At 71.1% G+C, this 57671-nt stretch carries 49 protein-coding genes, 1 tRNA gene and 1 riboswitch (2 of these 51 cut by a window edge); of the genes, 22 read left to right on the top strand and 28 right to left on the bottom strand.

From position 1 onward, the window contains the following. From AB0I52_RS02295 to AB0I52_RS02275, 5 genes are all read right to left on the bottom strand, one after another. Nucleotides 1–524 carry the 5' portion of a GNAT family N-acetyltransferase gene (locus tag AB0I52_RS02295; RefSeq protein WP_363068085.1) on the bottom strand. 382 nt of this gene lie to the left of the window's left edge, so only the first 524 of its 906 coding nucleotides appear in the window; it begins with the start codon at nt 522–524; the stop codon falls past the left edge of the window. Nucleotides 525–684: 160 nt separating this feature from the next. Then, nucleotides 685–1164: an NUDIX hydrolase gene (locus tag AB0I52_RS02290; RefSeq protein WP_363068083.1), complete on the bottom strand. Its 480-nt coding sequence runs from the start codon at nt 1162–1164 to the stop codon at nt 685–687. A gap of 63 nt (nt 1165–1227) precedes the next feature. Next, on the bottom strand, nt 1228–2124 hold the full coding sequence (locus AB0I52_RS02285) for a LysR family transcriptional regulator (protein WP_363068081.1): 897 nt from the start codon (nt 2122–2124) through the stop codon (nt 1228–1230). A 218-nt stretch (nt 2125–2342) separates the two neighbouring features. Continuing rightward, nucleotides 2343–3473: a cystathionine gamma-lyase gene (locus AB0I52_RS02280; protein WP_363068079.1), complete on the bottom strand. Its 1131-nt coding sequence runs from the start codon at nt 3471–3473 to the stop codon at nt 2343–2345. Between the two features lie 67 nt (nt 3474–3540). Further along, nucleotides 3541–3918, bottom strand: coding sequence for a phage holin family protein (locus tag AB0I52_RS02275; protein WP_362953251.1), 378 nt, complete (start codon nt 3916–3918; stop codon nt 3541–3543). A 68-nt stretch (nt 3919–3986) separates the two neighbouring features. On the opposite strand from AB0I52_RS02275, the gene AB0I52_RS02270 reads away from it, so the two are divergent. The 4 genes from AB0I52_RS02270 to AB0I52_RS02255 all read left to right on the top strand — a co-directional run bounded on the left by AB0I52_RS02270 (nt 3987) and on the right by AB0I52_RS02255 (nt 6206). After that, complete coding sequence (locus tag AB0I52_RS02270; RefSeq protein WP_363068076.1) at nt 3987–4304, top strand: cupin domain-containing protein; 318 nt, start codon at nt 3987–3989, stop codon at nt 4302–4304. 137 nt (nt 4305–4441) lie between these two features. Then, entirely contained in the window at nt 4442–4645 is a 204-nt protein-coding gene (locus tag AB0I52_RS02265) for a DUF5326 family protein (protein ID WP_362953249.1), read from the top strand. A gap of 251 nt (nt 4646–4896) precedes the next feature. Further along, entirely contained in the window at nt 4897–5667 is a 771-nt protein-coding gene (locus tag AB0I52_RS02260) for a helix-turn-helix domain-containing protein (protein ID WP_363068074.1), read from the top strand. A gap of 101 nt (nt 5668–5768) precedes the next feature. Next, entirely contained in the window at nt 5769–6206 is a 438-nt protein-coding gene (locus tag AB0I52_RS02255) for an SsgA family sporulation/cell division regulator (protein WP_024489558.1), read from the top strand. Nucleotides 6207–6286: 80 nt separating this feature from the next. On the opposite strand, the gene AB0I52_RS02250 is transcribed toward AB0I52_RS02255, so the two are convergent. Further along, nucleotides 6287–7633, bottom strand: coding sequence for a YibE/F family protein (locus tag AB0I52_RS02250; RefSeq protein WP_363068072.1), 1347 nt, complete (start codon nt 7631–7633; stop codon nt 6287–6289). A gap of 70 nt (nt 7634–7703) precedes the next feature. After that, nucleotides 7704–7837, top strand: a riboswitch (TPP riboswitch). On the opposite strand from AB0I52_RS02250, the gene thiC reads away from it, so the two are divergent. Beyond that, on the top strand, nt 7830–9716 hold the full coding sequence (thiC, locus tag AB0I52_RS02245; protein ID WP_363068070.1) for a phosphomethylpyrimidine synthase ThiC: 1887 nt from the start codon (nt 7830–7832) through the stop codon (nt 9714–9716). (Overlaps the previous riboswitch by 8 nt.) A 69-nt stretch (nt 9717–9785) precedes the next feature. Here thiC and AB0I52_RS02240 read toward each other — a convergent pair whose 3' ends face one another. From AB0I52_RS02240 to AB0I52_RS02230, 3 genes are all read right to left on the bottom strand, one after another. Continuing rightward, nucleotides 9786–10604, bottom strand: coding sequence for a hypothetical protein (locus AB0I52_RS02240; protein ID WP_363068068.1), 819 nt, complete (start codon nt 10602–10604; stop codon nt 9786–9788). Nucleotides 10605–10786: 182 nt separating this feature from the next. After that, nucleotides 10787–11845 carry a metallophosphoesterase gene (locus AB0I52_RS02235; protein ID WP_363068066.1) on the bottom strand — a complete coding sequence of 353 codons (1059 nt, stop codon included), beginning with the start codon at nt 11843–11845 and terminating at the stop codon, nt 10787–10789. A gap of 173 nt (nt 11846–12018) precedes the next feature. Then, the gene (locus AB0I52_RS02230) at nt 12019–13131 is read right to left on the bottom strand and encodes a LacI family DNA-binding transcriptional regulator (RefSeq protein WP_078617615.1); all 1113 of its coding nucleotides are present in this window, start codon (nt 13129–13131) and stop codon (nt 12019–12021) included. A 371-nt stretch (nt 13132–13502) separates the two neighbouring features. Here AB0I52_RS02230 and hisC point away from each other — a divergent pair, with 371 nt between their 5' ends. The 5 genes from hisC (at nt 13503) to AB0I52_RS02205 (ending at nt 22906) form a co-directional block, all read left to right on the top strand. Further along, nucleotides 13503–14582, top strand: a complete 1080-nt coding sequence (hisC, locus tag AB0I52_RS02225; protein ID WP_363068064.1) for a histidinol-phosphate transaminase — start codon at nt 13503–13505, stop codon at nt 14580–14582. Nucleotides 14583–14903: 321 nt separating this feature from the next. Next, nucleotides 14904–16412 (top strand): cytochrome ubiquinol oxidase subunit I, encoded by a 1509-nt coding sequence (locus AB0I52_RS02220; protein WP_363068062.1) that lies wholly within the window; start codon nt 14904–14906, stop codon nt 16410–16412. A gap of 18 nt (nt 16413–16430) precedes the next feature. Beyond that, nucleotides 16431–17432, top strand: a complete 1002-nt coding sequence (gene cydB / locus AB0I52_RS02215; RefSeq protein WP_363068060.1) for a cytochrome d ubiquinol oxidase subunit II — start codon at nt 16431–16433, stop codon at nt 17430–17432. 81 nt (nt 17433–17513) lie between these two features. Further along, nucleotides 17514–21053, top strand: coding sequence for a thiol reductant ABC exporter subunit CydD (gene cydD, locus AB0I52_RS02210; RefSeq protein ID WP_363068058.1), 3540 nt, complete (start codon nt 17514–17516; stop codon nt 21051–21053). A 101-nt stretch (nt 21054–21154) separates the two neighbouring features. Then, on the top strand, nt 21155–22906 hold the full coding sequence (locus AB0I52_RS02205; RefSeq protein ID WP_363068056.1) for a GAF domain-containing protein: 1752 nt from the start codon (nt 21155–21157) through the stop codon (nt 22904–22906). 74 nt (nt 22907–22980) lie between these two features. Here the strand turns inward: AB0I52_RS02205 and AB0I52_RS02200 are convergent, their stop codons facing one another. The 3 genes from AB0I52_RS02200 to AB0I52_RS02190 form a co-directional block, all read right to left on the bottom strand. Beyond that, complete coding sequence (locus AB0I52_RS02200) at nt 22981–23847, bottom strand: Cof-type HAD-IIB family hydrolase (RefSeq protein WP_363068054.1); 867 nt, start codon at nt 23845–23847, stop codon at nt 22981–22983. Between the two features lie 274 nt (nt 23848–24121). Continuing rightward, complete coding sequence (locus AB0I52_RS02195; RefSeq protein ID WP_363068052.1) at nt 24122–24319, bottom strand: hypothetical protein; 198 nt, start codon at nt 24317–24319, stop codon at nt 24122–24124. A gap of 59 nt (nt 24320–24378) precedes the next feature. Continuing rightward, nucleotides 24379–27201, bottom strand: coding sequence for a type 2 lanthipeptide synthetase LanM family protein (locus AB0I52_RS02190; protein WP_363068050.1), 2823 nt, complete (start codon nt 27199–27201; stop codon nt 24379–24381). Between the two features lie 219 nt (nt 27202–27420). Here AB0I52_RS02190 and AB0I52_RS02185 point away from each other — a divergent pair, with 219 nt between their 5' ends. Beyond that, entirely contained in the window at nt 27421–30348 is a 2928-nt protein-coding gene (locus AB0I52_RS02185; protein WP_363068048.1) for an AAA family ATPase, read from the top strand. A gap of 376 nt (nt 30349–30724) precedes the next feature. Then, nucleotides 30725–31768, top strand: coding sequence for a hypothetical protein (locus tag AB0I52_RS02180; protein ID WP_363068046.1), 1044 nt, complete (start codon nt 30725–30727; stop codon nt 31766–31768). A gap of 280 nt (nt 31769–32048) precedes the next feature. Here the strand turns inward: AB0I52_RS02180 and AB0I52_RS02175 are convergent, their stop codons facing one another. The 3 genes from AB0I52_RS02175 to AB0I52_RS02165 all read right to left on the bottom strand — a co-directional run bounded on the left by AB0I52_RS02175 (nt 32049) and on the right by AB0I52_RS02165 (nt 32682). Then, nucleotides 32049–32198 (bottom strand): hypothetical protein, encoded by a 150-nt coding sequence (locus AB0I52_RS02175; RefSeq protein WP_363068044.1) that lies wholly within the window; start codon nt 32196–32198, stop codon nt 32049–32051. Nucleotides 32199–32226: 28 nt separating this feature from the next. Next, a complete protein-coding gene (locus tag AB0I52_RS02170; protein WP_363068042.1) occupies nt 32227–32382 on the bottom strand; it encodes an LxmA leader domain family RiPP in 156 nt (51 codons plus the stop codon). A 141-nt stretch (nt 32383–32523) separates the two neighbouring features. Then, nucleotides 32524–32682 carry an LxmA leader domain family RiPP gene (locus AB0I52_RS02165; RefSeq protein ID WP_363068040.1) on the bottom strand — a complete coding sequence of 53 codons (159 nt, stop codon included), beginning with the start codon at nt 32680–32682 and terminating at the stop codon, nt 32524–32526. 264 nt (nt 32683–32946) lie between these two features. On the opposite strand from AB0I52_RS02165, the gene AB0I52_RS02160 reads away from it, so the two are divergent. Next, nucleotides 32947–34185 (top strand): helix-turn-helix transcriptional regulator, encoded by a 1239-nt coding sequence (locus tag AB0I52_RS02160; protein WP_363068038.1) that lies wholly within the window; start codon nt 32947–32949, stop codon nt 34183–34185. A 91-nt stretch (nt 34186–34276) separates the two neighbouring features. On the opposite strand, the gene AB0I52_RS02155 is transcribed toward AB0I52_RS02160, so the two are convergent. Genes AB0I52_RS02155 through lxmK form a run of 5 tightly spaced genes read right to left on the bottom strand, consistent with a single transcriptional unit; the run spans nt 34277 to nt 39235 of the window. Next, complete coding sequence (locus tag AB0I52_RS02155) at nt 34277–35287, bottom strand: hypothetical protein (RefSeq protein WP_363068036.1); 1011 nt, start codon at nt 35285–35287, stop codon at nt 34277–34279. Next, the gene (locus AB0I52_RS02150; protein WP_363068034.1) at nt 35271–36029 is read right to left on the bottom strand and encodes a flavoprotein; all 759 of its coding nucleotides are present in this window, start codon (nt 36027–36029) and stop codon (nt 35271–35273) included. Before AB0I52_RS02150 ends, AB0I52_RS02155 begins: the two co-directional genes overlap by 17 nt. Next, on the bottom strand, nt 36022–37008 hold the full coding sequence (locus AB0I52_RS02145; protein ID WP_363068032.1) for an LLM class flavin-dependent oxidoreductase: 987 nt from the start codon (nt 37006–37008) through the stop codon (nt 36022–36024). The genes AB0I52_RS02150 and AB0I52_RS02145 overlap by 8 nt, the downstream gene beginning before the upstream one ends. Before the next feature lie 20 nt (nt 37009–37028). Further along, a complete protein-coding gene (locus AB0I52_RS02140; protein ID WP_363068030.1) occupies nt 37029–38093 on the bottom strand; it encodes a T3SS effector HopA1 family protein in 1065 nt (354 codons plus the stop codon). Continuing rightward, a complete protein-coding gene (gene lxmK, locus AB0I52_RS02135) occupies nt 38090–39235 on the bottom strand; it encodes a class V lanthionine synthetase subunit LxmK (RefSeq protein ID WP_363068029.1) in 1146 nt (381 codons plus the stop codon). The genes AB0I52_RS02140 and lxmK overlap by 4 nt, the downstream gene beginning before the upstream one ends. A 153-nt stretch (nt 39236–39388) precedes the next feature. On the opposite strand from lxmK, the gene AB0I52_RS02130 reads away from it, so the two are divergent. The 3 genes from AB0I52_RS02130 to AB0I52_RS02120 all read left to right on the top strand — a co-directional run bounded on the left by AB0I52_RS02130 (nt 39389) and on the right by AB0I52_RS02120 (nt 44156). Next, nucleotides 39389–41230, top strand: coding sequence for an ABC transporter ATP-binding protein (locus tag AB0I52_RS02130; RefSeq protein WP_363068027.1), 1842 nt, complete (start codon nt 39389–39391; stop codon nt 41228–41230). Continuing rightward, on the top strand, nt 41223–42548 hold the full coding sequence (locus tag AB0I52_RS02125; protein ID WP_363068025.1) for a pitrilysin family protein: 1326 nt from the start codon (nt 41223–41225) through the stop codon (nt 42546–42548). The genes AB0I52_RS02130 and AB0I52_RS02125 overlap by 8 nt, the downstream gene beginning before the upstream one ends. Before the next feature lie 195 nt (nt 42549–42743). After that, on the top strand, nt 42744–44156 hold the full coding sequence (locus tag AB0I52_RS02120; protein ID WP_363068023.1) for an insulinase family protein: 1413 nt from the start codon (nt 42744–42746) through the stop codon (nt 44154–44156). Nucleotides 44157–44210: 54 nt separating this feature from the next. Here AB0I52_RS02120 and AB0I52_RS02115 read toward each other — a convergent pair whose 3' ends face one another. From AB0I52_RS02115 to AB0I52_RS02095, 5 genes are all read right to left on the bottom strand, one after another. After that, entirely contained in the window at nt 44211–45113 is a 903-nt protein-coding gene (locus tag AB0I52_RS02115; RefSeq protein WP_363068021.1) for an LLM class flavin-dependent oxidoreductase, read from the bottom strand. 89 nt (nt 45114–45202) lie between these two features. After that, a complete protein-coding gene (locus AB0I52_RS02110) occupies nt 45203–45745 on the bottom strand; it encodes an RNA 2'-phosphotransferase (protein WP_363068019.1) in 543 nt (180 codons plus the stop codon). 157 nt (nt 45746–45902) lie between these two features. Then, nucleotides 45903–46865: a MerR family transcriptional regulator gene (locus tag AB0I52_RS02105; RefSeq protein WP_363068017.1), complete on the bottom strand. Its 963-nt coding sequence runs from the start codon at nt 46863–46865 to the stop codon at nt 45903–45905. Continuing rightward, a complete protein-coding gene (locus AB0I52_RS02100) occupies nt 46862–48643 on the bottom strand; it encodes an SDR family oxidoreductase (RefSeq protein ID WP_363068015.1) in 1782 nt (593 codons plus the stop codon). The genes AB0I52_RS02105 and AB0I52_RS02100 overlap by 4 nt, the downstream gene beginning before the upstream one ends. After that, entirely contained in the window at nt 48640–49491 is an 852-nt protein-coding gene (locus tag AB0I52_RS02095) for a M24 family metallopeptidase (protein WP_363068013.1), read from the bottom strand. The genes AB0I52_RS02100 and AB0I52_RS02095 overlap by 4 nt, the downstream gene beginning before the upstream one ends. A gap of 270 nt (nt 49492–49761) precedes the next feature. On the opposite strand from AB0I52_RS02095, the gene AB0I52_RS02090 reads away from it, so the two are divergent. The 6 genes from AB0I52_RS02090 to AB0I52_RS02065 all read left to right on the top strand — a co-directional run bounded on the left by AB0I52_RS02090 (nt 49762) and on the right by AB0I52_RS02065 (nt 54707). Further along, nucleotides 49762–50796 carry an ABC transporter ATP-binding protein gene (locus AB0I52_RS02090; protein ID WP_363068012.1) on the top strand — a complete coding sequence of 345 codons (1035 nt, stop codon included), beginning with the start codon at nt 49762–49764 and terminating at the stop codon, nt 50794–50796. Further along, on the top strand, nt 50786–51694 hold the full coding sequence (locus AB0I52_RS02085) for an ABC transporter permease (RefSeq protein WP_363068011.1): 909 nt from the start codon (nt 50786–50788) through the stop codon (nt 51692–51694). Before AB0I52_RS02090 ends, AB0I52_RS02085 begins: the two co-directional genes overlap by 11 nt. Further along, on the top strand, nt 51691–52602 hold the full coding sequence (locus AB0I52_RS02080) for an ABC transporter ATP-binding protein (protein ID WP_363068010.1): 912 nt from the start codon (nt 51691–51693) through the stop codon (nt 52600–52602). Before AB0I52_RS02085 ends, AB0I52_RS02080 begins: the two co-directional genes overlap by 4 nt. A 30-nt stretch (nt 52603–52632) precedes the next feature. Further along, nucleotides 52633–53352, top strand: coding sequence for an ABC transporter permease (locus AB0I52_RS02075; RefSeq protein WP_363068008.1), 720 nt, complete (start codon nt 52633–52635; stop codon nt 53350–53352). 297 nt (nt 53353–53649) lie between these two features. Next, complete coding sequence (locus AB0I52_RS02070) at nt 53650–54345, top strand: hypothetical protein (RefSeq protein WP_363068006.1); 696 nt, start codon at nt 53650–53652, stop codon at nt 54343–54345. A gap of 275 nt (nt 54346–54620) precedes the next feature. Then, nucleotides 54621–54707, top strand: a tRNA-Ser gene (locus AB0I52_RS02065). A 2-nt stretch (nt 54708–54709) separates the two neighbouring features. Here the strand turns inward: AB0I52_RS02065 and AB0I52_RS02060 are convergent. The 3 genes from AB0I52_RS02060 to pheA all read right to left on the bottom strand — a co-directional run. After that, complete coding sequence (locus AB0I52_RS02060) at nt 54710–55531, bottom strand: HAD family hydrolase (RefSeq protein ID WP_363068004.1); 822 nt, start codon at nt 55529–55531, stop codon at nt 54710–54712. Continuing rightward, on the bottom strand, nt 55528–56817 hold the full coding sequence (gene serS / locus AB0I52_RS02055) for a serine--tRNA ligase (protein WP_363068003.1): 1290 nt from the start codon (nt 56815–56817) through the stop codon (nt 55528–55530). The genes AB0I52_RS02060 and serS overlap by 4 nt, the downstream gene beginning before the upstream one ends. A gap of 655 nt (nt 56818–57472) precedes the next feature. After that, on the bottom strand, nt 57473–57671 hold the final stretch of the coding sequence (gene pheA / locus AB0I52_RS02050; RefSeq protein WP_363068001.1) for a prephenate dehydratase. The gene runs 737 nt beyond the window's last position; only the last 199 of its 936 coding nucleotides appear in the window; the start codon falls outside the window, past its right edge; its stop codon occupies nt 57473–57475.

Genomic DNA, 57671 nt, shown 5'->3' with positions numbered 1-57671 from the left:
AGCATGGTCTGAAGGTCCCCGGCCGAGGCAGGACGAACGGTGAGGCCGGGGCTGCCACCAAGACCTGGACGAACATCCGCATCCGGGCTGCCGGGCTCGGCGGGCGGCTGGAAATGCCCGCTCATCCGCTCGGCCCGGCCAACCGCGGCGAACCCGAGCTTCTCGTAGAGCGGCCGGCCCGGTGTCGTCGCGTAGAGACTGAGGGGAGTGCCCCCGGTCGATTCGATCACCTGGTGCATCAACTGCCGGGCGACCCCCTTCCGGGCGTGGCGGCCGGAGACCAGCAGCATGCCGATGGCGGCCATGCGCGGGCCGTAGGAGGTCACCACACAGGTCGCCATCAGGCCCTTGCTGTCAGGGTCGTCGATGCCGAAACCCGTTCCCGCCGCAAGGAGCAGCCCCCATCGGTGCTCATCACGCGGCCAGCCGCGGTCCTCGGAGAGATCGGCGCAAGGGACCAGATCGTCCCGGGTGAGACGCCGGACGGGCAGACCGGCGAGTGGGCGGGGCAGTGGACTGGACATGAGGGTCAGGCTCTCCGACACGATGATCGCTCGTCCAGCCCTTTAACGGAACTGGCCGAGACCCGCAGCCGCCGGTCACGCCGGGCGGCCTTTCACATGAGCCGTTTCAGGTGAGCCGTTTCACGTGGGGCTGTTTCACGTGAAACAACTCCGGAGCCGCTCAGCCCAGATCGGGCGCGTGCATCGCGCGGACGCCCTCGATGTTGCCGTCCAGGTAGTGGCGCAGCGACAGCGGTACGAGGTGGACGGCAGCGATCCCGACCCGGCTGAACGGCACCCGTACGACGTCGTACTCTCCGCAGGGGTCGTCGATCTCGGGTCCGTGGCGCAGGGACAGGTCCATCGAGTCGAGCCGGCAGACGAAGAAGTGCTGGACCTTGACGCCCTTCACCCCGCTGCCCTCGATGTGCTCCACGGTGTCGACGAAACAGGGGACCACATCGGTGATCTTGGCGCCGAGCTCCTCGTCCACCTCGCGGTGCAGGGCGTCGACGACGGTCGCGTCCTCGGGTTCGACCCCGCCGCCCGGAGTGAGCCAGTACGGATCCACCCCCGGCTTGGTGCGCTTGATGAGGATGAGGTCGTTGCCGTCGAGCAGGATGGCGCGTGCGGTGCGCTTGACCACGGGACGTTCGGTCATGGCAAGAGCGTGGCCCGCTGGACCCGTTCTGAAACACCTGAGGGCCGGCGGACCGTCCTGAGGTCACCAGTCGGCTGCGGCGCGCAGCAGCCACTCGTGCGCGCGGGCGAGATGCGGCAGTGCGAGCGTGCCGGTCCGTGCGGCGAGGAAGTAGGTGCGCAGCGGGGGCACCGGAGGGTCGAGGAGCGCCACTACCTCGCCCCGCTCCAGCGCGCCCTCGCAGAGGTAGCGGGGCAGGACGGCCAGCCCGGCGCCCGCCGCCGTGCATTCCAGGACCGCCCGGAGGTCCGGTGCGATGACGGCCCCGGCGGCCGCGGGCCGGCTGTCGAAGACCGCGGCCCAGTAGCGGGAGACGAGCGGCAGGCTCTCGTGCACCTCCACCACCGGCAACTGCTCCAGGACCACCGGACCGTTGCGTCGCAGGGTCCCAGGACCGAGCCGCCCGGCCCAGCGGGGCGCGGCGACCAGCACGTGCTCCTCGTCGCAGAGCGGGGTCGCGGTGAGCAGCCCGCCGCGCGGGCGGGCCGTCACGATGGCCAGATCGTGGTGTCCGGCGGCCAGGCCGTCCAGCGTCTCGTCGGTGTCCGCGGAGAACGAGCTGCGCAGGGCGAGGCCCTGGGTGATCAAGGGCGTGAGCGCGGGCAGCGCCCGTACCGAGGTGAATTCCGGCGGTCCGGCCAGATGCAGCGTGCGAACGCCCGACTCCTCGTCGAGCTCCGCCTCGGTGATCTCCACCAGCGCGTCCAGATGAGGAGCGGCCCGGTGCGCGAGTTCGTCCCCGATGGTGGTGGGAGTCACGCCGCGGGCTCTGCGCAGGAAGAGAGGGCGGCCCAGCTGCCGCTCCAGGGTGCGTATCTGGGAGGTCACGGCGGGCTGGGAGAGGCCGAGGAGTGCGGCGGCCCGGGTGAACGAACCGGCCCGGTGCACGGTGACGAATGTGCGCAGCAGGGCCAGGTCCATGGCCTGTCCCCTCTCACCGTTGTGACGTGTCGGGCCCGGACAACCATAAATATGTCGATAGGCCGGTGCCGCTACTGTGATTGGACACTGACGCAGAGTCAACTAGCCTTGTCGAGGCGGTTCGTCGCGTGGAGAACGCGGCGTGCCGGGACGGCCCGAGCCACGAGGGGGGAGGCTCGGGCCGTCCGTACCGCATCGGCTGCCGCCGGCACGGCCGCTCAGCTTCCGGCGACCGCCTCGGCCAGCGCCCGTTCCACGTCGGCCACCAGGTCCGCCGGGTTCTCGGCGCCCACCGAGAAGCGGATGAAGCCTTCCGGTACGGCGTCGCCGCCCCAGCGGGCCCGTCGCTCGGCGGTGGAACGCACACCGCCGAAGCTGGTCGCGTCCTCGGCCAGCCGGAGCGCCGAGAGGAAGCGCTCGGCGGTCTCCCGGTCGGCCAGCACGAACGACACCACTGAGCCGAAACGCCGCATCTGCCGCACGGCGTTCGGGTGCGAGGGGTCGGTGGGCAGCCCGGGATATCGCAGTCCGGTCACTTCCCGGTGCCCGGCGAGCGCCTCGGCGAGGGCGAGGGCGTTCGCGCACTGCCGCTCGATCCGCAGTTCCAGGGTGGCCAGTGAGCGGTGCGCGAGCCAGGCCTCCATCGGCCCGGGGATCGCACCGACCACCTTGCGCCAGCGCCGCACCCCCGCCGCCAGCTCGGGATCGAGACAGGCCACGTGGCCGAGCAGGATGTCGCCGTGCCCGGTCATGCCCTTGGTGTCACTGGCCACCGAGAAGTCGGCCCCCAGCTCCAGCGGGCGCTGGCCGAGCGGGGTGGCGAGCGTGTTGTCCACGGCCACCAGCGTGCCGCCCGCGTGCGCCGCCTCGACGAGCCGCCGCACGTCACAGACGTCGAGCCCGGGATTGGACGGGGTCTCGATCCACAGGAGCTTGGCGCCCTCCAGGACGGCCAGCTGGGCATCGCCCCCGGTCGGGGCGGTCCGCACCTCCACCCCGAACGCCTCCAGCTGCGCCCGTACCAACGGGAGCGCCTGGTATCCGTCGTCGGGCAGCACGATCACGTCGCCGCTGCGCGCCTGGGAGAGCAACACGGCCGAGACCGCCGCCATCCCGGAGGCGAAGACCGTGGTCTCGACGCTCTCCCCCGGCGCTTCGAGCTCGCCGATGGCCCGTTCCAGATGGGTCCAGGTCGGGTTGGTGTCACGGCCGTAGGTGTACGGGCCGGTCGGCTCGCCTGAGAGGTGGAAGTGAGCGGCGAAGACCGGACCGGGGAGAGTCGGTTCGTACTGTTCCGGTTCCGGCAGGCCGGCCCGTACCGCGCGGGTTCCGTCGCCCATGGTGCTCATACTGTGTCCTCACTGCTCTCCCCGGTCCGACACCGGTTCTGTCCGCACTGTTCCAGGTGTACGCGGATCAGTCCTCGTCGGGCAGGACGACGTTCAGCGCCCAGGACACGATCGAGATGATCAGTCCGCCGAGGACGGCGGTCCAGAAGCCGTGGACGTGGAAGCTCAGATCGAACTGGTCGGCCAGCCAGGAGGTCAGCATCAGCATCAGGGCGTTCACCACCAGGGTGAACAGCCCCAGCGTGAGGATGAAGAGCGGCAGCGTGAGCAGCTTCAGGACAGGCTTCACGCAGAAGTTGACCAGGCCGAAGATAAGAGCGACCACGATCAGGGTCAGTACCTTGCGGCCGGTGCTGCCGCCGGTCAGCGTGATGTCCTGGAGCAGCCAGATGGCCACGGCCAGCGCACCCGCGTTGGCGATCGTCTTGACTACGAAATTCTTCATGTGTCTGATCGTGGCAGACATGATCGGTGGTGGACACCGGCTGGGCAGAGGCAAGGGACGGACAGGCCATGAAGGCATTCAGACTGGACGAGCTGGAAGCGGAACGAGCCGCCAACGACGGCGCGTATCTGCAGTTCGTGCGCGAACGGAACATGTCTGTCGGCCTGTACGCGCTGGACGCCGGTGCGCTCGACCCGCAGCAGCCGCACCAGCAGGACGAGGTCTACCTGGTCGTCAGCGGGCGCGCGTCGATCACCGTGGGCATGGAAACCACACAGGTGGGCAGAGGAAGTGTCGTGTATGTACCTGCCGGCACGGCCCACAAGTTCCACCACATCACCGAGGATCTGCGGGTGATGGTGGTCTTCTCGCCGCCCGAGGGCTGAGGGGTCCGGGAGGCGGAGCCGTCTCTCGGGGATCCCTAAGGGTTCGATCAGGGGAGTTCAAGGGCTGCGAGGCCCCCGCCGACCACCCCCGTACCTCTAGCATCGAAGCAGGAACTCACAGAGACGAGGTAAGGACGATGGCCGTGCGGGAGATATTCGCGGGGATGCCCTGGTGGGTGAAGTGGATCGCGGTGCCCGTCATCGCGATCGTCGTGTTCGGCAGCCTGATCGCCAGCTTGGTCGGCTTCGTCGTCTGGCTGCTCTTCAAGGTCCTGATCTTCGTGGTCCTGGTCGGCGGGGTCGTCTTCCTCGTGCGGAAGTTCATGTCGTCCTCCTCCTAGGGCCTGTGTGGAGGCTGGTAGCCGCGCCACCGGCCGGACGGTTAGCCCAGCCGAGCTAAGCGGAAGACGAAACGACACCCCCTTCGCGCGCTGCCGATACAGTGAAATCCGCTGCCGCCGCCTGGGAGAGCACCGTCAGTCGCCACCTGACCAGTGGCGGGCACGGCCTCCGGAGCCAGGCCCGCGGCAGACATGTGGAGGCGGCCTCCACAGGCGGGCTGACCGCCCGTCACCATGCCTGGGGGTGACCGTTGACCACGGCATCGAGTACCGCTGTGCCGACGTTGATCGGATCGGTGCAGCGGGCGCTGAGGCTGCTGGAGGCCGTGGGCGCCCATCGCGACGGGGCGCCGGCCAAACAGCTCGCACGGGAGGCGGGGCTTCCGCTGCCCACCGCCTACCACCTGCTGCGCACCCTCACCCATGAGGGATATCTGCGCCGGGAGAACGGCGTCTTCCTCTTCGGTGCCGCCGCTGAGCGGCTGGTGGACGACGGCGCCCTGCAGAACCGTCGCAGCCGGATGACCCAGTCGCTGGGCCGCTGGCGGGACATCATCGGAGCCCCGGTGTACTGCGCCGTCTACCGCGACGGTGAGATCGAACTGGTCGCGGTCGCCGACACCCCGGCAGCGCCCGCGGTGGACGAATGGGCCGCCTTCCAGGAGACCGGGCACGCCCACGCGATCGGCCAGTGTCTGCTGAGCCAGCTCGACGAGAAGGCCCGCGAGGACCACCTGGACCGGCATCCGGTGCGCCCGCTGACCCGCTACTCCGTACGTGACCGCCCGGCCCTGCTTGACCGGCTGCGGTCGCTGGAGCGAACGGAACCCGTCGTCGAGCGACAGGAGTACGCCCTCGGGACGGTCTGCGCGGCCATCCCGATCACGGCCGGTTTCACGGCTGCGGCGATGGCCATTTCGGTACCTCTCGACCAGGAAGACCGGTTGCTCCCCGCAGTCGAACGACTACGTGGCGAAGTGGCCAGCCTCTTGCGTTCGTTCGTGTTCTCTATCAGTATCTGAAAAATCACTCCTTGTGATCTGCTATCGCGTGCACCACGATGGCGTCAATAGGGCCACGGGGGATCATTCCTGGCCAGATTCATCTACTGCGGGGTTGAACGATGCGCGAGTCGGTTCAAGCTGAGGTCATGATGAGCTTCCTCGTCTCCGAGGAGCTCTCTTTCCGTATCCCGGTGGAGCTCCGGTACGAAGTGTGCGATCCGTACGCGATCCGGATGACCTTCCATCTGCCCGGCGACGCCCCCGTCACCTGGGCTTTCGGCCGTGAGCTGCTGCTCGACGGCCTCAACAGCCCCAGTGGCGACGGCGACGTACACATCGGGCCGACCGAGCCCGAAGGGCTGTGCGACGTCCACATCCGGCTCCAGGTGGGAGCGGACCGCGCTCTCTTCAGGGCTGGTACGGCACCACTTGTGGCCTTTCTCGACAGGACGGACAAGCTCGTCCCCCTCGGGCAGGAGTGCACGCTGGGTGACTTCGAGGGCAATCTCGAAGAGGCATTGGGGCGAATTCTGGCCGAGGAACAGAACGCCGGCTGACGGGACCGTCCCTCCAGCGCTGGGTGCCGGTCGAACACCACACCTGCCGAACGGGTGAATCACTCTCCGTGTGCAGCCGTTCAGGACCTCGCTCGTCGGCGGCGTCCTCCGCCACTCCGTACGGGTGCCGAAGCCCCGGCTTCCGCGCCGACCCCCGTACGGCCCGCGGAGACGACCAGTGCCGCGAGCGCGGTGGTCACCGGCACCGAGGCGACCAGGCCGATCGAGCCGACCAGCGTCCGCACGATCTCCTCCGCCACCAGCTCGCTGTTGGCCACCGTCCCCACGCTGCTCTCGGCGATCGAGAACAGCAGCAGCAACGGAAGCGCGGCGCCCGCATAGGCGAGCACCAGGGTGTTGACCACCGAGGCGATGTGGTCCCTTCCGATCCTGATCCCTGCCCGGTAGAGCTGCTTCGTATTCATCGTCGGGTCCGCCTGATGCAGTTCCCAGACCGCCGACGTCTGGGTGACCGTCACATCGTCGAGCACTCCCAGCGAACCGATGATGACGCCGGCCAGAAGCAGACCGCTCATGTCGATGTGCGGGTACAGGCCGTGGATGAGACCGGTGCTGTCGTCGGTGTTCCCGCTCAGGCTCGCCCAGCCGATGAAGAGCGAGCCGAGCAGCCCGATCAGCAGCAGTGAGATCAGGGTGCCGATGACGGCGACCGAGGTGCGGGCGGTCAGCCCGTGGCAGATGTAGAGGGCGATCAGCATGATGGCGCCGGCCCCGACGACCGCCACGAGCAGCGGATTCGAGCCCTGCAGGATGGCCGGGAGGATGAACAGGGTCAGCACGGCGAACGACAGGGCGAGCGCCACCAGCGCCATGACCCCGCGCAGCCTGCCCACGACGACCACCGCCACGGCGAAGATCCCGGCCAGCAGCGCCATCGGGAACCCCCGGTCCACGTCCGTCACGGAGTACTGGAGGTCATGGGGTGCGTCGGGGGCGTACGCGACCACCACCCCCTGCCCCTCCCGCAGCTGTCGCGGTGCGTCGGGCTGGACGACCTCGATGAATGTGCGCCCCTTGTCCTTGCCGCTCGTGACCTCGACCGTGGCCTTCTCGCAGAGTCCCGCCCCGTCGCCACCGGTGGCCGGGTCCCCCGTCTGCGGCGTGGTCTCGCCGCTGGTGGGCAGCTGGGACGCGTTCACGTCCTTGCAGTCGACCTTGTCGATGTTCACCACCTCGGCCTGCTGGGTCTGCCGGTCGAAACCGACACCGGTGCGCTCGTGCCCCGGCGCACCACCCGGCCAGAGCATCACGAGACCGACGGCGACCGCGACCGCGAACGGGATCAGCACGGCTGCGATCACCTTGCGCAGGTGCTTGGACACGGGGGCGGCGGGGCCGTGGCTGTGGCTGTGCGAGTGGGAGTGCTGAGGGCCCGGCTGTTCGGGAACGATATGGGGGGACGTCACCGGCCGATCATCGCAAGAAGAGCGGGGCCCTCTGTTCAGCACACCCGCGAGGGCGTTAGCGTGGTGGCACCTTTGCACACGCGGGAGCTCGGAGCACCGGGCTGAGAGGGCGCTGATCTCCGTACGTCCGTACGGGACACGCTGCGCCGACCGCCGAACCTGTTACCGGGTAATGCCGGCGTAGGGAGTAGGTCTCATGACCACAGCGGACGCACGCACGCCTGCCTCCAATCAGAGCGACCAGGCCAATCAGAGCGACCAGGCCAATCAGCGCGATGAGGCCGGTCGGAGCGATGAGGCCGGTCGGAGCGACGAGGCCGGGAAGTCCATCGGCTGGCACAAGGGATACGTCCAGGGCTCGCGCCCGGACCTCCGGGTGCCGGTCCGTCAGGTGCACCTCACCAACGGCAAGGACGTGACGCTGTACGACACGTCGGGGCCGTACACCGATCCCGCCGTCGACACCGATGTCCGCCGCGGACTCGCACCGCTGCGGGAGAACTGGATCATCGCCCGCGGCGACACCGAGGAGTACGCCGGCCGGACGGCGCGGCCCGAGGACGACGGGCTCAAGCACACCGCGCCGCGGATGGGGTCTCCCCTGCCCGAGCGAAGCCGAGAGCTCGGGGAAGGACTGCGCAATCTGGACGCCGTCTTCCCCGGCCGTCCGCGCCGGCCGCGGCGCAGCCGGGACGGGCGCCCGGTGACCCAGCTCGGGTACGCCCGCCGGGGCGAGATCACCCCGGAGATGGAGTACGTGGCGATTCGGGAGAACGTCGCGCCCGAGGTGGTGCGCGAAGAGATCGCCGCGGGCCGGGCCGTGCTGCCGGCCAGCGTCAACCACCCGGAGATCGAGCCGATGATCATCGGCAAGCGGTTCCTGGTGAAGGTGAACGCCAACATCGGCAACTCCGCGGTGACGTCCTCCATCGAGGAGGAGGTGGACAAGATGACCTGGGCGACCAAGTGGGGCGCCGACACGGTCATGGACCTTTCCACCGGCCGCAACATCCACACCACCCGTGAGTGGGTTCTGCGCAACTCCCCGGTGCCGATCGGCACCGTGCCCCTCTACCAGGCCCTCGAAAAGGTCGACGGCAGGGCGGAGGAGCTGACCTGGGAGATCTACAAGGACACCGTCATCGAGCAGGCCGAACAGGGCGTCGACTACATGACGGTCCACGCCGGCGTGCGCCTGCCGTATGTGCCGCTGACGGCCCGCCGCAAGACCGGCATCGTCTCCCGGGGCGGCTCGATCATGGCCGCGTGGTGCCTCGCGCACCACAAGGAGTCGTTCCTGTACGAGCACTTCGAGGAGCTCTGCGAGATCCTGGCCTCGTACGACGTGACGTACTCGCTGGGCGACGGGCTGCGCCCCGGATCGATCGCGGACGCCAACGACGAGGCGCAGTTCGCCGAACTGCGCACGCTCGGCGAACTGAACACGGTCGCCAAGCGGTTCGGCGTCCAGACGATGATCGAGGGCCCGGGACATGTCCCGATGCACAGGATCAAGGAGAACATCGACCTCCAGCAGGAGATCTGCGAGGAGGCGCCGTTCTACACGCTCGGCCCGCTGACCACCGATGTCGCGCCGGCGTACGACCACATCACCTCGGGCATCGGCGCCGCGATGATCGCCTGGTGGGGGACGGCGATGCTCTGTTACGTGACGCCCAAGGAGCACCTCGGCCTGCCCAACCGGGACGATGTGAAGACCGGGGTCATCACCTACCGGATCGCGGCCCATGCGGCGGACCTGGCCAAGGGGCACCCGGGGGCGCAGGAGTGGGACGACGCGCTGTCGGACGCCCGGTTCGAGTTCCGGTGGGAGGACCAGTTCAATCTGGCGCTCGATCCGGACACGGCGCGGGGGTTCCACGACGAGACGCTGCCGGCCGAGCCGGCGAAGACGGCGCACTTCTGCTCGATGTGCGGTCCGAAGTTCTGCTCGATGAAGATCTCGCACGACATCCGGCGTGAGCACGGCGGTTCGCAGTCGGAGATCGAGGCGGGCATGGCGGAGAAGTCCAGGGAGTTCGCGGCCGCGGGCAACCGGGTCTATCTGCCGATCGCGGACTGAGGCACGGCGCGTCGTACCGGCGGGCTCGTGCCGGCCGGTACGACGCGCCCGCGTGCGCCCCCGGACCCGTCAGTCCATCTCGTGTTCCGGGCCGCCGAAGTCGGGGCTGGAGAAGTCCGGGCTGGTGAAGGTGGGCCGGGGCGCGGCGGCCGGGCCGTCGTCCGGGCTGGAGAAGTCCGGCCGGCTGTAGCCGATCTTCGGGATGCGGTTGGCCGAGGGGTACGGGGTGCGGGCGGCGGGCGCGGCGCCGGGGTCGGCGAGCGCGTCCCGCAGGAAGGGCAGGATGCCCCGTTCCAGCAGTGCGTGCCGCCAGGCCTCGCGGGCACGCGCCACGTCCTCCGGCAGCTCCTCGCCCGGGTCGTCGACGGCGAGGGAGGTGGAGCCGTTCCGCAGGGCGGTGACGAGGAGGCCGATGGCGGCGATCAGGATGGCGGCCGCGGTGAGCGCCGCGAAGAACCAGCCCGCGCCGACCATGGTCCCCGCGAAGGACGGTGTCGGGCTGAGCATCTTCAGGAGGTAACCGACCAGCAGGAAGATCACCGCGGCCGTGCCGGCGAGCACCGGGGCCAGAACGGTGACGACGGCTCCTATGCCGGCGCCCGACCGGTCGGGATCGCCGGCGCCGGTTCCCCGGGCGGCGTCCTGGTCGGCGGCCGTGGCGCGCAGTTCCTCGCGGGCCTTCACGTAGTGCTCGTACTCGGTGGCGGCCGTGGCGGTGATGAGGGCGGTGGCGGCCATCGCCATGGTGCGCAGCTGTACCGGGTTGAGCCGTTCGCCGACTGCGGCCAGATCTGGTCGTTCATGGGCGTGACGCAGCGCGTCGTCGAGGATCCGCTCGTACTCGGGGCGGTCCTCGGTCAGCAGGTGCGGAGCGCTGTTCATGTGCATCCCCCGATGCTCCGTAGGGCCTGTGTGCCCGATTCGACCGGGCAGTGGGGCGGAAACGGAGGAGAGCCTGCTACTGGTACGCCGATGGTAGAGCGCCCACGGCACAGGGTGACAGGGGGTTTCCGGAAATAGGCCCAGTGGTCGGCATGGTCAGGTCGTTCATGCGTCTTCCCCGAGGGCCGTCAGTCATGCAGGGGGAGTTGGACGACCAGTAGCTTTCCGGCCATGGTCACTCCGCCGTCCATGGCGATGGCGAGCCCGTTCGCGTACACGTGGGGGCCGTCCACCAGCGGGCCCGCGCTGTCCTCGCCGTCCTCGGAGCCGACCTCGCCGAGCAGATACGGAATGGGGCTGTGACCATGGACGACGCGTCGGCCGCCGTAGGCCGCCATCAGCTGCTGGACGGCCTGCGGGCCCGCCTCGTCGCGGAAGGCGAAGCGCTTGGTGAGCTTGCGGAAGAGGTCCCAGCACTCATCGGCGTCGTTCCGCGTCAGAATGGCGTGCACCGTGTCGTTGACGTCCTCGATGGTGGTTCCGTAGTCGAGGTACGCCGTCGTGTCCGAGTGCATCAGCAGATGCCCGTCCTCCTCGACGACCGCGTCGAGCCGGGACATCCACTGGAGGTGGACGTCCTGGAGCCGCTCCATGTCGGTCTTCTGGCCGCCGTTGAGCAGCCAGGCGGCCTGGAAGGTGGCGGTGCCCGCGCCGGAGTTCACCGGGGTGTCGCCGAACCGCTTGGCGCCGAGGAGCAGCAGCTCGTGGTTGCCCATCAGGGCCTTGCAGTAGCCACCCGCGGCCGCGGCCTCGGCGGACAGCCGCATCACGAGGTCGATGACGCCGATGCCGTCGGGCCCCCGGTCGGTGAAGTCGCCGAGGAACCAGAGCCGCGCGTTGCCCGCGGACCAGTTGCGCTCGCCGTCGATCAGGCCCTGCTCGGCGAGGGCGGCGTGGAGCTCGTCCAGATAGCCGTGGACGTCGCCGACCACGTACAGGGGGCCGAGCTCCGGATCCTGGCCGGGCCGCGGTTCGGGCACGGCCCGCACCTGGACGGTGTCGTCGCGGGTGATCACCGGAAGGTCGCGCGCGGTGGGGGTGTACCCCTCCGGCGCCCCACCTTCCGGGAAGGCGTTCCCCGGGCGCGGAGCCGCGGGCGGCGCCGGGGACTGCGCATAGGGCGGTACGCGGAAGTCGCGCAACGTCGCCGTCCGCACCGCGGGTTCCTGACCGGCCCCCTGTGTCATCGACCCCTCCACCACCGTCGCGCCGCCGTACACCTGACGGGCCCTGCTGGTCGGGGCGGTCCGCGGTGTCGTCCGCCCATCATAGGAATGCGAATCGTGCTCTGTGACGCACCAGGGGTGGTGAATCCGAACGCACGCCGGGATATCCGGTCGATTGGTCCCGATTGGTCTGATCAATCCCCCGCCGGCGAGCGCGGCGCGCTGACCGTGGTGCGGGGCGGACGGCGTTGCGAGGACGTCCGGACGATGAGCTCCGTCGGTATCACCTGCTCCACCGGGCCGTCCTGGTCGACGCCTTCGATGGCGTCGATGAGCAGTTGGACGACCGCCGTGCCGATTCTGCGCGGTTTGAGCGAGAGCGTGGTGATGGGTGGCTCGGTCGTCGCGTAGACGGTGGATTCGCTGCAGCAGACCAGCAGCAGGTCCTCAGGGACGCGCAGACCGTACCGGCGGGCCGCCGCGAGCAGATCGGTGCCGTTGGGGTCGAAGAGCCCGTAGACGGCGTCAGGGCGGTCCGGACGGGCCAGCAGGCGGTCGGCGGCCACCGCGCCCGCACACGGGTCGTGAGCGGGGTAGGACTCGTACACGGGATCCTGGCCCACCCGCTCGCACCAGTGGAGGTACGCGGTGGTGGACAGCCGGGTGTACGTGTCGGTGGTGGTGCCGGTGAGCAGCCCGATACGGCGGGCCCCGGCGGCGGCGAGGTGGTCGAGGAGGTCGAGCACGGCGGCCCGGTGGTCGTTGTCGACCCAGGCGGTGACCGGGAGGGTCCCGGCCGGCCTGCCGTCGGAGACGACGGGCAGCCCCTGGCGGACGAGTTCGGTGACGACCGGGTCCTGGTCGGAGGGGTCGATGACGACGGTGCCGTCGAGGGCGACATTCGACCAGACGTCGTGGCGTGAGGTGGCGGGCAGGATGACGAGGGCGTATCCGCGGGCCAGTGCGGCGGAGGTAGCGGCTCTGGCCATCTCGGCGAAGTACGCGAATTCGGTGAAGGTGAAGGGTTCATCCCCGTAGGTCGTCACGGTCAGGCCGATCAGGCCGGACTTGCCGGTACGGAGCGTTCGGGCCGCGGCGGATGGGCGGTAGCCCAAGCGCTCGGCGACCTCGCGGACATGGCGACGGGTGGCGTCCGGGAGCCTGCCCTTGCCGTTGAGCGCGTCGGAGACGGTCGTGATGGAGACTCCGGCGGCGGCGGCCACATCCCGGATGCCTGCTCGTCCCCGCCTGCCGCCGCGCCGGGGGGTCTCCGTCCGGCTCACCTGGTGCTTCCCTGCTGCTGTCATGGCGAGCCGATAGTAGGGCGCGCACGGGTAGTTGGTCTGATCGCATATGCATGCGTTGACAGGCACGTTTCTGCATGGTCATCAGTAGTCAATAGCCTTGTGAATCAAGGGCGTTGTTGGGCAGAACCATCATGTGTGGGGTGTCGGACCGGATGGGCCTGCCGTAAGGGCGATGTTTCGAAGAGGTCTCAACTCACCTCTTCGAGGGACGCGCGCCACGGAGTGAGCCACCGGCGCGCGCCAGGGGGAGGAGCGCTCCCCCTCATTCCGGGGCCCACCGGACGAATCCTCTGTCCCGCCGTTCGCAGCGGCGCTCAATCCTCATAAGGTGAGCAGTATTGATGTGTACAGACGGTCGAGGAGGACCCGCGGTGAGCCAGACGAGCCCCAAGTTGCGCGCCGAGCTGGACGGCGTTCCCGCCTATGTGCCGGGCAAGCCGGCCGCGGCGGACGGACCGGTCGCCTTCAAGCTGTCCTCCAACGAGAATCCGTATCCGCCGCTGCCGGGGGTGATGGAGTCCGCGATGGCCGCGGCCACGCACTTCAACCGCTACCCGGACATGGCCTGCACCGGCCTGATGAACGAGCTGTCCGACCGTTTCGGCGTGCCGGTCTCGCACCTGGCCACCGGCACCGGCTCGGTCGGCGTGGCGCAGCAGCTGCTTCAGGCCACATCGGGGCCTGGCGACGAGGTCATCTACGCGTGGCGCTCCTTCGAGGCTTACCCGATCATCACGCAGGTCAGCGGTGCGACGTCGGTGAAGGTGCCGCTGACCGACGGTGAGGTGCACGACCTGGACGCGATGGCGGACGCGATCACCGACCGCACCCGGATGATCTTCGTCTGCAATCCGAACAACCCCACCGGCACCGTGGTGCGCAGGGTCGAGCTGGAGCGGTTCCTGGACCGGGTGCCGGGCGATGTGCTCGTGGTGCTGGACGAGGCGTACAAGGAGTTCATCCGCGACGCCGACGTGCCGGACGGCATCGAGATCTACCGCGACCGGCCCAATGTGGCGGTGCTGCGGACGTTCTCCAAGGCCTACGGTCTGGCCGGTCTGCGGGTCGGCTTCGCCGTGGCCCACGAGCCGGTGGCGGCCGCGCTGCGCAAGACCGCGGTGCCGTTCGGCGTCAGCCAGCTCGCCCAGGACGCGGCGGTGGCGTCGCTGCGTGCCGAGGATGAACTCCTGGGCCGGGTGGGCTCCTTGGTGTGCGAGCGTCAGCGGGTGCACGAGACGCTGGTGCGGCAGGGGTGGACGGTTCCGGAGTCCCAGGCGAACTTCGTCTGGCTGCGGCTGGGGGACCGCACCGCCGACTTCGCCGCGGTCTGCGAGAAGGCCGGCGTGGTGGTCCGGCCGTTCGCGGGCGAGGGTGTCCGGGTCACGATCGGCGAGGACGAGGCCAATGACCTGTTCCTGAAGGTGACGGAGTCGTACCGCAAGGAGCTGTAGCTGCAGCTGTAGCTGTAGCTGTAAAGGAGCTTCGGCGGACGCCGCCGCACGCATCCGTACGAAGAAGGGCCCCGTACCTCGGTCGCGAGGTACGGGGCCCTTCCGCGTGCCTCGTCCCGGGGCCGGCGCGGTGTCTGCTTCGGGGGAAATGATCAGTACGTCCCTGAAGGGGTACCCCGGCCGAGAGTTCGATTCGGGGGTGCGCCATAATTGCTTGTGAATGTGAACGCGTTCACAAGCGTGTCCTGCTTCCTCCCATGATCAGTCGGATTTAAGGGACAAAATGCCGGTGCAACTACGGCGACGTAAGGAGAAGACGACGTGGAGCTAGCTCTGGCGCCGGAGACCCTGGCGCGATGGCAGTTCGGAACGACCACCGTCTACCACTTCCTCTTCGTTCCCCTGACGATCTCGCTCGCCGCGCTCACCGCGGGCCTGCAGACCGCCTGGGTGCGGACGAACAACGAGAAGTACCTCAGGGCCACCAAGTTCTGGGGAAAGCTCTTCCTGATCAACATCGCCATGGGCGTCGTCACCGGCATCGTCCAGGAGTTCCAGTTCGGCATGAACTGGTCGGACTACTCGCGGTTCGTCGGAGACATCTTCGGTGCCCCGCTCGCGTTCGAGGCGCTGATCGCGTTCTTCTTCGAGTCCACCTTCATCGGACTGTGGATCTTCGGCTGGGACAAGCTGCCGAAGAAGATCCACCTCGCCTGCATCTGGATGGTCTCGCTCGGCACCGTCCTCTCGGCGTACTTCATCCTGGCGGCCAACTCCTGGATGCAGCACCCGGTCGGCTACCGCATCAACAAGGAACGCGGACGCGCGGAGCTCACCGACTTCTGGCACGTGCTCACCCAGAACACCGCGCTGGCCCAGTTCTTCCACACCATCACGGCGGCTTTCCTGGTCGGCGGCGCGTTCGTGGTCGGCATCGCCGCCTTCCACCTGGCCCGCAAGAGGCACATCCCGGTGATGCGGACCTCGCTCCGGCTGGGGCTGATCACCGTGGTGGCCGCCGGTCTGCTCACGGCCGTCAGCGGTGACCAGCTCGGCAAGGTGATGTTCAAGCAGCAGCCGATGAAGATGGCCGCGGCCGAAGCGCTGTGGGACGGGCAGCACTCCGCGCCCTTCTCGATCTTCGCGTACGGGGATGTCAGCAAGGGGCGCAACTCCGTCGAGATCTCGGTCCCCGGAGTACTGTCCTTCCTCGCCGACGACAACTTCAACTCGTACGTCCCCGGCATCAACGACATCAACAAGGCTGAGCAGGACAAGTTCGGGCCCGGCGACTACCGGCCCAACATCCCGGTCGCCTTCTGGAGCTTCCGGTGGATGATCGGCTTCGGGATGGCGTCCTTCGCCCTCGGGATCCTGGGGCTGTGGCTGACCCGGAAGAAGTTCATGCTCCCACCGGGGATGCGGACCGGTGAGGACGAAGTGCCGCACCTGGTCCTGTTCAAGAACAAGGCGCTGAGCCCGAAGCTCGCCAGGTGCTACTGGATCGTCGCCCTGTGGACCCTGCTCTTCCCGCTGATCGCCAACTCCTGGGGCTGGATCTTCACCGAGATGGGCCGTCAGCCCTGGGTCGTCTACGGCGTGCTCCAGACCCGTGACGCGGTCTCCCCCGGCGTCTCGCAGGGCGAGGTGCTCACCTCGATGATCCTCTTCACATCGCTCTACGCGGCGCTGGCCGTGGTCGAGGTCAAGCTGCTCGTGAAGTACATCAAGGCCGGGCCTCCGGAGCTCACGGACGACGACCTCAACCCGCCCACCAGGATCGGCGGCGACGATGACGACGCCGACCGGCCCATGGCCTTCTCCTACTGAGAGCGCAGGAGCCGAGAGATGGAACTCCACGACGTCTGGTTCGTGCTCATCGCCGTCCTCTGGATCGGCTACTTCTTCCTGGAGGGATTCGACTTCGGGATCGGTGTGCTCACCAAGCTGCTGGCCCGCGACCGCAAGGAACGGCGGGTCCTGATCAATACGATCGGGCCCGTCTGGGACGGCAACGAGGTCTGGCTGCTCAGCGCCGGCGGAGCGACGTTCGCCGCGTTCCCCGAGTGGTACGCCACGCTGTTCTCCGGGTTCTACCTGCCGCTGCTGATCATCCTGCTCTGCCTGATCGTGCGCGGTGTCGCCTTCGAGTACCGCGCGAAGCGGCCCGAGGACAAGTGGCAGACCAACTGGGAGAACGCGATCTTCTGGACCTCGCTGATCCCGGCACTCCTGTGGGGTGTGGCCTTCGGGAACATCGTGCGCGGCGTGAAGATCGACGCGGACATGGAGTACGTGGGCAACTTCTGGGATCTGCTCAATCCGTACTCGATCCTCGGCGGGCTGGTCACGCTCTCCCTCTTCACCTTCCACGGAACGGTGTTCGCGGGGCTCAAGACGGTCGGGGACATCCGGGTCAGGGCGCGCCGGCTGGCGCTGAAGCTGGGCGCGGTCACCGCGGTGCTGGCTCTTGGCTTCCTGATCTGGACCCAGGCCGACAACGGCGACGGCTGGAGCCTGATCGCGATGATCATCGCTGTGGTGTCCCTGGTCGGGGCGATCGGCGCCGTCGCGGCGGGGCGCGAGGGCTGGTCCTTCGCCTTCTCCGGAGTGACCATCACGGCCGCGGTCGCGATGCTCTTCCTGACGCTCTTCCCGAACGTCATGCCGTCCTCGCTGAACGACGCCTGGAGCCTCACGGTCACCAACGCCTCGTCCACCCCGTACACGTTGAAGATCATGACCTGGTGTGCGGGGATCGCCACTCCGCTGGTGCTGCTGTACCAGAGCTGGACCTACTGGGTGTTCCGCAAGCGGATCGGCACGCACCACATCGCCGACGTGCACTGAACGCAGTAGCGACCTGGTCCGCGACAGAGCGGATCAGGTCGTACGTGCCTTGACCGAGCCGAGCCCCCTGGGGTGTTTCACGTGAAACCGATCGACCCGCGCCTGCTCCGCCACGCCCGTGCCACCCGCCTCTTCCTGGTGGCTGTGGTGGTACTCGGACTGGCCGGGGCGGCGCTGGTCATCGCCCAGGCCATGCTCGTCGCCGAAGTGGTGGTGGGCGGTTTCGAGGACGGGCTCACCGGGTCGGGGCTGCGCACCCCGCTCATCCTTCTCGCCGCGGTCGCGCTCGGCCGGGCCCTGGTCTCCTGGCTCACCGAGCTGGCCGCCTACCGGGCCGGCGCGGCCGTCAAGTCGGAACTGCGCGGACGGCTGCTCGACCGGGCGGCGGCGCTGGGTCCGGAATGGCTGAGCGGGCAGCGCACCGGCTCGCTGGTGACGCTCGCCACCCGGGGGATCGATGCGCTCGACGACTACTTCGCGCGCTATCTCCCGCAGCTCGGGCTCGCGGTGGTGGTGCCGGTGGCGGTGCTGGCCAGGGTGGTCACGGAGGACTGGGTCTCGGCGGCGATCATCGTCGTCACCCTGCCGCTCATCCCGCTCTTCATGATTCTGATCGGCTGGGCGACCCAGTCGCGGATGGACCGTCAGTGGCGGCTGCTCTCGCGGCTCTCCGGGCACTTCCTCGACGTGGTCGCCGGGCTGCCGACGCTGAAGGTCTTCGGCCGGGCCAAGGCCCAGGCCGAGTCCATCCGCACCATCACCTCGCAGTACCGGCTGGCGACCGTGCGCACGCTGCGGATCGCCTTCCTGTCGTCCTTCGCCCTGGAGCTGCTGGCGACGCTCTCGGTGGCCCTCGTCGCCGTCACCATCGGCATGCGGCTGGTGCACGGCGAACTCGACCTCTACACCGGCCTGGTGGTGCTGATCCTCGCACCGGAGGCCTATCTGCCGCTCCGGCAGGTGGGGGCGCAGTACCACGCCGCCGCCGAGGGCCTCTCCGCCGCGGAGGAGATCTTCTCGGTCCTGGAGACCGAGCCGCGGGCGGCCGGTACGCAGGAGGTCCCGAAGTCGCTGCGGCTGGAGCTGGAGGGCGTGACCGTCCGGCACGCGGGGCGCGCCGAACCCTCGCTCGCCGGCGCCTCGCTGGTGGTGGACGAGGGGGAGACCGTCGCCCTCGTCGGCCCGAGCGGCGTCGGCAAGTCCACCCTGCTCGACGTGGTGCTGGGATTCGCCGGACCCGACGAGGGGCGGGTACGGGTCGGCGGCACCGATCTGGCGGACCTCTCCCCCGAACGCTGGCGCGAACGGATCGCCTGGGTCCCGCAGCGCCCGCACCTCTTCGCCGGCACGATCGCGGAGAACGTACGGCTGGCCCGGCCGGAGGCGGACGACAGCGCGGTGGCGGCCGCGCTGCGCGACGCCGGGGCGTACGACTTCGTGACGGACCTGCCGGACGGCGCCGCCACCCTCCTCGGCGAGGACGGCGCGGGCCTCTCCGCCGGACAGCGGCAGCGCCTCGCGCTCGCCCGCGCGTTCCTCGCCGACCGGCCGGTGCTGCTGCTCGACGAGCCGACCGCGAGCCTGGACGGCGAGACGGAGGCGGGCATCGTCGAGGCGGTACGGAGACTGGCGGCGGGCCGGACCGTACTGCTGGTGGTGCACCGGCCGGCGCTCCTGTCGGTCGCGGACCGGGTGGTGCGGCTGGAGCCGGCCGCGACGGCCGGACCGGCCGATGCGGCGGAGCGCCCGGTGCCGGCCGTGGTGCCGCGCCCGGCGGGCGCACCCGATGACCTCACCGGCAGCGGGGCGGGGCCCGAACCCGAGGTGCTGCGGGACACCGCGGCCGGGACCGGGCACGTGCTGGCCCGGGTCAGGGAGGCCGCCGGGGCACAGCGCGGCCGGCTCGCGCTCGCCCTGCTGCTGGGCAGCCTCGCGCTCGGCTCGGCGGTCGGCCTCATGGCCGTCTCCGGCTGGCTGATCTCCCGCGCCTCCGAACAGCCCCCGGTGCTCTACCTGATGGTCGCGGTGACGGCGACCCGCGCCTTCGGTATCGGGCGGGCGGTCTTCCGCTACGCCGAACGCCTCGTCTCGCACGACGCGGTACTCCGGATGCTCGCCGAGCTGCGCGTCGCCGTCTACCGGGGCCTGGAGCGCATCGCGCCCGCGGGCCTGCGCCGGACCCGGCGCGGGGACCTGCTCTCGCGGCTCGTCGCCGATGTGGACGCCTTGCAGGACTACTGGCTGCGGTGGCTGTTGCCCGCCGGGACCGCGGTCCTCGTGGGAGCCGCAGCCGCCGGATTCACCGGCTGGCTGCTGCCGGAAGCGGGCGCCGTGCTCGCCGCCGGACTGCTGCTGGCCGGGGTCGGGGTCCCGCTCGTCAGCGGTGCCTGTGCCCGGCACGCCGAGCGGCGCCTCGCGCCCGCCCGCGCCGATCTGGCGACCCGGATCACCGACCTGCTCGGCGGGACCGCCGAACTGACCGTCGCCGGAGCCCTGCCGGGGCGCTCGGCCAGGACCCGGGAGGCCGACGGCGTCCTGACCCGGATCGCCTCCAGGGCGGCGACCGCCACCGCGCTCGGCGGCGGGCTCACCGCCCTGATCGCCGGCCTCACCGTGGTCGCCGCCGCACTCGTCGCCCTTCCCGCGGTGGTCGACGGACGGCTGGCCGGCGTGGAACTCGCCGTCGTCGTCCTCACCCCGCTGGCCGCCTTCGAGGCCGTCACCGGTCTCCCGCTCGCCGTGCAGTACCGGCAGCGGGTCAGGCGGAGCGCGGAGCGGGTGTACGAGGTGCTGGACGCCCCGGTGCCGGTGTGCGAACCCGCCACCCCGGCCGAGGCGCCCGCGTCGCCCTTCCCGCTGGAGGTACGGGGTCTTTCGGCCCGGTACGCGGGGGCGCGGCACGACGCCCTGGACTCCGTGGACCTCACGCTGGAGGCCGGTCGGCGCATCGCGGTCGTGGGCCCGTCGGGTTCCGGCAAGACCACGCTCGCCCAGGTCCTGCTCCGCTTCCTGGACGCGCGGGCGGGTACGTACCGGATCGGCGGTGTGGAGGCGTCCGCGCTGGAGGGGGACACTGTCCGGCGGTTCGTCGGGCTGTGCGCCCAGGACGCCCACATCTTCGACAGCTCCATCCGGGAGAACCTGCGTCTCGCCCGTACCGGCGCGAGTGACGCGGAACTGCGCGGCGCCCTCGCGCAGGCCCGGCTGCTCGACTGGGCCGAGGCACTGCCGGAGGGTCTTGACACCCTGGTCGGCGAACACGGCGCCCGTCTCTCCGGGGGCCAGCGCCAGCGGCTCGCGCTGGCTCGGGCGCTGCTGGCGGACTTCCCCGTGCTCGTTCTGGACGAGCCCGCCGAGCACCTCGATCTGCCGACCGCCGACGCCCTGACCGCGGACCTGCTGGCGGCCACCCGGGGACGTACGACGGTGCTGATCACCCACCGGCTCGAAGGCCTGGACGCGGTCGACGAGGTGGTGGTCCTGGACGCGGGTGCGGTGGTGCAGCGGGGTCCGTACGCGGCACTCGTGGCGGTGGACGGTCCGCTGAGCCGGATGCTGGCGCGTGAACGCGAGACCGTACCTGTACGGGAGCCGGGTGAGTCCCTGGACGTACGGGTCTGAGCGATACAGGTCTGACGTTCCGGGTTCGAGGTGTCCGGGTTCGAGGTGTCCGAACCGGCTCCCGACTTTCCCGAACAAAAGGGACTAACTACTCTCTGGGTATGTCAGAGCAGGACCCGAAGCAGCCGAAGTACTCCACGCACCCGGAGCACCCGTCACACCCGGAGGACTCGCTCGAAGCCGCGACGGAGGCGACCCGCAGTCTGCGGGGCCTGCCCACCGAACTCACCGCCCGCGTGCCGCAGCTGCTCGAAGCCATGCGCTCCGTCGGCACCGGGCTCGAACTGCACACCACCCTCGACCGGATCTGCGAGACGGCGGCCGAACTGGCCCACGCCCGCTACGCGGCCATCGGCGTCGTGGACGAGGACGGCAAGGGGCTCTCGGACTTCGTCACCTACGGGGTCCCGGAGCCGGTGGCGGACGGGATCGGCCGCCGGCCCGACGGCCAGCGGGGTCTGCTCGGCGCCCTGATCCACGACCCCGGCCCCGTACGGCTCAACGATCTGACGGCCGATCCGCGGTTCGCCGGATTTCCGCCGGGCCATCCCCCGATGCGGACCTTCCTCGGCGTACCGATCCGGGTGCAGGGGGAGATCTTCGGCAATCTCTATCTGGCCGGGAAGCACGGCGGGGGCGAGTTCAGCGACTACGACCTGCACATGGTGCGGGTGCTGGCCACCGAGGCCGGCATCGCCATCGGCAACGCCCGGCTCTACGAGGCCGCCCGGCAGCGCGAGCGGTGGATCGACGGCTCGGTCGCCGTGACCACCGCCCTGCTCTCCGGCGGCGACGCCGACGACGCGCTCGCGGTCGTCGCCGAACAGGCCCGTCATCTCGCCGCCTCCGACGCCGGGATCGTGCTGCTGCCGGCCGAGGAGGGAGGCCTGGAGATCGTCGCCGTGTCCGCGGAGGAACCGGTGGCGGCGCTCGGGGTGATCATCCCGGCGCAGAGCCCGATCGTGGGGATGCTGCTGAGCGGCGAGGCAGTCTTCGTGGACGACTCGGCCACCGACCCCCGCGTGGTCACCGGACTGGCGGACCGGTTCGGGCCGAGCATGCTGCTTCCGCTGCACAGCGGGGGCCGGGTGCTCGGCGCGCTCGCCACCCCGCGGGCCCGGGGCGGCCGGCCGTTCACGGAGACGGAGCGGACCCTCGCCGCCCAGTTCGCCTCGCAGGCCGCGCTCGCGCTGATGATGGCCGAGGCGCAGCGGGACCGGGAACGGCTCGCGGTCTACGAGGACCGCGACCGGATCGCCCGGGACCTGCACGACCTGGTCATACAGCGGCTGTTCGCCACCGGGATGATGCTGGAGAGCGCTCAGCGCCGGTCGGACGTGCCGGAGGTGCAGACCGGCGTGGGCCGGGCGGTCGACGAGCTGGACGTGACCATCCAGGAGATCCGTACCGCCATCTTCGCGTTGCAGCAGGAGCCGGCCGAGGCGCCGTCCGGGCTGCGCACGCGGGTGCTGCGCGAGATCAACATGGCGGCGGTCCCGCTGGGCTTCAAACCGTCACACCGCTTCCTCGGCCCGGTCGACTCCGCGGTCGGGGAGCTGACCGGCAAGAACCTGATCGCGGCGCTGCGTGAGGCGCTGTCCAACGCCTTCCGGCACGCCGACGCGTCCCGGATCGACGTGGTCGTGGACGCGACCGCCACGCTTCCGGACGGGCGGGACGCGGTACGGCTCACGGTCGCCGACGACGGTGTGGGCATCCCGCCGGGCGGCAGGCGCAGCGGGCTGCGGAACCTGGCCCGCCGGGCGGAGTCGCTCGGCGGGGCCAGCTGGTTCGGGTCCGGTCTCGGGGAGGACGGCGGCGGCACGACGGTGGTGTGGCAGGCACCGCTCTGACAGCGCGCGGGTCACTCCGCCCGCAGCGGCTCGCGAGTCGGCTTCGGTGTGCGCGTGGGTCGCTGCGGCCCGGCTCAGCGCTGGGTGCGGGACAGCGTGTGCTCGGCGACGAGCCGCTCGATGACGACCGCGACGCCGTCCTCGTTGTTGTTGACCGTGCGGCCGCCGGCCGCGGCCACGGCGGCCGGGTGGGCGTTGCCCATCGCGTACGAGGTGCCGGCCCAGCGCAGCATCTCCACGTCGTTGGGCATGTCGCCGAACGCGACGACCTCGGCGGGGGAGATGCCGCGTTCGGCGCAGCAGAGTTCCAGCGTGCTGGCCTTGGAGACGCCCGGTCCGCTGATCTCCAGGAGGGCGGTCGGGCTGGACCGGGTGAAGGAGGCCCGGTCGCCCGCGGCGGTGCGGGCCAGGGCGAGGAAGTCGTCCGGGGTCAGCTCGCCGTGGTGGGCGAGGAGCTTCAGCACGGGGGCGCCGGTGCCCGGTGTCTCCTCGTGGAGCAGCTTCTCGGCGGCGGCCACGGTGGCGCCGGCGTCGAGGTGGAAGGGCGGGTATTCCGGCTCGTAGTGGATTCCGGTGGACAGTTCGACGGCGAAGGAGGTGCCGGGGGCGGCCGCGCGCAGGGTGTGCACGACGTCGAGGGCGGCCTCCCGCTCCAGGGCGCGGACCTTCAGCAGCCTGCCGCCGTCGTGCAGGTCGGCGACGGCGGCGCCGTTGGCGCAGATCGCCAGGCCGTGGCCGTGGACGTGGTCACTGACGACATCCATCCAGCGGGCGGGGCGGCCGGTGACGAAGAAGACCTCGATCCCGGCTTCCTCGGCGGCGGCGAGCGCCGCGACCGTACGGTCCGAGACGGTCTTGTCGTCGCGCAGGAGGGTGCCGTCCAGATCGGTGGCGATCAGCCGGGGAACGGCAGGAAGAGGGGAATCGGTAGCTGAGGTCACCGCCCCATTCTCGCGCACCGGGGTGCACGGGCGTGCGCAGGGGCGCACATCTGAGTACGCGCGCTTGTGAGCAGGGAACATCCCGCTGGCATATGCCAGCGACCCTGGAGTCTGTCGAAACAGCGCGAGGCCCGCCGGCGGCCGGTGGTGTGGTCACCACCCGCACCGAATCCGGCGGGCCCTCGTGCGTGCGTTCGTTCTCCTTCGGCAGTGGTTCTTGTCGTCGTTCCTTGTCGTGGTGCCCGGTTGTGGTTCCTGCCGGAGAGCGGAAGCCTTACGCCCAGCTGGTCATGGTCGGGGTGGGATCCCCGGCGGCCACGGCGGTGACGATCACAGCCCCCAAGGTCATCCCGGCCAGGATTCTCGCCCGGCGGCCGAACGCGTCCTTGTCCCCTGGGCGCCCCGCAGCATCCGTACCGGATTCGTCCCGCAGTTCCTGCGCCGCCGTGAGGTCGAGTTCCTGCTCGTGCATCCTGTACTCCCTGTGTCGGTGATTTCCGGTGAGTGGGTCAGTGCTTTCCCGCGAGTGGGTCAGTGTGAGTGGGCCGGTGCCGGTCCCGGCCTCAGCAGCAGGACCGAGGGCACCTCGGTCGCGCAGGCCAGCCGCAGCAGGCCGTAGCCGATTCCGGCAGTGCCGTACAGCAGGCCGGGGGTGGACACCTCGCCCGGTGTGCCGCACCTGGCTCCGTACTGTTCGACAGCGCCGAGCAGGCGTCCGCCGAACATCTTCCGCAGACGACGGGCCTCCTCGTACCCGGCCTGTTCCAGTTCGACGAGTGCGTCGACGACACCCAGTTCGCCGTTGCACAGCGACTGGTCGCGCAAGGGCTCGTGTGCCGCCGCGGCGTCGAGGAAACGGCGTACCGAGGGTTCACCGCCCGGCCGCCCGGCCGCTCCCACGGCCGCACCCGCCAGCCCGGTGCTCCAGCTCAGGTCCCGGTCCCCCGGGTACGGCGCCGGGGCCCGTCCGGTGGCCCAGCGGACGCCGGCGCCGCCGTGCAGGAAGCCTCCGTCCCCGTCCCCGTTACCGGCCTCGCCGTCCAGTCGCGCGGCGAGGGAATCGGCGAGTTCGCCGGCGTACCGTTCCCCGGTCTCGGCATGCACGGCGCGCAGCGCCGCGAGTCCCCCGGCCTGGCCGAGCCCGATCCCCTGCTCCTGCTCGTCGTCGGTGAGCGAGGAGGCCAGCGCGGTCAGCGCCGCGGGCACGCACGCGCGGAGCCGGGCGTCGTCCAGCAGGGTTGCCAGGCGGGCCAGCGCGTAACAGATTCCGCCCAGTCCGAAGAAGCCGCCGGGACCGACCTGCCGGGCCAGACCTGCGTGCTGCGCCAGGCCGCGGACCAGGTCCGGCAGCGCTCCCGCGGCGTGCCGTGCCACCGAGGTGTAACGGTCGATGCCGGTGAGCCGGCCCAGCTGGGCCAGGAACAGGGCCGGCCCCGGATACCCGTCGGCCAGGCCGGCTCCGGACTGCTGCACCGCCCACCGCTGCCCGTCCAGTGGTTCCAGGCCGATCCAGTTGGTCCTGCCGGTGTTGCGTACGGACGTGGCGATCACTTCGTCGCCGAGCCGGCAGGCCAGGGCCAGCAGCCGGCCGCGGTCCAGGGGCTGGGGGGTCACCGGCCGGGACCGGGCCGCTCCGGCGGCCGGTACGGTCTTGGTCGCCAGCGCCGCGGCGATCAGCCACGTCTGCCTGCGCAGATCCGCCTCGCTCATCCGGCGGATCTTGCCGAAGGCGGTGTCGAGGCCGCTCGCCGCGAGGGTGACGGGCACCGGGGTGCCGTGCGCGGTGCGCAGCGTGCGCGAGTCGGTCGTGCCGGTGAACAGCGGAACGTCGCCGGCCATCAGCTCCGCCCGTTCGTACACCGCCAGTTCCCGCAGGTGCGCGCGGCCGGCCTCGGTGTCCAGACCGCTGAAGGCCGCGGCGCGGGTGTCAGGGCCGGTGAGGTGGTCGGGCTCCGTGGCCTCCGCCAGCATGGCGGCGTAGACATGGCTCGGCCGGACCACGACCCGGATCGGCTGCCCGGCGAAACCCGCGAGTACTCCGCCGGGGTCCGCCAGTTCCCCGGCGTGGTGCAGTACGGCGCGGTACCCGGCGGCGAATCCGGCGTGCAGGTGTGTTCCGTACTCCATCGGGTCCACCGGGCTGCCGTCGAGTACCGGACGGTTCGCGGCGCCCGGGTAGGAGACCCTGCGCCGGACGATCCTCATCGTGTCGGTGCCGAGGCCGGCCCAGTCCGGTACCAGCAGCGAGCGGGAATCGTCCCGGCCCGCGCCGAACGCGGAGATGTCGACCCGGCCGGCCTCGGTGTCCATCAGCCACGGCAGCAGTCCGGTGCGGGCCACCGAGTCGTTCAGCGAGGCGAGGGCCGGATCGTCGCCGTGGTCGGTGCGCGGGCTCCAGGCCGGGTGGAACAGGGTCTCCACATCGACCACGACCGGCTGGCCGGCACTGGCGATGACGTTCTCGCAGTGCAGATCGACCGCGTCGATCGCGTAACACAGCGCCAGGAGTGCGCCCTGCCGGCGGTAGAACGACTCCACATCGCCCACGTCGGTGCACGCCGTCGCCGGAACGAATTCGGCCCATCCGTAGCCGTCACGGGACAGGAGCGCCACCCCGGAGGGCGCCAGCTCGGGCAGGATCCCGCGGAACCAGGCCAGCAGCGCGTTCCAGCTCCGGTGCAGTCCGAGCGGCCGGGGTTTGTACACCAGCCGCTCGCCCCGGGCGAAGCGGAGTACGGCCACCGTCCGGCCTCCGGCGTGCCGGTCCCCGGCCCCGAACCCGACCCCGACCAGGCGCGCGGTCAGGGCCGTCGGCAGCACCTCCGCGGCCAGCGCACGCCGGTCGGCGGCGAGCCGGTCGAGCAGTTCCGTGAGCGCCGCGGCGGTGTTGACGCACTCGCCGGCGAGCAGAGCGGCCAGCATCGGGTGGCGCGTGAGCAGATCGGTGAGCCGGTCGCGCCGGGCGAGACGGCCCAGGAAGGAGCGGTAGCGCTCGGGGCCGGTGGCGCCGTGCAGCACACCGGCGGCGCGTGCCGCCGCCAGTTCGCCGGTCAGTACGCGCCCGGCGAGGCGGGCCAGCCGCTCGGCCAGGGTGGCTGCCACCTCCTGCCAGACCGCGTCCAGGTCGACGGCCTCGGACCGCGCTCGCCGTGTCACCTGCTCGTGGGCCGCGGCCACGAACGGTCTGAACGGGTGGACGAGTTCGCCGACCGAACCGGCGTCCGCCGCTGACGGCGGATCATCGGTGGCGGGGGCCAGCAGAAGCACGTGTGCGAGGAACGCCTCATGCTCTCCCCTCAGCTGCTCCGATGGAGTGGTCGCAGGGACCGTCTGCCCGTTCGTTCGGTTGTCCACGGTCACAAGGGTGCTCACCGCGCGCCGGTCCGGCATGGGTATTCGTTGCCCAGATTCGTCACCGGTACCCACGGCCTCTCCCGGGGTGCCGTGCCGGAGGCGTCCCGGGGGCCGGCCGCTCGTCCCTTCCACCGACGTCCGGAGAGGGGCCGTGTACCCGGCCCGGATACCTTCGTTCGCCCGTATCTCCTTACAGGGAAGGCTAGTTACAATCCCCGCATGCGAACCCGCGCCGCCACCCACGTCGGCCGTCCTGCCGAACTGGCAGCTCTGAGCGCGGTTCTCGGGGAGGCGCGCCGCGGCCGGGGGACGACCGCGTTCCTGACGGGCGAGCCCGGAATCGGCAAGTCCCGCCTGCTGAGGGAAGTGCTCGGCTGCGCCGTGGACGCCGAGATGGTGGTCCTTCGCGGGCGCGGCAGTGTGACCGGGCCACCCGTGCCGTTCCGGCCGCTGACCGAGGCCCTGATGTCCGTCGCCAGAACGCTGGACCCGGAACTCATTCGGCAACTGGGCCCCTACCAACGGGTTCTGGGCCGGCTGGTGCCGGACTGGGAGGACCCCGGAGGTCAGTACGGGGACGCGTCGATGGTGGTGCTCGGCGAGGCCGTGCTCCGGCTGACCGCGCTGGTGGGCCGGGAACGGGGCTGTGTGCTGGCGCTGGACGACCTGCACGAGGCGGATCCGGAGACCCTCGCCGTGGTGGACTACCTGGCGGGAAACCTGAGCGGGCAGCCGGTCGCCGTGGTGGCCGCGGTGCGCACCGAGTCGCCGGCGGCGCACCTGCTCGCCGAGGAGGTGTGCCGGCGCAACGACGGGGTCGCGTTCCCGCTCGCCAGACTCGGCCGGCCCGAGGTTCACGAACTGGTCTCCACCTGCCTGGAGACCGAGCCGGCACTGATACCGGACCCGGTCTCGGACCGGCTCTTCCACGACAGCGCGGGCAATCCCCTCATGGTGGAGGAACTGCTGCACAGCATGATCGCCACCGGTGAACTCGTACACGCGCAGAAGGCGTGGCGGCTCACGGGCACCACCGTCGGCTCGGTGCCTCCGACACTGGTCCGGCTGATCAGCACGAGGGCCGACCGGCTGGGCGCCGGCGGCTCGCGGCTGCTGTCCGTCGCAGCGCTGCTGGGACGCCGTTTCCAGCTCACGCTCGTCCAGCAGGTCCTGGGTCTGGACGACCAGCACCTGCTCAACGACGTGCAGTCGGCGGTGGACGCGCAGCTGCTCGCGCCGGACGAGGGGATTCCGGGCTGGTACGCGTTCCAGCACCCGCTCGCCGTCGACGCGCTGCGCAGCAGGCTCGGTCCCGGTGAACTGGCCCGCACGGCGCGGCAGGCCGCGGAGGCGGTGGAGGTCGTCCACCCGGGCCTTCCGGGGGAGTGGTGCCAGCTGACCGCCCGGTTGCGGGAGCGGGCGGGTGAGCGCACGGCCGCTGCCCGGATGTATCTGGAGTGCGGTCGCAGAGCCACCGTGGCCGGTGCGCCCGGCTCCGCGGTCGCCGTGCTCGAACGGGCCCGCGAGGTGCTCGGCGGGCCCCAGGACCTGGCCCAGCACCATTCCCTGTTGACGGAGTTGCTGGAGGCGCTGCTCCAGGCTCTCGCCGATGACGGCCAACTGGACCGGGCGCTGGCCGTGGCGGAGGAGCTGACCGGGCTGGCCCCCGGCGACCGCACCCGGCAGATCGACCGGCACATCCGCCTGGCCTGGGCGGCGCAGGTGGCCGGGCACTGGGCGCAGGGCGACGCGCAGGTGACGGCGGCCCGGGACTGCCTGCCAGGAGCGGCGACCGAGGAGCAACTGGCCTCGCTGGACGCGGTGGCGGCCTACCTGTCCGTGCTCAGCCCGGCGGTGGACCGGATGGACCGCTGCGTCGGGCTGGCGCGCAGCGCGGCACGGCGGGCGGAGAGCGCCGGCCTGCCCCTCGTCGTCTGCCAGGCCTGGTACATCCTCGGGTTCGCCGCCCGCGAGCGTGACATGGCGGAGTCCGACGCGTGCTTCCGCCGGTGCCTGGACTGTGCGGTGGAACACGGGCTGACGGCCTGGCGCAACTACGCGCTGGTCGGTCTCGGCGGGAACGCCTGGCTGACGGGGGGCGACGCCGGTCCCCTGCGCCGGGCCCACCAGGAGCTGCTGCGGGGAGGCGCGCTCACCCTCGCGCAGAACGCCGCCGCGGTACTCGGTCTGGACAGGGTGCTGGCGGCGGACTTCGAGCGGGCCGAGGAGGAACTCGACGCGTCGCTGGCCGGGAGCCGTGGGCTGCGGCTGGTCGGCGTGACGCACTACGTGCTCATGGCCAGGGTCGTGCTCGCCGCGCACCGCGGCCGGCGGGACCAGATGCTGGAGGCGCTCACGGAGTTCACCCGCAACGGCGGTGACGAGTCCGGTGAGGCGCTGCTGGTGCACGGGCTCGGCCGCGCCGTCTGCGCGCTGCTGGAGGAGGACCGCGCCACGGCGGAGCTCGACATGGCACGGGTCGCGGCCGAACAGGAGCTGAGCCAGAGCCCGTTCCACCTCGACGGGCATCACGGCCTGGGACTGCTGCTGGAGGTGCTCGCCGGGCGGGCCGGTGACGAGCGCCTGCACGAGGTGGCCGCCATCGATGCGGCGGGGATGCGGTGGAACCGTCATTTCGTCGCGCTGGCGGAGGCGGTTCTCGCCGGGCGGCGGGGCGACTCGGCCGGGGCGAGTGAGGCGATGCGCCGGGCCGACCTGGATTCGCGGCCCTTCGCCATGGCCCGGTGCCTCGGTCTGCGCCTGGTCGCCGAGTCGGCGGCGGACGAGGGCTGGGGTCGGCCGCGGGAGTGGCTGCGCGAGGCGGAGGAGTACTTCCACCGTGCGGAGGTGTGGCCGGTGGCCGGTGCCTGCCGGACGATACTCCGGCGGCTCGGTGAGCCGGTCCGGCAGCGACGGTCCGGCACCGACCGCATTCCGGAGGCACTGCGCAGGCTCGGGGTGACGGCGCGCGAGTTCGAGGTGCTGGAGATGATGCCGGGCAAGCTGAGCAACAAGGCGCTGGCAGCACGGCTCCACATCTCCCCCCGTACGGTCGAGAAGCATGTGGCGAGCCTGTTGCAGAAGACGGGGCTGCCGGACCGTGGCGCCCTCTTCGACCAGGTGGCGGACCTGCTGCTGCGGGAGTGAGCTTCCGGACGCAAGCGATCGGCTGTCCGTCGTACGCCGGCCTTCTCCCTCTCCGTCTTCTCCGGGTGAGCCGGTGCGGGCGGGGTTCCGGCCCTCGCGAGAGGTTCCGAATCCGGGTCGGCCCTACCCATGTGCCAGGGACGGCGCGGCCGGATGATTCCACTGCCGCGACCACGCGGTGACGGATGACGCGCAGAAGGGGGCCGCCGTGGAACTCGGTGAGCGGACGGGGCTTGACCCGGCACCGCGCGGAGAAGCGGACATGACGCGGTGCGCGGTGGTGACGGACGTCATGACGCGGTGCGCGGTGCTGACGGGCGTTCGGACGGGTTGCCGGTCGCAGTGGCGGACTCCGCCCCGGCCGTCCCGACCGGAGGTGCTCGAACTCGCGCTGTGGGCCGCGGGCGGCGATCCGGGTCTCGCGGTGTCCGGCCCCGGCGGACAGTACCTCACCGCCCGGCCCCGCCCCGGTGCCGTGGCCGGCGCGGGCGACGAGGCCCTCACCAGGGCCCGGTGCGCCGTCCGTGCCGCGCGGGAGCGGCAGTTCCTCGGCCGGCACGCCGAGGCCACCGCGCTGGCGGACACGGCTCTGCTGTGGGCCCGGCGGGCGGGTTCGGAGCCGGAACGGGTAACCGCGCTGAGCGTGCTCGGCGTCTCGTTGTGGCACGGCCCCGAGCCCGTGTCCGCAGCCGTCCTCCGTCTCCGGGGTCTGCTGGAGGAGTCCGGTGAGGAACGGCCCGCCGCCCGCCTGGCGCTGGCCGCTCCGCTCGCGGTGCTGCACGGGATGCAGGAGCGCTGGACCCTCGCCCGTGCGGCCCTCGACCTGGCGCGTTCGGTGGCGGTGGAGTCCGATCCCGCGAGCGGCGGTGTGCTGGTGTCCGTGCTGTCGGCTCGGGTCGAGTCGCTGGCGGGCCGGACCCTGCGGGCCGTTCGGCTGCTGCGGGCCGCGGCTGACGCGGCGGACGCGCACGGCCTGGGCCTGTTGCGGGACGCGGTGCGCTGGGCGGCCGTCCGGCTGCTGACCGACACGGACCGGTACGAGGAGGCGGCACGGTGGCTGCCGCGGTGCTGCCCGCCGGCTTCGCGCACGGTCGGTGGAGGCGGTGCGGCGTGGACCGCGGGTGAGGTCCGGCCGGCCGGACTGGCGGCGCGGATCGCGGCGGCCCAGGGGCGTGCCGTGGAAGCCCGGACGCTGGCGGAGCGCGCGGTGGGTGAGGCGGCGGCGACCGACTCCCCGTTGACGCAGGCGCTGGCCCGGCTGGACCAGGCGGAGGTGCTGAGGCTAACGGGCTGCCGTGACGAGGCGCGCCACGCGGTCTCCCTGGCGGGATGGGGCTTCGCCCGCAAGGGGCATGTGCCCGGCGTGAGCGACGCCACGGTGCGGCATGCCGCGCTGGCGTCCGTCGTTGGGGCCGGCTGACGGTCGGCCGCCGGCCTCTGGCGTCCGGCGGCGTGCCACGAAGCGAGGGCCGATACCCGCCGCTGTCCGACCGGACCGTGGAGCAGGCCATGAGGGGCAGGAAGGCCGGGTCGGCCTTCCTGCCCCTCAGAGGGTTGTGCCCGTTCCATCACCGGCGGTTCCGCTGCCCGCGGACCGCTCGGTCAGTGCCCTGACCGGCCGTGTCTGCCCCGAGGAGCGCCGCCCAGCGCGGCGAGTGCTGGGCGGTGCGCCGGGGCGCACACGGCCGGTAGCGGCACTGTCAGACGCTGATGATGCTGTGCATGACGCTGCTGGTGGTGTCGTCGGAGATGCTGATCGTCATCGACGACAGCCCCTGCCCCGCCGATGATGCCAGTTCCTCCGTGTCGACGAAGGTCCGGTACCCGTCGATGAGTTCGTGGGCGCTCACGTCTTCTCCCTGACTGCTGTGAAGCCGATCAGCAGGTGTGCTCGGCGGTGAGCGACAGGGACACGCCGATGGTGATGGTGACGGTGATCGGCGACTGCTCCTCGACGGCGACGACGGACTGCGCGGCCAGCTCCTCGGCGTCGGTGTAGGCGTTGAAACCGTTCATCAGGTCCTGAGCAGACATGGGTGTCTCCCTCTGTGAGTGTGTGTTCGGTGACTGGGCCCTCAACGGCTGTGTGCCGTCGAGCGTGGTGCAGATTATTGACTCAGTAAGTCATTTTGCATGACACGATGTGTCAGTAATGCTTGCTTTCGACGGACGGATTCAGCAGCCCGACTCGTACGTGGCCACCACGCTCGCGATGCTGATGATGCTGATGGTGATCGGCGACTGCTGCTCGGCGACCGAGGTGTTCGTCGTCGCCGCCAGCTCCTCGGCGTCGGTGTAGGCGGCGAATCCGCTCATCAGGGCCTGGGTGGACATGGGTGTCTCCTTCGGTGCGGCGAGGGTGGGTGACCCCCGTCCGTCGGTTCCCGCCGGTTCCCGTCGGGGTGTGACTCATTTCTATGACCTCGGGAAGTGCCTGTCAATGTCTGTGACTATATTTGTCATGCATCTCGACTCGGGCGGGCGTCACCGTGTCATGGAAGGGTGCGTTCTCATGGGGTGACGGCTACCGCCCCTGGCCGCTCGGCGACGTCGTAAGCTACGGAGCGATCCTTGACACGCGTGCGGAATGGACGGCGGATGGAACTGTTGGCCCAACCTGAGTTCGGGCGGCTGCTGCGCAGACTCCGGGCCGAGCGCGGACTGTCACAGGCGGACCTCGTGGGTCCGAAGGTGTCGGCGAGCTACGTCTCGCGGCTGGAGTCCGGCGGCCGGGCGGTGACGCCGCAGGCGGCGGCCCACCTGGCGGAGCGGCTCGGCATCGCGATCGACGTCTTCCGGATCGCCGCGGGTGCGGTGAGCGCTGACCGGGCGCCGGCGCTCCTGGCCGAGGCCGTCGCGGCCCTCGACGACGGTGCTCCCGCCGAGGCCGTACGGCTGCTCACCACCTGCGCCGCCCTGCCCGACGTGTCCGCGGACCACACCTGGCAGGTGCTCTGGTACCTGGCTCGCGCCCACGAGAGGCTCGGGGACGTGCGGGCGCGGCGGGACACGCTGGAACGCCTGCGTCCGGTGGCCCAGGAGTCGGGTATCACCCCGCTGCGGGTCCGTGTCCTGGCCGGGCTGTCCGGCTGCGACCTGGCGCTCGGGGAGTCGGAGTCCGCTGTCGCGCGGGGCCGCGAGGCGCTGGCCGTGGCCACGGGCGCGGGGGCGGCCGACGCCGAACGCGCGGAGGCGCTGCTCGCCGTCGCGGCGGCCGAGGTGGCGACGGGACGGCTCGGCGAGGCGGAGGAACACGCCGGCCTGCTGCTGGAGCGGACCGCGGAGATGTCCGGGCGCCGGCGGGCCCGTGCGCTGTGGACGGTCGCGGCGGTGCACATGGCGCGCGACGCGCACCATCGGGCCCTGCCCCTGCTGGAGGAGGCCCTGGGCGCCGCGGACGCGCGGGGCGACCTGCTTCTGTGGGCCAGGCTGCGCCTGGCGGCCGTCTCCGCGTACGTCGAGGTGCATGGCGCGCTGGCGGCGGACCCGGAGCGTTGGTGCCGTGAGGCGGAGACCGCGCTCGCCATGATGGACGACGGGGCCGGTTACCTCTGCGAGTTGTGGGTCGTCCAGGCGCGGGTCGCCTTTCACCGGGGCGAGTTCGCCGCCGCGGCCCGGCTGTGTCGCGACGCCCTCACCGGCTCCGGCGCGATGAACCGTCACGACCGTGTCCGGACCGAGATCCTGCTGTACGAGGCGGAGTTGGCCGACGGCGCGGGCGAGTCCGCCGCGGCGGAGTTGCGGCGGATCGCCGAGGAGGCGACCCGTTCGGGCAGCCTCGATCTCGCCACGCGCGCGTGGAAGGCCCTCGCGCAGGCGGCGCTGCGGGGCAACTGAGTCTCACCAGGCTGGTCCGCGCACACCCGCGCGGCGGGCCACCCAGGCAGCGCCCGCGCGGCGTCTCACGAAGCCGCGTCCGCGCGGTGTGTTACGAGGCCGCGTCCGCGCACGCCCGCGCGGCGTCCCAGCCCTCCTCGTTGTCGGGTGACTCCGCTGCGTCCACGGCCTCCGAGACCATGTCCAGGTAGATGAACAGCTGTTCGTGCCAGGCGACGTACGCGGCGAAGTCGTGGGCGTGGGTGAGGCTCCGCAGGGCCACCGCCCGGCGGGTCGCGGCCGGGGACGGCTGCCGGCCGTAGCTCTCCAGGAAGGCCCCGGCCAGGGCGGTGTAGTCAGCGGGGCCGCAGACGCCCCGGCGGTGTCCCGCGGCCATCTCGGCGAACTCGGCCAACTGCCAGCTTATGTCGAACTCCCAGGAACCGCAGGTGAGTTCCTCCCCGGTGAGCAGCGCCGGGCGTCCTGGTCCGGTGGGCAGGACCAGCGTGCCGAGGGCGGGGCCGCCGTGCAGCAGGACGGGGGACGGCGGACCGTGGGCGGCGCGCTCGCCCCAGTCGGCGATCAGCGCCAGCCGGCGCTCGCCGAGGCGGGACCGGGCCTCGGCGAACAGCCGTGGTGCCGTGCCCGGCCCGGTGCCGGTACGCAGCCACCGGGCAAGCCGGGCCGGCGCCGGGGGCGCGGTGGGCAGCCTCTCGGGCGCGGGCCGGTCATGCAGCATCCGCAGGGTCGTTCCCAGGCCCCGTACGGCCTCCCGCACGGATGCCTCGGCGCCCGGGGCCGCGATGCGGAGGACCGCGGCCGCCGAACGGGTTCCGGGCGCGGGGTAGCGCAGCACGCCGGCCTGACGGGGGTCCGGCGTGGCCAGGGCGAGGCCGACCGGGGCCCCGGCGGACACCGAGCGCACCGCATCGGCCGTATGCGCGCCGGGCAGCGGAAGCGGGGTGTCACGGGACGGCCCCGGCCGGCGGGCCCACACGTGGCCGCCGGCGGGCACGGCCAGAATCGCGGTGAGAATGTGCCGGGTGCCCAGCTCGCGGGCGAGACGCTCGTCCGCCGCCGGCCGGATGCCGGTGCCGGGGGCTGCGTCAGACGGGGCGGGCATCGGAAGCTCCCTCCGACCGCAGGAGCGTGGACCGGCGTCGGGTGATCAGGTCGAGCAGCGCGGGCAGTGGTGCCGCGACCGAGGCGTCGTCGCGGCCGGTGGAGGCACTGCGGCCGGGGTGGGGTGGTGCGACCAGCACGTTGTCGTACCGTTCGAGCGCCGTGAGGTGGTTGCGGTAGGCGGGGCCGGCCTCGGCGCCGGGCGGAAGCGCGGGGGCGAGGCCGATCACGGTCCGGGTGCATTGGAGTGCCATCAGTACCGGTGTGTCGGCCAGTCCCTGCGCGAACCGGCCGATGAAGTTCAGGCCGGCGGGATGCACCGCGATCGCGTCGGGCCACCGGGCGAGTTCGACGTGGTCCAGGTGTGGTGCCGCGGCGTCGGAGGTGCCCGGCCATACGTCCAGCAGCACCTCGCTGCCCAGGATCGCCCCGAGGGCCGCCCTGCTGACGAACCGGTCGGCGCTGCGGGTGATCGCCAGGCGGACCTCGGTGTGCGGGTGGCTGGTGCGCAGCCAGTTCAGCCAGAAGGGCAGGAAGGCCACGCTGAGGGCACCCGTGCCGAAGAGCAGCAGCCGGGACGGTGCGGGCGGTGGGCCGCCGGGCGGCGCGGCCGGCTGCTCCTGACCCGGCCCGGCGGTGTCCGTCCCCGGCCCGGCGGTGTCTTTCGGATCCCCGGCGGTGTCCGCTCCTGTTGCGGCCGTGTCCTCTTCCCGGCCGGCCAAGTCGGCTCCCGGGTCAGCCATGGTGCTCCTTCACGGCGGTGAACACGTCCTCCAGGTCCGTCAGTGCCTCCTGGAGGCCATGGGTGAAGTGGACGCCGCCGACGTTGAGGATCACCTCGTCGATGCCGGCGGCGCGGTGCCGTGCCAGTTCGCGGGCGATGTGCGCCGGGCTGCCGTAGACGAACACACCTGCCTCCACCAGCTGTTTGGCCTTGAGCAGGCTGTCGTCCTCGGCCCGCACGTTCACCCCCGCCCGGCGCAGCATGTCGAGGTAGTGCGGGGCGGCCAGGTGGGCGGAGACCACGGCGGCGGCGAGGCGCGCCGGGTCGCGTCCGGGGCGGTCGACCGCGAGGTGGACCACGGTCGCCACCCGGGGAGGACACCGGTCGCCGGCCCCCTCCAGCAGGGCGGGGGCCAGTACGTCCCGGACGTACGAGGCCGGTGTGAGCCAGGTGATGGCGACGTCGGTCACGGCTGCGGCCGACCGTGCCATGGCGGGCCGCAGTACACCCGCGCCGATCTCGACGGCCGGGTGCGGGCGGGTGGGTGTCAGTGAGGCGCACAGACGCTGGTACTCGCCCGTCAGGTCGGCCGTGTCGCCGTCGAGCAGGGCGCGGGCGGCGGTGAGGAACTCCGTGGCCGCGGTGCGCGGGCTGCGGTACGGCGCTCCGTGCAGTGAGGCGACGAAGCCGGGGGTCGCGGTTCCGTAGCCCATGACCACGGTCCGGCCGGTGATCAGTGCCAGGGAACGGGCCTGGGCCGCCGCGTCGTACGGGGTGCGCAGCGGTATCAGGGAGACGCCGGTGCCGACCGGGAGACGCAGCCCGCGGCCGGCGAGGTGGGCGAAGAGCTGGAGGGGGTCCAGACGCAGCGACTGGCCCGTCCACAGGCGGCGGGCGTTGTGCCGGACCGCCAGTTCGGCGTAGGGCAGGGCGTCGTCGACGGAGTCCGGCTGGTGCGGGATCATCACGGCGGGCGTGGCCCGCGGGGACATGGCCATGACGTGGGTCCAATCGTGGTTCAGCGTCCGGAGGTGGCGAGCCGCCCGGTCGGACAGGGCAGTACCTCGCGGAGCGAGGTGAGGTTGTGGGCGGGGTCGGCCGGGTCGATTCCGGCCTCCAGCAGGCTGTCGTGCACGGTCTGGGCGAGCGAGCGGGCGGCGGGATCCTGGGCGTGTGCGACGAGGCCCGCGGCCACTGCGGACGCCCGGTGTTCGCCGAAACTGACCCGGCGCATGCCGGCCCGCCCGTCGTCCGGTTCCCAGGCGGCCCCGACGCCGGGTGCGAGTTCGCGTACGAAGGCCGAGACGGTGGCGCCGAGTCCGGGCAGGCCCTGGGCGGCGCCGGCGATGAGTTCCGCCGCGTCCCAGCTCTCCGGGCCCAGGTAGACCACGCAGGCGTCCTGGCGGGGATAGCCGATCCGGGAAGAGGTGATCTTGGCGCGGTACGGGACCCGTTCGCACTCCAGCAGGCCCAGCACGTCCGCCCAGATCCGCGGGGCCGCGTCGGGCCCGGTGACGTGCAGGTAGACCCGGAGCGTGCCGGTGGAGCGGGTCCTGGCGGCAGTGGTCCCCTCGCAGAGGAAGAAGCCGGGTGACACGGCGGGCCGGGCGGCGTCCAGCCGGACCCGGGCGCGGGTGCCGGTGCCCGCGCCGGTGGTGTCCACGCGTTCGCGCGCCACCGTCACCCGTACCCCGCCGTCCAGCGCGATGGGGATGCCGGCCTCGTCGCCGTCGCCGAGCAGTTCCACGGGACGCGTGATGTGACGGTGCGGCATGGCCGCGAGCAGCCGCGCTTCGAGGGCGGTGTCCCGCAGCGACCTGGGAGCCGTCGTCTCCTCGTCGGTGCGGCCCATGTGGTGGCGGCGGTAGAACTCGGCGGCGATCGCCGCACGCAGGGACCGCGGGTCGTCGGCGGTCAGTTCCCGCTCGCCGACCAGGGCGCTGGTGGCGCCGTCGGCGACGCTGGTCTCCCGCAGAATGCGCAGGATCGAGGGCGCCAGCGGGGCCTCCGCGGCAGGGATCGCCGGGGCGTCCGGAACGCTCCGTGCGGTCCATGGGTTCCGGGTGCTCGGGGCGGTGGTCATGCCTGGGTTCCCTTCCAGCCGAGTACGGACACGAAGGCGTCCGGGGAGAGCAGGGCGGTGCGGCCGATGCCGGCGGCGGCGCGTTCGGCGGCGCCGAGGCGTGCGCTGCGTTCGGACGTGGCGAGGAGCCGGTCGAGCAGGTGCCAGCCGGCGAACGCGGTGGCCCGGGTCAACAGGTCCGGGTCCTGTTCGGTGGAGTCCGGCCGTGCCTGTGTGTAGGCGTCGTGGAAGGCCGCGATCAGCGGGGTCACCCTGGCCAGCTCCGCGATGCCGGTGGCGACGACCTCGTCGTGGGACACGGGTGCTCCGGAATCCTGGGGCAGGCCGGCCGGCACCTTGAGGACGGCCCGGAAGAGCCAGTCGCCGGCGAATGCGCCGAGGTCACGGGCCGGGTCGCCGAGGCGGAACTCCTCCCAGTCCGTCAGGAGCATCCGGCTGCCGGGCGCGGTGAGGAACTGGTCCAGGCGCAGGTCGCCGTGGATCGGGGTGCGGGGCGCCCGCGCCTCGTCGCGCCTGAGGCCGTGCAGCGCCTCGTGCAGTGCCGGGTCGCCCTGCAGCAGCCGCCATGCCTCCAGGGCGCCGGCGCTGGCCCGGGTGTAGAGGGCCCAGGGCAGGGACCGCAGGTGGCCGAGGGGCGGCAGCGGCAGCGGGGTGTCCTCGATGTCCGCCCCGCCGGCCGGCCGCAGTGAGTGCAGGGTGGCGAGGATCCGGCCGGCTTCCCGCGCGAGCGGCGTCCCGAACTCGTCCTGGGCGGCCAGGTCGCTGCCCGAGGAGGCGTCCGCCACCAGCTCGAAGGCCAGGAGCCGGGCCACCTCGTCCGATCCGATCAGCCGGGGGCGGGGAAGGGACGCCTCCTCGGCGGCTGCCGAGACGACCTGTTCGAAGCCGAGTACCCGGCGGAACCGGCGCAGCGACTGCGCGGGCTCCCCACTGATGTGCTTGACGAAGACCTGCGTGCCCCGGGTGGTGGTGCCTGCCCAGTTGTCGTTGCGGCCGGGGTAGGCGCTGAGCGATTCCTCGGTGAGGGAACCCACCCCCAGACGCCGCAGAAGATCCGGTACGGCGGGGAAGTCGGACAGATCCGCTGGGGCGATCCGACGGCGCGTGCGCTCGTCCGGCGTCGCCAGAGTGTCATTCGGCATGACCGAATGGTAGCCACCCACTTCCATTCCATGTCAAGAACCAGGACATCTTTGGCATGAAACTTGACAAACGCTGGGTCCGGTCGTGTACACCAGTCAATGTCTTGCGCAGCGTGCCGCTGCGAATGTCGGCGACCCGACGGAGGAACAGCCATGTCGGCCGAACAAGTACACCCGCAACCCCCGCGCGCCCGGCTGCGCGTGCTGCGCCAAGTGATGAGGGACAGGAAGAACACGGTCCCCGCCGTGCTCCTCGCCGTGGCCGCGACTGCCGCGTCGCTCGCCGTGCCGCTGGTGGTCCGCCGCATCGTCAGCGAATTCTCCCAGCACCATTCCGTGACAAGTTATGTCATGTTGATGACAGTGCTTGCGCTGGCCGCGGCGGTGGCCTCGGCCCTGTCGTCGTTCCGGCTGGCGCGGGCCGGCGAAGCCATGGTGCTGACGGTCCGGCAGCGGCTGGTCGCCCATGCGCTGCGCCTGCCGCTGTCCGACGCACGCAGGGTCGGTGTCGGTGAACTGGTCTCCCGCGTCACATCGGACTCCGCCCAGCTGCGGTCGGTGGTCGACATCGGCGTCACCCAGCTGCCCATGGCCGCTCTCACCGTCACCGCCACCCTGATCATCATGGGCCTGCTCGACTGGGTGCTCCTGCTCATCGTGCTGTTCACGTTCACGGTGGCCGGGCTGGCGATCACCGTGTTCATCAAGGGCATCCGGCAGAGCAGCGCCGACCAGCAGGAGGCGCTCGGTGAACTCGCCCAGCGCTTCACCTCCGCACTCGGCGCCCTCACCACCATCAAGGCCTGCCGGGCGGAGGCCCAGGTCACGGGTGCCATCGACGGCGACGCGGTGACCGCCACCGGCGCCGCGGTCACCGCGGCCCGCCGTCAGGCGTTCGTCACCCCGATCATGGGGCTCGGCCAGCAACTGGCCCTGATCGGTGTCGTCCTGGGCAGTGGCACGCGGCTCGCCACCGGCTCGCTGAGCATCGCCGAGTTCGCCGCGTTCCTGCTGTACCTGCTGCAACTCCTGGCCCCGCTCTCGCTGGTGACCAGCGGCATCGCCCGGCTCCAGCTCGGCTTCGCCGCGCAGGCGCGCATCGAGGACGTCCTTTCGGAGGAACGCGAGGACGCGTCGCGGGAGCCCCGTCCGCTCGACGAACCGCGCGACGTCCCGGTCTCGGTCCCCGGCACCCTGCCCGGCACGGTCGCTCTAGTGCCTCCCGCCGGGCTCACCGACCCCGGCGCGCCCGCGGTCGAGTTCGACCGGGTGGGGTTCAGCCACGACGGGAAACGCCAGGCCGTCGACGACCTGTCCTTCACGGTTCCCCGGCGCGGGGTCACCGCCCTCGTCGGCCCCTCGGGCGCCGGGAAGACGACCGCGCTGAACCTGATGGAGCGCTTTCTCGTACCCGATGGCGGCGCCGTCCGGCTCCTCGGCCGTGACACCGCGCTCTGGCCGCTGGACGAACTGCGCGGCCATGTCACCTACCTCGATCAGGCGTTCACCCTTCTCGAAGGAACCGTCAGGGAGAATCTGCTCCTCGGCCGCACCTCCCCGGCCACGGAGGACAGCCTGCTGGCCGCGCTGGCGGCGGTGGGGCTCGACGAGGCGGTCGCCCTGCTGCCCCAGGGGCTCGACACCACGGTGGGCCGCGGCGACGACCTCTCCGGTGGCCAGCGTCAGCGGCTCGCGCTGGCCCGCGTGCTGCTCACCGACGCCCCGGTGGTTCTGCTGGACGAACCGACCTCCCAGCTCGACAGCATCAACGAGAACCGGCTGCGCGAGGTGGTCGACCGGCTGTCCCGGGACCGGGCCGTCGTCGTCGTGGCGCACCGCATCTCGACCGTCCGCCGGGCCCAGCGCATCGTCGTCCTGGACGAGGGACGTTGCCTCGACTCGGGCACCCACGACCAGCTCCTGGACCGCTGCGCGATGTACGCGGAGCTGGTACGGGGACAGCGGCTCGGTCTCCGTGTGGGCGCAGGTGTCTGAGCCGGCACGCGGGCCATCCGCCGCGGCCGCCACCGGCCGCATCCGGCGCTTCACCCTGCCCAACGGCCTGAGGGTGGTGCTCGCCCCCGAACACGGCACCGGCGTCTGCGCAGTCGGCCTGCGGTACGGGGTGGGGTTCCGCTCGGACCCGCCGGGGCGGGCAGGGCTCGCACACCTGCTGGAACACCTGATGTTCCGGCGGCGCACCCGCCCCGGCGCTCCGGGCGCCACGGAACCGGCCGGCGGGTACGCGAACGCGGCGACCGGGCAGGACTCCACCGACTTCTACCACGTGGTCCCGGCCGGTCTGCTGGGCAGCGCGCTCGCCACGCAACGCGGACGGATGGACGCGCCGCCGCCGGACGCGGCGGTGCTCGCCACCGAACTCGACATCGTGGCGGAGGAGATCCGGCGCAACATCACCGGCCGCCCGTACGGCGGATTCCCCAAAACCGTGCTGCCGCCCCTGCTCTACCGCACCTACGCCAACACGCACGACGGCTACGGGGACATGGAGGCGCTGGGACACGTCACGCCGCAGGAGTGCCGGGACTTCTTCGAACGGCACCACGCTCCGGGCAACGCCGTCCTCACGGTCATCGGCGCATTCGAACCCCTGGCGACACGGCAATTGATCGAACGGAAGTTCGATGATGTGCCGGCCCGGCCGGTGCCGTCATGGGAGGCCCCGTGCGAGCCGGAACAGGTCACCGACCGCCAAGGACGGCACACGGATCCACTCGCGCCGCTGCCCGCCGTCTGCGTCGGCTACCGGCTCCCCGACCCCGTCGCGGACCTGAACGGCTACCTCGCGCACGTGCTCCTGGCGGCGCTCGTGGAGCAGCGCCTCCGCGAGAGACTTGTGCGGCGGGAGAACCGCGCGGTGGCCGTGACGGCGGGCTGCGGACTGATCGGCGGGGCGTTCGCCGCACGCCACCCGGTGACCCTGGCCTGCACCGTCACCCACACGGAGCGGATGGGCGCGGGAGAGGTCCGGGGCGCCCTCGACACCGAACTCGCCGCACTGGCCGCGGACGGCCCGGCCCCGGACGAACTCCGCGTGGTCGCCAACCGCTGGATCAGCGGCCTGCTGCGTCACCATGACGCGCCCCATGCCCGGGTGCGTGCCCTCGGCGCCTTCGAGCTGTTCCACTCGGACGCGGCCCTGTACGAGCGCGTCCCCCGGCTGCTGGCCACCACCTCGACGGCCGCGACCGCCGAAGCCGCGGCGCGGCTGCGCGACGCGCACCGCGCCGTCCTCACCCTGGCCCCGCAGGAACCCGCCCGCCGCACCCAGCCCCCCGTACCCGGACCGTGAGGCAGACATGACCCGCAGGACGACCGGCACACCGGACAGCCTTCGCCGTACGGGTCCGCCGCACGCGTTCCGCCGACCGGAGGCCCGTATGGGGCCCCGGCCGCACGCGTTCCGCCGGCCGGAGGCCCGTGCAGAGCGGCTGCACGCGTTCCGCCGGCCGAGGCCCCGTACCGTGCGGCTGTCAGGAGCCGCACGATGACCGGCACACTCCTCGGTCCCGCCGCCACCGTTGCGCGGAGTGCCGTCGCTCGCCTGCCCGGTGGCCTGCGGGTCACCGCCGTCCGGCTGGCCACGGTGCCCCGCGTGGAGGTGCGGCTCGCGATGCCGCTCGCGCCCCGGTTCACCGGGCACGCCGTCGCCGCGGACGCCGTCACCGGACCGGTGCGGGCGGCGCGAGCCGCTGTGCTCGCGGCCTGTGCGCTGCGCGGTGCCACGTGTGCGGACGGAACACGCACGGAGACCGCGCTGGGGCGGGCCGGCGCGGACCTCGTACCAACGGCCGGCGCCGACCGCCTGGCGCTGCACGGCGGTGTGCTCGCCGGCGGCCTGGACGTCCTGCTGCGCGCCATGGCCGCGGCGGTGTCCTCGGTGACGTGGTCCGAGCACGACGTGGCGGCGGCGCGCACCGTGCTCGGCGGGCAGGCCGCGGTGGCCGCCAGGCAGTCCGCGGCGTCGGCCCGCGCGCTGCTCCACCGGCACGCTCCCGGCTGGGCCGGTGACCCGCAGGGACTGCCGACTCCGGAACTGATCGACGCGGTCACCTCCGAGCAGGTGCGCGAGCTGCACGCCCGCGCCCTCGTACCGGCACCCGCACGACTCGTCCTGGTGGGCGACCTGGACCCGGACGCGGCAGTCGGCGCGGCCCGTGAGGCATTCGCGGGGTGGACCGGCCCGGCAGCAAGGACACCGGACGTCCCCGGGTGCCCCGGCCCCCCGCCCCGGCCCGCCGCGGACTTCCCGTCCGGGACGGTCGGGCTGTATCCCGCCGCTCGGGAGGGCATCGCGCAGGTACTCCTGTGCGCGGCGAGCGACGACGAGCCGCTCACTCCGGCCCTGCGTCTGGCGGCCCTCGTGTTCGGCGGCCATCCGGAGTCCCGGGTGATCACCCGGCTGCGCGAACGCCACGGCTACACGTACGCGGTCCGGTCCTGGGCGGAGAGCCGAGGAGCCGTCGAGCCGGGATCCCGGTCCGGGGGCGGATTCCCGCTGGAGCGCGGACACCGGCTGTTCATCGGCGCGGACACGGCGCCGTCCAAGGCGCGTCCCCTGCTGGAGGGCCTGGGCGACGAACTGGCACGGATGGTGACGGACCCGCCGTCTGCCGGTGAAGTGGACCGCGCGTGCGCCCACTTCACCGGGATCTCGCTGATCGCGTGGTCGACCCAGGCGGGCCTGGCGGACGCGCTCGCTGATCCCTCGCCCCAGTCGCCGGCGGACCCGGAACAGCTCCGCGAACTGCTCGTGGCGCTGGCCCGTACACCTCCCGAGACCGTTGCGGCCGCTGCCCGCGGCGCCTTCGCCCCCGGGCGGTTCACGGGTGTGGTCACCGGGGCGGCACCGGCATTCGGCGCCGGCCGTCACTGGCGAGTCACGACCTCGGCGGAGTGACTGCCGGAGCCGTCCTGCGCGCCCTTGCGGTGCGTCCGTCAGCAGCACGTCTCTTCAATGGAGCTGGGGAAGCGCCTCGGTCGCGATCTTCTCGAAGGCTCCCTGGTCGGCCGCGAAGTCCGAGTCCGGGATGGGCCAGTGGATCACGAGCTCGGTGAAGCCGAGATCGCGGTGGCGGCCCGCGAAGTCGACGAACGCGTCGACCGATTCCAGCGGACGGTCGCGGTCCGGGGTGAAGCCCATGAGCAGGACCTTGTCCAGCGGCGCGGCGTCCCGGCCGATCTCTGCGCAGGCCGCGCCGAGCCGCTCGATCTGGCCACGCAGCGCGGCCACCGACTGCTCCGGAGTGCCCTCCTCGAACAGCTTCGGGTCCCCGGTCGTCACCCATGCCTGTCCGTACCGGGCGGCCAGCCTCAGCCCGCGCGGTCCGGTGGCCGCCACCGCGAAGGGCAGCCGGGGCCGCTGCACACAGCCCGGGATGTTCCGTGCCTCGACCGCCGAGTAGAAGTCCCCCTCATGCGTCACCGCGTCCTCGGTGAGCAGCCGGTCGAGCAGCGGTACGAACTCGCCGAAGCGGTCCGCGCGCTCACGCGGCGTCCACGCCTCCTGCCCCAGCACCGTCGCGTCGAAGCCGTTGCCGCCCGCCCCGATTCCCAGGGTGATCCGCCCGTCGGAGACGTCGTCGAGCGTGATCAGCTCCTTGGCGAGTGTCACGGGGTGGCGGAAGTTCGGGGAGGTGACGAGGGTGCCCAGGCGGAGGCGCTCAGTCGCCGTGGCGGCGGCCGTGAGGGTGGGCAGGGCGCCGAACCAGGGGCCGTCGCGGAAGGTTCGCCAGGAGAGGTGGTCGTAGGTGTACGCGGCGTGGAACCCGAGCTCCTCGGCTCGCTGCCACTTCGCGCGGGCCCCCTCGTGCCATCGGTCCACGGGGAGGATCACGGTGCTCAGGCGCAGGCTCATGCCCCGAGCCTACGTGTCACCCCTCCGCCGGCCGGTCAGGCCGTACGAGCGCAGGCTTCGCGGGCATCCGGGTGGGGGATTGCTCCGGGTCAGCCGGGCAGGCGCAGGAACTCCGGGGGCACCGCGGTCGTGAGCCAGACCCCGTTGGCGCTGACGCGGAAGGTGTGACCGGCCAGGTGCATCGCGCCGGTGTCCACCGACAGCACGACGGGCCGGCCGCGCCGGGCCCCGACGCGGGTCGCCGTCTCACGGTCCGGCGAGAGGTGGACGTGGGTGCGGTTCATCGGCCGCAGGCCCTCGCTCCGGATCGCGTCCAGGAACCGGCCGACCGTACCGTGATAGAGGTACGCGGGCGGCTCGGCCGGCGGCAGGTCCAGGTCCACGTCGACGGTGTGTCCCTGGCTCGCCCGGATGCGGCCGCCCTCGACGGCGAAGCGCTGCTTGTCGTTGGCGGCGACGACATGGTCGAGCTCGGCGCGGGTGAGCGGGAAGCGGTGGCGGGCTGTGGCCCGGAGCAGCTCGTCGATGGTCACCCAGCCGTGTGCGTCGAGCTGGAGGCCGATCCGTTCGGGTTGATGCCGCAGGTGCTTCGAGAGGTACTTCGACACCTTGACGGCGCGTCTTTCATCCATCCGTCCAGAGTGCCCGCGACGCGGTCTCCGGCGCATCCGGATTCTCCTCGGGATTCACAGCAGCAATTTTCGTCCACAGGTTTGATCCACAGCCAACTCGGGTTATCCACAGGTAATTTGGCGATTCTGTGGACAAGTGGTGTGCGATTTAGCCTATTTAGTCAATTTGCTCCGTGTTGGCGTGAGATGAGGCAAGAGCGTCCAATGTTCGTGCTTGTACCTCACGTTCAGCGGCTGCGGTGACAAAGGCGGAGGCGTGTTCCCGGCCAACCAGCCGTTCCACTGCCGAGATTGTCGCGGGCGGCAGGGCCACCGGCACCGGCGGATGCGCCACGGAACCCGAGGTGAAGGGCTCCTCCGCGGTGAGATGGTGCTCCAGGTGACGCGTCGCGAACGTCCGCATCGCACGGGCGAGTTCGGCGTCCACCGTCTGCTGGGCGAGCGGACGGAGCCTGCGCACCATCGAGGCGGCCTCGGCCGCGTCCGCGTCCGTCGGCGGCCGATGGCCGAGATAGCGGGCGAAAACGTGCTCAGTGGTGAACTCCAGGAAACGGGAGGCTATCTGTTCGACCTGACCCCGAAGTTCCCTCAGATGTCCGGAGATCGCGCTGAGCGGGACGCCCGTCGCGTACAACTCCACCGCGACCGCGAGCTCTTGGGGGCTCGGCACCAGGAACTCGTCGTCACGTCCGGGGATTGGTTCGAGCACGCCGAGGTCCACCGCCTCGGTGATGGCCTGCTCGTCGGAGGTGCCGCCGAACTTCGTCTCCAGCTCGGCCCGTGTGATCCGGTCCGCCCGCTCGTCGGTCCACGGCCCGTGCACCTCGGCGACGAGCCCCAGCACCCCGCCGAGCCCCCGGCCCGTGTCCCACGCCTCCAGCAACTCCTTGATGCTGGCCAGGGTGTAACCGCGGTCGAGCAGGCCGGCGATCTGCCGGAGCCGGGCGAGATGGGTGTCCCGGTACACATTGGCCCGGCCCCGCCGCTCCGGGGTCGGCAGCAGCCCGCGGTCCTGGTAGGCGCGGATCGTGCGGACCGTGGCACCGCTGGCGTGCGCCAGGTCCTCGATGCGGTACTCCGTGCCCGCCCGCCCGGCCGACGACGGCCCCGGCCCGCTCACAGCGGCGGCTTCAGCCGGGCGATGCCGCGCAGCGCCCCGGGGCTGACCCGGGACAGGAACCGGGCGGCATGGGACTCCGGCGTCACCGGGACGACGGCCTGGTTGCGGACGACCGCCCGGAGGATCGCCTCGGCGACCTTCTCCGGCGGGTAGTTGCGCACCCCGTACAGCTTGCTCGTCCGTTTCCGCAGCCGCTGCTCCTCCGCCGCTCCGGTCCCGGCGAAATGCGTGGTCGCGGTGATGTTCGTGTTGACGATGCCGGGACAGACCGCGCTGACCCCGATCGACTTCTCGGCGAGCTCGGCGCGCAGACATTCGCTGAGCATCAGCACGGCGGCCTTCGACGTGCTGTACGCCGGAAGCGCGCGCGACGGCTGATACGCGGCAGCGGAGGCCGTGTTGACGATGTGACCGCCCTGCCCGCGCTCGGCCATCTGCTTGCCGAAGAGCCGGCAGCCGTGGATGACACCCCAGAGATTGACGTCGAGGACGTGCCTCCAGTCCTCGGTGGTCGTCTCCAGGAACGAGCCGGACAGCCCGATCCCCGCGTTGTTGACCAGCACGTCGACGATCCCGTACTCGGCGGCGACCTTCTCCGCGAGCTTCTCCATGGCCTGCTCGTCGCTGACGTCGACCGTCTCCGCCCAGGCGGCCGGTGCCCCTATCAGCCGGGCCAGCTCCGCCGTCCGGGCCGCACCGTCCGCATCCCGGTCCACGGCCACCACCCGGGCGCCCGCCTCCGCGAAGGCGAAGGCGGTGGCCCGGCCGATGCCGCCGGCCGCGCCCGTCACCAGGACGAGCTGTCCGCCGAACCGGTCCGCGTACGCACCCTTCGGCGCGGTGTCCCGCACCGGGACGCCGCCCTGCAGAGCCTCCTCGTTGGCGGCGGCGAACTCATTGATCCAGGAAGCCAGCTGGTCGGGCCTGGTGCGCGGCACCCAGTGCCTGGCCGGCAGCGAGCGGCGGGTCAACTGCGGCACCCATGATTCGAGTTCGTCGTAGAGCTGCTCCGACAGGAAGATGTCACCGGTCGGTGTGATCAGCTGGACCGGCACATGCGCGTAGGCGTCGGTGCGGGGCCTGCGCAGCCGGGACCGGACGTTGTCGCGGTAGAGCCAGGCTCCGTGCGCCGCGTCGTCGGGCAGGGACGCCGTCGGGTAGTCGCCCGGCGGCACCTTCTCCAGCCGTTCCAGGATGCCGGGCCACCGCTTGCCGAGCGGGCCGCGCCAGGCGAGCTCAGGCAGCACCGGCGTATGCAGCATGTACACGTACCAGGACTTGGCGCCCTGGCCCAGCAGCTGGCCCACCCGGCGCGGAGTGGGCCTGGCCATCCGTTGCTTGATCCAGTGTCCGAAGTGGTCCAGGGACGGGCCGGACATCGAGGTGAAGGAAGCGATCCGGCCCTCCGTGCGGCTGACCGTCGCGAACTCCCAGGCCTGGACCGAGCCCCAGTCGTGCCCGACCACGTGGACCGGCCGGTCCGGGCTCACCGCGTCGATCACGGCCAGGAAGTCGTCGGTCAGCTTCTCCAGGGTGAAGCCGCCGCGCAGCGGGACGGGCGCCGTCGAACCGCCGTGACCGCGTACGTCGTACAGCACGACGTGCCACTCTCCGGCCAGCTGCCGGGCGACCTGTGTCCAGACCTCCTTGCTGTCCGGGTAGCCGTGCACGAGCACGATCGTCGGACGCGTCTCCTCGCCCAGTTCGACGACGCACAGCTCGATACCGCCCGTGGCCACCCGGCGCTCGCGCGCCCCCGGCAGATCCCGCAGACTCATGCCGCCACCCTCTCCTCGGCCCAGCGCCGCACATGCGGCAGATCGTCGTCCAGCCAGAAGGCGCTCTGCTCGGGGTCCCGCGAGTCGGTGACGACCAGGATCTCCTCGAACTTCGCGCCGGTACCCCGGAATCCGAGATGGGGTTCGACCGCCCACAGACCCGGCTGCGGAGGATGGTCGGAGAAACGGTACGGACTCCAGAGCGGCGACCAGCCGTCCCGGTGCCCGTGGACCGCGTCACTCAGCAGCCCCTTGAGCGACTGGGTGCCGAACCCGAACACCTGCGGCGACCAACGGTGTTCGGCCACCCGGTCGACCTTGTGGGCGATGACACCGAAGGGGTAAGCGCGGTGCCGGTTGGCGTAGCCCTGCCTGATCATCAGGCGCTCGACGTCCTCGTATATCTCGCGCAGCGGACGCCGCTCGCGCACCTCGCGCAGGATCAGCTCGCGGTGGACCTCCAGGTCGGCGAGCAGCCTGTCGTGCAGGGGGTTCAGCCCGAGGCAGCCGGAGTAGCCGATGTCCGCGGTGAATCCCTTGTACACCGGGGCCATGTCGAGGATGAACGGCATCCCCGGCTCCAGCTGCCGGTCGGTCGGGAAGAACTGCAGCGGCACCTTGAAACCGGCGAACGCCGTGCGGTCCCCGAACCAGGCGAAGGGAAGATGGAACCAGTCCCGCACCCCGCGCTGACGCAGCCACTCGCGCTGCATCCGGGCCGCGTCCCGCTCGGTCACCCCCGGCTTCAGGCGGGCGGCGACCGCTTCCGCGCAGGCGTACGCGAGACGCTGCACGTCTCTGAACCCCTGGAGATCAGGGGCTCGTTCGTCGTTCACTCGCGAGGCCATGCCACCGTCCGTTCGCTGCCGTGTGCGGTACGTGCCCGTAACGTGACACTGATGAATGTGACAATGTCCGGCGGCTACGTCAAGAGGTGGGCGAGACCTGTGGACAACTCCGCGAAGCATCGGTGCGACGGCCGGGACCAGAGGGTCGGGGTCAGGGGCCGGCCTCCTCCTTGACGGGGTCCCCCTACGGGTCCGTACATCTGGAGTCTGACGCGAATCCAGCCGCCAGGTCTGACGACCGGTGTGGCCCGCGCCACTAACGTCTATGACGTGACTGTCATTGCGACCGAAAGCCTGAGCAAGCGGTTCCCCCGGGTAACCGCGCTTGACCGGCTCTCCTTGGACATCGGCCCCGGTGTGACCGGACTGGTGGGCGCCAACGGAGCCGGCAAGTCCACGTTGATCAAGATCCTGCTGGGTCTGTCTCCCGCCACCGAGGGCCGGGCCGCGGTGCTCGGGCTCGATGTCTCGACCAGCGGCGCCGCCATCCGGGAACGGGTCGGCTACATGCCCGAGCACGACTGCCTGCCGCCCGACGTCTCGGCCACCGAGTTCGTCGTCCACATGGCCCGGATGTCCGGACTTCCGCCCACCGCGGCGCGCGAACGCACCGCGGACACCCTGCGCCACGTCGGCCTGTACGAGGAGCGCTACCGCCCCATCGGCGGCTATTCGACCGGTATGAAACAGCGGGTGAAGCTGGCCCAGGCCCTGGTCCACGACCCGCAGCTGGTCCTCCTCGACGAGCCGACCAACGGCCTCGACCCGGTCGGCCGCGACGAGATGCTCAGCCTGATCCGGCGGGTGCACACCGATTTCGGCATCTCGGTCCTGGTCACCTCGCACCTCCTGGGCGAACTGGAACGCACCTGCGACCACGTCGTCGTCATCGACGGCGGAGCGCTGCTGCGCTCCAGCTCCACCAGCGACTTCACCCAGACCACCACGACCCTCGCGGTCGAGGTCACCGACAGCGACACCCACCCCGACGGCACCGGCGCGCTGCGCCGTGCCCTCACGGACACGGGGATCAAGCTGGTGGGTCTCGACGGGCTGGACACGGAGGGGCTGCCGGGGGCGGGCCACATCCTGCTGATCGAGGCGGCCGGCGAGGAGACGTACGACATCGTCCGCGACAGCGTCGCCGGCCTGGGCCTCGGTCTCGTCCGGATGGAACAGCGACGCCACCACATCGCCGAGGTCTTCCGTACCGAAGAGGCACCGGCGGCGCAGGTCGTGGCGCAGACCGCGCCCGTGGCCGCCGGGGCCGTACAGCAGAAGGGGAGCGGTAGCGATGAGCACTGAGACCGGCGCCGCGACCGGGAGCGACACCTCCCGGATCCACAACATCGGCTACCGCGCCTACGACGGCCCGCGCCTCGGCCGGGCCTACGCCCGCCGCTCCCTCTACTCGCAGTCCCTGCGCGGTTCCTTCGGGCTCGGCCGTTCGGTCAAGTCCAAGGTGCTGCCCATGCTGCTGTTCGGCGTGATGTGCCTGGTGGCGGCGATCATCGTGGCGGTGGCCATCAACATCCCCGACTCGACGAAGCTGCCGGTCAAGTACACCTCCTACGCGATCTTCCTCCAGGCGGTCATCGGGCTGTTCCTCGCCTCGCAGGCACCGCAGTCGGTCTCCAGGGACCTTCGATTCAAGAGCGTGCCGCTGTACTTCTCCCGGCCGATCGAGCGCGGCGACTACGTCATCGCCAAGTTCGCCGCCATGGCCTCCGCGCTCTTCGTACTCACCGGCGCGCCGCTCGTCATCCTCTACGCCGGCGCACTGCTGGCGAAGTTCGACTTCGGCGACCAGACCAAGTGGTTCGCCCAGGGAATGGTGTCGGTGGCGCTGCTCTCCGTGCTCTTCGCCGGCCTCGGTCTGGTGATGGCCGCGCTCACCCCGCGTCGGGGCTTCGGCGTCGCCGCCGTGATCGCCGTACTCACCATCTCCTACGGTGCGGTCTCCACCGTCCAGGGCATCGCCTGGTCGACGGGGTCCACCGGAGCCGTCCCGTGGCTGGGGCTGTTCTCCCCGATCACGCTGATCGACGGTGTGCAGACCGCGTTCCTCGGAGCCACCTCCGCCTTCCCCGGAGGGGAAGGCCCGGGGGCCGGTGCCGGAGTGGTCTATCTGATCGTTGTTCTCGCGCTCGTCGCCGGCTCGTACGCCGTACTGATGCGCCGCTACCGGAGGGTCGGGCTGTGACCACCATCGAGATCGACCACACCTCCCGCTGGTTCGGCAATGTGGTCGCCGTCAACGACGTCAGCATGACCGTGGGGCCGGGCGTCACCGGACTGCTGGGCCCCAACGGCGCGGGCAAGTCCACGCTGATCAACATGATGGCCGGATTCCTCGCCCCGTCCACGGGAACCGTCACGCTCGACGGCAAGGCGATCTGGCGCAACGAAGCCGTGTACCGGGAGATCGGCATCGTGCCCGAGCGGGAGGGCATGTACGACTTCCTGACCGGCCGCGAGTTCGTGGTCGCCAACGCGGAACTGCACGGCCTCGGCGATGCCGAGGCGGCCGTCTCGCTGGCCACGGTCCAGATGGAGTACGCGCAGGACCGCAAGATCTCGACGTACAGCAAGGGCATGCGCCAGCGCGTCAAGATGGCCTCGGCCCTGGTCCACGACCCGTCCGTGCTGCTGCTCGACGAGCCGTTCAACGGGATGGACCCGCGCCAGCGGATGCAACTGATGGAACTGCTGCGACGGATGGGAGAAGAGGGCCGCACGGTCCTTTTCTCCTCCCACATCCTCGAAGAGGTCGAGCAACTCGCCTCGCACATCGAGGTGATCGTGGCCGGACGGCACGCCGCGTCCGGCGACTTCCGGAAGATCCGCCGGCTGATGACGGACCGCCCGCATCGTTATCTCGTACGGTCCAGCGACGACCGCGCGCTCGCCGCCGCGCTCATCGCCGACCCGTCGACTGCCGGGATCGAAGTGGACCTGAGCGAGAACGCCCTGCGCATCCAGGCGGTCGACTTCGGACGCTTCACCACGCTGCTTCCGAAGGTGGCACGGGCGCAGGGCATCCGGCTCCTGACCGTTTCGCCGTCCGACGAATCCCTCGAATCGGTCTTTTCCTATCTCGTAGCGGCCTGAGTAGTGGCCGATAAGGAGCTGTGAAGCGTCATGTACGACCCCACAGTCGCCCGGCTCACCTACCGGGCCCTGCTCGGCCGGCGCCGGGCCGCCATCCTCTTCATCCTGCCCGCACTGCTGGTGATCATCGCGGTGGCGGTACGGATGTTCGCCGGGGCCGATGACCAGGTCGCCTCGGATGTGCTGGGCGGCTTCGCCATCGCCACCATGGTGCCGCTGATCGGCGTGATCGCCGGAACCGGGGCCATCGGTCCGGAGATCGACGACGGCTCGATCGTCTATCTGCTGGCCAAGCCGGTGACGCGGCCGACGATCATCTTCACCAAGCTGATCGTGGCCATCGCCGTGACGATGGTGTTCTCGGCGGTGCCGACCCTGATCGCCGGCCTGATCCTCAACGGCAACGGCCAGCAGATCGCGGTGGCCTACACGATCGCCGCCCTGGTCGCCTCGATCGCCTACAGCGCGATGTTCCTGCTCCTGGGCACGATCAGCCGGCACGCGGTGGTCCTCGGACTCGTCTACGCGCTGGTGTGGGAGGCCCTCTTCGGCAGCCTGGTCTCCGGTGCGCGCACGCTGAGCGTCCAGCAGTGGTCGCTCGCGCTGGCCGAGAAGGTCGGCGGGGGCGGCGCGATCACGTCCGACGTCGGACTGCCGCTCGCGACGGTCCTGTTGATCGTGGTCACCGTGGCGGCGACCTGGTACGCGGGCCAGAAGCTGCGCACCCTGAAGCTCGCCGGCGAGGAGTGAGCACAGAGACCCTGCGATGCGACAACCCCCGTCCGATGGGCGGGGGTTGTCGCATGTCGGACAGTATTACGCGTAACTGTACGGATATCGGTTCGTTGTTCCGGATGCGTGGAGGCAACTGGAATCCGTGACGTCGAGCTTTCGTGAATTCAGGGAATGCCGATGCCGTGGGACACGCCTACGGGCGATATCTCAAGGGTCGGCCATTGAGTACGTGGCACCTGTGAGCGTCCTCCGCCCCTTGAGCCCGGGGAGAGGGCTGTCCCCCCGTCGCTTTCACGATCGGAAGGCATGCTCATGCCCACGGAAATCGCCCTGCTCGAATCGCGCGCGCTGCGCGTCGAGCAGATGGAGCGCGTCGACGCTCTCGACAAGGTGAAGAGCCTTGTCATGCTCCCGGACGGAATCCATGTCCGCACCGAGGAGGTGGCTCGTTACTTCGAAGTATCCACAGCCTCGGTCAGGAGGCTCACCGATCGCCATCAGAGCGAGCTCATCGAGAATGGGATGCGTGTGCTGCGAGGCTCTGAGCTGCGCTCTTTCCATAGCGACATGGTGTCGCTATGGGGAGACGAGCAAGCGGAAAGTTATCCACAGGCGGCCACACAGCTCCGTCTCTACACCCGCAGGACCGTGCTCAACGTCGCGATGCTGCTCCGCGACAGCGACATCGCACGCTGCGTCCGTACGTACCTCCTCGACGCCGAGCAGGACCTGCGGGCGGGATACGCCTCGCTCGAACACCGCGTCACCCGGGTCGAAAGCTGCCTGGCCGGGGTCGGCACCGCTCTCCAGGAACTGGGACCGGTCCTCAACCGGATGTCGTTCCGGCTCGACAGCCTCGACCGGAGGCTTGAGGTCACACAGCAGGTGGTCGGTGCCATGAGCGTGCGGCTGGGCGGGGTGTCCGAGGACATCGTCCGGCTCGACGGGCGGATGGACGAGTTCGTGCGGGGTCTGAAGGATCTGAGCCGCCGCAACAGGAGCCGCTGAGAACCCTGATGTCCGTGCCCACCCGCACCCGCCGCCCGTAAATGGGTGGCACCGGACATCAGGTGCGCGGCACAGTAGGCGGTACGGCACCCGCGGGAACCGCACCACAGACCGGGAGAGGAGCGCGGCGATGACCGACAGTCCGAGTCCGTCGAGCTCCCAGCAGGGCGTGCCCGAGCGGGCCGCGGAGTAGTCGCCGACTGCTCCGCCGAGCCGCTTCGAGCAGCACGCCGGGGCGGCCGTTTCATGCGCATCGCGCGCGGCCGCCCTCCCCCGGAGGATTGGCCGAGTGGTAAGGCAGCGGCTTGCTGAGCCGTCGTCGGGGACAAAACCCCGCGCGCGTTCGATCCGCGCATCCTCCGCCTCAGGCAGCCGGCCCCGAAGACCGTTGGAGCAGCTGCTCCAGCACCACGGCGATCCCGTCGTCCTCGTTCGACGCGGTGACCTCGTTGGCCACGGCCTTCAGGTCCTCGTGCGCGTTGGCCATCGCCACGCCGTGCCGTGACCAGGCGAACATCGGGATGTCGTTCGGCATGTCACCGAAGGCGATCGTGTCCGCCGCCTTCACCCCCAGCCGGCGCGCGGCCAGCGAGAGGCCGGTGGCCTTGCTGAGCCCGAGCGGCAGGATCTCCACGACCCCAGGGCCGGCCATGACCACGTCGACCAGATTGCCGACCGCCGCCCGCGCGGCCTTCGCCAGTGCGTCGTCGTCCAGATCCGGGTGCTGGATGTACACCTTGTTGAGCGGGGCCGCCCACATCTCGGCCGGGTCCTGGACGAAGAGGGCCGGCAGTGGCCCCTCCTGCACGCGGTAGCCCGGACCGACCAGCACCTCGCCGTCCAGCCCGTCGCGGCTGGCCGCCATCGCCAGCGGGCCGACCTCCGCCTCGATCTTGGACAGCGCGAGACCGGCGAGCTGCCGGTCCAGCGTCAGCGAGGTCAGCAGCTTGCGCTCGCCCGCGTGGTAGACCTGCGCGCCCTGGCCGCAGACCGTCAGGCCCTCGTAGCCCAAATCATCCAGGATGTGCCGGGTCCACGGGACCGCGCGGCCGGTGACGATGATGTGCGCCGCACCGGCCGCGGTGACCGCGGCCAGTGCCTCGCGTGTGCGCCCGGAGACCGTGTGGTCCTCGCGCAGCAGGGTGCCGTCGAGGTCGGTCGCGACGAGCTTGTAGGGGAAGGTCACTTGGCGACCGGCTCCAGGACTTCACGCCCGCCCAGGTACGGACGGAGCACGTCGGGCACCCGTACCGAACCATCGGCCAGCTGGTGGTTCTCCAGGATCGCCACGATGGTGCGCGGTACGGCGCAGAGCGTGCCGTTCAGCGTGGACAGCGGCTTGAGCACCTTCTTGCCGTCGCGGGTCTCACGCATCCGGACGGACAGCCGGCGTGCCTGGAAACCGTCGCAGTTGGACGCGGAGGTCAGCTCGCGGTACTTGCCCTGGGTCGGGATCCACGCCTCGCAGTCGAACTTCCTGGAGGCCGAGGCCCCCAGGTCGCCGGTGGCGACATCGATCACCTGGAAGGGCAGCCCGAGAGCGGTGAGCCACTGCTTCTCCCAGTCCAGCAGCCGCTGGTGCTCGGCCTGGGCATCCGCCGGGTCGACGTACGAGAACATCTCGACCTTGTCGAACTGGTGGACCCGGAAGATGCCGCGGGTGTCCTTGCCGTACGTACCGGCCTCGCGGCGGAAGCACGGCGAGAAGCCGGCGTAGCGCAGCGGCAGCTTGTCCGCGTCGATGATCTCGTCCATGTGGTACGCGGCGAGCGGTACCTCGGAGGTGCCGACCAGGTAGAAGTCGTCCTTCTCCAGGTGGTACACGTTCTCCGAGGCCTGGCCGAGGAAGCCGGTGCCCTCCATGGCGCGCGGGCGGACCAGCGCCGGGGTGAGCATCGGGATGAAGCCGGCCTCGGTGGCCTGGGCGATCGCCGCGTTGACGAGGGCCAGCTCCAGCAGTGCGCCGACGCCCGTCAGGTAGTAGAAGCGCGAGCCGGACACCTTGGCGCCGCGCTCCATGTCGATCGCGCCGAGCGCCTCGCCGAGCTCCAGGTGGTCCTTGGGCTCGAAGCCCTCGGCACCGAAGTCGCGGATGGTGCCGTGCGTCTCCAGGACGACGAAGTCCTCCTCGCCGCCGACCGGCACGTCCTCGTGGACGATGTTGCCGAGCCGCAGCAGCAGGCTCTTGGTCTCCTCGTCGGCCTCGCCCTGTGTCACGTCGGCCGCCTTGACGTCGGCCTTGAGCTGCTCGGCCTTCTTCAGGAGCTCGGCGCGCTCCTCCGGAGAGGCCTTGGGGATGAGCTTGCCGAGCGATTTCTGCTCGGAACGGAGTTCGTCGAACCGAACCCCGGACGACCTGCGCCGCTCGTCGGCGGAGAGAAGGGCGTCGACGAGTGCGACGTCCTCTCCACGGGCGCGCTGGGAGGCGCGAACACGGTCGGGGTCCTCACGAAGCAGGCGAAGGTCAATCACCCCTCCAGGCTACCGGTGTCGGCTTCCGTAGCTCGAACCGATATTGACAAGCGTGTCACTTTGCCCGAATTGCCGGTATTGGTAATGCTGGGGAGGGATCCACGGCAAGCGCTCGGGTCTCATCGTCAATAAAGAGGCCCTATTCCCCTAAATGGGGCAGAAGGGTTCATGGATCTTGACGTATCGGCCTTGCCTGGAAGGGGAGTTGGTCGTCGCTTGTCCACAGGGAGAGGCAATTCCCGGAAGTTATCCACAGGCTGTGTGGAAGATCTGTGGACATGGGGGAGATCATTCCGAAAGCGGCGCGAAGGCTCATGGAATCCCGCTTCAAACCCACCCTGCACGCTCGTTCGGGTGGGAATTGCTCGCTCTAAAGAGTTGATCAACGGAATTGGGGTGACACCGGACATCCTGCTGGTCTGTGGATGGATCTGAGTGAACTGGGGAGATTTGTCGACCATGTCGCATTGCGGTGTCGACTTGTCCCCAGGTCGAGACTCACCCCTGTGGATAACTTTTCCGGTGCCGAAAATCCGCTGATCGCACTGGAGGGGCGGGCGCACGGAAGGGCGGGCGCGGAAGGCACGGAAACGCAGGGTGCGAGGCCACGCGGGCGTACGGGGGCGGGTCGGGGAGCGACGGGCCGAGGGCCGCGTCAGGCCCGCCCGTCCAGGTTCCGGGCCAGCCAGTCCGAGGCCACCGTGAACTCCGCGTCCGACGTACCGGCACGCAACGGGCGCACCTCCGCCGGTGTCACTCCGGCCCGCGGATACGAGCCGAGGAAGCGGACGTTCGGGCAGATCCGCTTCAGCCCCATCAGTGCCTCGCCCACGCGGCGGTCGGAGATGTGCCCC

The sequence above is a fragment of the Streptomyces sp. NPDC050423 genome (assembly GCF_040655445.1).
In the GTDB taxonomy this organism is placed as follows: domain Bacteria; phylum Actinomycetota; class Actinomycetes; order Streptomycetales; family Streptomycetaceae; genus Streptomyces.
This window is presented reverse-complemented; position numbering and strand designations above follow the sequence as displayed.

Coding starts and splice junctions, on each gene's coding strand:
- AB0I52_RS02255 (WP_024489558.1), top strand. CDS start 5,769: ATGCGCGAGTCGGTTCAAGCTGAGGTCATGATGAGCTTCCTCGTCTCC.
- AB0I52_RS02150 (WP_363068034.1), bottom strand. CDS start 36,029: ATGGCTGACCCGGGAGCCGACTTGGCCGGCCGGGAAGAGGACACGGCC.
- AB0I52_RS02110 (WP_363068019.1), bottom strand. CDS start 45,745: ATGGATGAAAGACGCGCCGTCAAGGTGTCGAAGTACCTCTCGAAGCAC.
- AB0I52_RS02290 (WP_363068083.1), bottom strand. CDS start 1,164: ATGACCGAACGTCCCGTGGTCAAGCGCACCGCACGCGCCATCCTGCTC.
- AB0I52_RS02165 (WP_363068040.1), bottom strand. CDS start 32,682: ATGTCCACCCAGGCCCTGATGAGCGGATTCGCCGCCTACACCGACGCC.
- AB0I52_RS02140 (WP_363068030.1), bottom strand. CDS start 38,093: ATGACCACCGCCCCGAGCACCCGGAACCCATGGACCGCACGGAGCGTT.
- AB0I52_RS02240 (WP_363068068.1), bottom strand. CDS start 10,604: ATGCACATGAACAGCGCTCCGCACCTGCTGACCGAGGACCGCCCCGAG.
- AB0I52_RS02155 (WP_363068036.1), bottom strand. CDS start 35,287: ATGCCCGCCCCGTCTGACGCAGCCCCCGGCACCGGCATCCGGCCGGCG.
- AB0I52_RS02265 (WP_362953249.1), top strand. CDS start 4,442: ATGGCCGTGCGGGAGATATTCGCGGGGATGCCCTGGTGGGTGAAGTGG.
- AB0I52_RS02070 (WP_363068006.1), top strand. CDS start 53,650: ATGCCCACGGAAATCGCCCTGCTCGAATCGCGCGCGCTGCGCGTCGAG.
- AB0I52_RS02230 (WP_078617615.1), bottom strand. CDS start 13,131: ATGACAGCAGCAGGGAAGCACCAGGTGAGCCGGACGGAGACCCCCCGG.
- AB0I52_RS02285 (WP_363068081.1), bottom strand. CDS start 2,124: ATGGACCTGGCCCTGCTGCGCACATTCGTCACCGTGCACCGGGCCGGT.
- AB0I52_RS02130 (WP_363068027.1), top strand. CDS start 39,389: ATGTCGGCCGAACAAGTACACCCGCAACCCCCGCGCGCCCGGCTGCGC.
- lxmK (WP_363068029.1), bottom strand. CDS start 39,235: ATGCCGAATGACACTCTGGCGACGCCGGACGAGCGCACGCGCCGTCGG.
- AB0I52_RS02075 (WP_363068008.1), top strand. CDS start 52,633: ATGTACGACCCCACAGTCGCCCGGCTCACCTACCGGGCCCTGCTCGGC.
- AB0I52_RS02085 (WP_363068011.1), top strand. CDS start 50,786: ATGAGCACTGAGACCGGCGCCGCGACCGGGAGCGACACCTCCCGGATC.
- AB0I52_RS02120 (WP_363068023.1), top strand. CDS start 42,744: ATGACCGGCACACTCCTCGGTCCCGCCGCCACCGTTGCGCGGAGTGCC.
- thiC (WP_363068070.1), top strand. CDS start 7,830: ATGACCACAGCGGACGCACGCACGCCTGCCTCCAATCAGAGCGACCAG.
- AB0I52_RS02270 (WP_363068076.1), top strand. CDS start 3,987: ATGAAGGCATTCAGACTGGACGAGCTGGAAGCGGAACGAGCCGCCAAC.
- AB0I52_RS02115 (WP_363068021.1), bottom strand. CDS start 45,113: ATGAGCCTGCGCCTGAGCACCGTGATCCTCCCCGTGGACCGATGGCAC.
- AB0I52_RS02160 (WP_363068038.1), top strand. CDS start 32,947: ATGGAACTGTTGGCCCAACCTGAGTTCGGGCGGCTGCTGCGCAGACTC.
- AB0I52_RS02095 (WP_363068013.1), bottom strand. CDS start 49,491: ATGGCCTCGCGAGTGAACGACGAACGAGCCCCTGATCTCCAGGGGTTC.
- cydB (WP_363068060.1), top strand. CDS start 16,431: ATGGAACTCCACGACGTCTGGTTCGTGCTCATCGCCGTCCTCTGGATC.
- AB0I52_RS02205 (WP_363068056.1), top strand. CDS start 21,155: ATGTCAGAGCAGGACCCGAAGCAGCCGAAGTACTCCACGCACCCGGAG.
- AB0I52_RS02170 (WP_363068042.1), bottom strand. CDS start 32,382: ATGTCTGCTCAGGACCTGATGAACGGTTTCAACGCCTACACCGACGCC.
- AB0I52_RS02275 (WP_362953251.1), bottom strand. CDS start 3,918: ATGAAGAATTTCGTAGTCAAGACGATCGCCAACGCGGGTGCGCTGGCC.
- AB0I52_RS02185 (WP_363068048.1), top strand. CDS start 27,421: ATGCGAACCCGCGCCGCCACCCACGTCGGCCGTCCTGCCGAACTGGCA.
- AB0I52_RS02235 (WP_363068066.1), bottom strand. CDS start 11,845: ATGACACAGGGGGCCGGTCAGGAACCCGCGGTGCGGACGGCGACGTTG.
- AB0I52_RS02145 (WP_363068032.1), bottom strand. CDS start 37,008: ATGGCCATGTCCCCGCGGGCCACGCCCGCCGTGATGATCCCGCACCAG.
- AB0I52_RS02280 (WP_363068079.1), bottom strand. CDS start 3,473: ATGAGCACCATGGGCGACGGAACCCGCGCGGTACGGGCCGGCCTGCCG.
- AB0I52_RS02195 (WP_363068052.1), bottom strand. CDS start 24,319: ATGCACGAGCAGGAACTCGACCTCACGGCGGCGCAGGAACTGCGGGAC.
- AB0I52_RS02100 (WP_363068015.1), bottom strand. CDS start 48,643: ATGAGTCTGCGGGATCTGCCGGGGGCGCGCGAGCGCCGGGTGGCCACG.